At 63.8% G+C, this 55,282-nt stretch carries 52 protein-coding genes and 1 pseudogene (2 of these 53 only partly in view); 25 read left to right on the top strand and 28 right to left on the bottom strand.

The features are described from left to right. From HU752_RS23230 to HU752_RS23210, 5 genes are all read right to left on the bottom strand, one after another. Positions 1 to 1,296 carry the 5' portion of a carboxyl transferase domain-containing protein gene (locus HU752_RS23230; RefSeq protein ID WP_186683992.1) on the bottom strand. 312 nt of this gene lie to the left of the window's left edge, so the window shows 1,296 of its 1,608 coding nt (coding positions 1–1,296); its start codon is at positions 1,294 to 1,296; its stop codon lies beyond the left edge, outside the window. 11 nt (positions 1,297 to 1,307) lie between these two features. Further along, on the bottom strand, positions 1,308 to 2,471 hold the full coding sequence (locus HU752_RS23225) for an isovaleryl-CoA dehydrogenase (protein WP_186683990.1): 1,164 nt from the start codon (positions 2,469 to 2,471) through the stop codon (positions 1,308 to 1,310). Between the two features lie 686 nt (positions 2,472 to 3,157). Then, complete coding sequence (locus HU752_RS23220) at positions 3,158 to 4,057, bottom strand: hydroxymethylglutaryl-CoA lyase (RefSeq protein WP_186683988.1); 900 nt, start codon at positions 4,055 to 4,057, stop codon at positions 3,158 to 3,160. A gap of 109 nt (positions 4,058 to 4,166) precedes the next feature. Continuing rightward, on the bottom strand, positions 4,167 to 4,550 hold the full coding sequence (locus HU752_RS23215; protein ID WP_017905529.1) for a MerR family transcriptional regulator: 384 nt from the start codon (positions 4,548 to 4,550) through the stop codon (positions 4,167 to 4,169). A 98-nt stretch (positions 4,551 to 4,648) separates the two neighbouring features. Further along, positions 4,649 to 5,578, bottom strand: coding sequence for a LysR family transcriptional regulator (locus tag HU752_RS23210; RefSeq protein ID WP_186683986.1), 930 nt, complete (start codon positions 5,576 to 5,578; stop codon positions 4,649 to 4,651). Positions 5,579 to 5,730: 152 nt separating this feature from the next. On the opposite strand from HU752_RS23210, the gene HU752_RS23205 reads away from it, so the two are divergent. Next, positions 5,731 to 6,960 carry an acyl-CoA dehydrogenase gene (locus tag HU752_RS23205; RefSeq protein ID WP_186683984.1) on the top strand — a complete coding sequence of 410 codons (1,230 nt, stop codon included), beginning with the start codon at positions 5,731 to 5,733 and terminating at the stop codon, positions 6,958 to 6,960. Positions 6,961 to 7,194: 234 nt separating this feature from the next. Here HU752_RS23205 and HU752_RS23200 read toward each other — a convergent pair whose 3' ends face one another. Both HU752_RS23200 and xthA read right to left on the bottom strand, forming a co-directional pair. Continuing rightward, complete coding sequence (locus HU752_RS23200; RefSeq protein WP_186683982.1) at positions 7,195 to 8,529, bottom strand: substrate-binding domain-containing protein; 1,335 nt, start codon at positions 8,527 to 8,529, stop codon at positions 7,195 to 7,197. 319 nt (positions 8,530 to 8,848) lie between these two features. Further along, the gene (gene xthA, locus HU752_RS23195; protein ID WP_186683980.1) at positions 8,849 to 9,661 is read right to left on the bottom strand and encodes an exodeoxyribonuclease III; all 813 of its coding nucleotides are present in this window, start codon (positions 9,659 to 9,661) and stop codon (positions 8,849 to 8,851) included. 192 nt (positions 9,662 to 9,853) lie between these two features. On the opposite strand from xthA, the gene HU752_RS23190 reads away from it, so the two are divergent. The 3 genes from HU752_RS23190 (at position 9,854) to HU752_RS23180 (ending at position 15,972) form a co-directional block, all read left to right on the top strand. Next, a complete protein-coding gene (locus HU752_RS23190) occupies positions 9,854 to 10,504 on the top strand; it encodes a GNAT family N-acetyltransferase (RefSeq protein ID WP_186683978.1) in 651 nt (216 codons plus the stop codon). Positions 10,505 to 10,570: 66 nt separating this feature from the next. Then, the gene (locus HU752_RS23185) at positions 10,571 to 12,298 is read left to right on the top strand and encodes an autotransporter assembly complex protein TamA (protein WP_186683976.1); all 1,728 of its coding nucleotides are present in this window, start codon (positions 10,571 to 10,573) and stop codon (positions 12,296 to 12,298) included. Then, complete coding sequence (locus tag HU752_RS23180; protein WP_186683974.1) at positions 12,295 to 15,972, top strand: translocation/assembly module TamB domain-containing protein; 3,678 nt, start codon at positions 12,295 to 12,297, stop codon at positions 15,970 to 15,972. The genes HU752_RS23185 and HU752_RS23180 overlap by 4 nt, the downstream gene beginning before the upstream one ends. A 172-nt stretch (positions 15,973 to 16,144) precedes the next feature. On the opposite strand, the gene HU752_RS23175 is transcribed toward HU752_RS23180, so the two are convergent. Then, positions 16,145 to 17,143 (bottom strand): aldo/keto reductase, encoded by a 999-nt coding sequence (locus HU752_RS23175; protein WP_186683973.1) that lies wholly within the window; start codon positions 17,141 to 17,143, stop codon positions 16,145 to 16,147. Between the two features lie 124 nt (positions 17,144 to 17,267). Between HU752_RS23175 and HU752_RS23170 the strand changes: the two genes are divergently transcribed. Beyond that, positions 17,268 to 18,179: a LysR family transcriptional regulator gene (locus HU752_RS23170; RefSeq protein WP_186683972.1), complete on the top strand. Its 912-nt coding sequence runs from the start codon at positions 17,268 to 17,270 to the stop codon at positions 18,177 to 18,179. 52 nt (positions 18,180 to 18,231) lie between these two features. Here the strand turns inward: HU752_RS23170 and HU752_RS23165 are convergent, their stop codons facing one another. After that, positions 18,232 to 18,390: a hypothetical protein gene (locus HU752_RS23165; protein WP_017905539.1), complete on the bottom strand. Its 159-nt coding sequence runs from the start codon at positions 18,388 to 18,390 to the stop codon at positions 18,232 to 18,234. Positions 18,391 to 18,568: 178 nt separating this feature from the next. Here HU752_RS23165 and HU752_RS23160 point away from each other — a divergent pair, with 178 nt between their 5' ends. Further along, entirely contained in the window at positions 18,569 to 18,757 is a 189-nt protein-coding gene (locus HU752_RS23160) for a hypothetical protein (protein WP_186683971.1), read from the top strand. Between the two features lie 104 nt (positions 18,758 to 18,861). Here the strand turns inward: HU752_RS23160 and HU752_RS23155 are convergent, their stop codons facing one another. Further along, a complete protein-coding gene (locus tag HU752_RS23155) occupies positions 18,862 to 19,239 on the bottom strand; it encodes a fe2+ zn2+ uptake regulation protein (RefSeq protein ID WP_186683969.1) in 378 nt (125 codons plus the stop codon). Between the two features lie 300 nt (positions 19,240 to 19,539). Here HU752_RS23155 and pvdQ point away from each other — a divergent pair, with 300 nt between their 5' ends. Then, complete coding sequence (gene pvdQ, locus HU752_RS23150) at positions 19,540 to 21,867, top strand: bifunctional acylase PvdQ (protein WP_186683967.1); 2,328 nt, start codon at positions 19,540 to 19,542, stop codon at positions 21,865 to 21,867. Positions 21,868 to 21,971: 104 nt separating this feature from the next. Here the strand turns inward: pvdQ and HU752_RS23145 are convergent, their stop codons facing one another. Both HU752_RS23145 and HU752_RS23140 read right to left on the bottom strand, forming a co-directional pair. Then, complete coding sequence (locus tag HU752_RS23145) at positions 21,972 to 22,973, bottom strand: FecR family protein (protein WP_186683965.1); 1,002 nt, start codon at positions 22,971 to 22,973, stop codon at positions 21,972 to 21,974. A 139-nt stretch (positions 22,974 to 23,112) separates the two neighbouring features. After that, a complete protein-coding gene (locus HU752_RS23140) occupies positions 23,113 to 24,027 on the bottom strand; it encodes a LysR family transcriptional regulator (protein ID WP_186683963.1) in 915 nt (304 codons plus the stop codon). A gap of 85 nt (positions 24,028 to 24,112) precedes the next feature. On the opposite strand from HU752_RS23140, the gene HU752_RS23135 reads away from it, so the two are divergent. Continuing rightward, positions 24,113 to 25,039 carry a carbon-nitrogen hydrolase family protein gene (locus HU752_RS23135; protein ID WP_186683961.1) on the top strand — a complete coding sequence of 309 codons (927 nt, stop codon included), beginning with the start codon at positions 24,113 to 24,115 and terminating at the stop codon, positions 25,037 to 25,039. Between the two features lie 13 nt (positions 25,040 to 25,052). On the opposite strand, the gene HU752_RS23130 is transcribed toward HU752_RS23135, so the two are convergent. Next, on the bottom strand, positions 25,053 to 25,598 hold the full coding sequence (locus HU752_RS23130) for a GNAT family N-acetyltransferase (RefSeq protein WP_186683959.1): 546 nt from the start codon (positions 25,596 to 25,598) through the stop codon (positions 25,053 to 25,055). Positions 25,599 to 25,670: 72 nt separating this feature from the next. Next, positions 25,671 to 26,138 (bottom strand): LEA/WHy family protein, encoded by a 468-nt coding sequence (locus HU752_RS23125; RefSeq protein ID WP_186683957.1) that lies wholly within the window; start codon positions 26,136 to 26,138, stop codon positions 25,671 to 25,673. 129 nt (positions 26,139 to 26,267) lie between these two features. Between HU752_RS23125 and HU752_RS23120 the strand changes: the two genes are divergently transcribed. From HU752_RS23120 to chrA, 5 genes are all read left to right on the top strand, one after another. After that, the gene (locus HU752_RS23120; protein ID WP_186683955.1) at positions 26,268 to 26,987 is read left to right on the top strand and encodes a helix-turn-helix transcriptional regulator; all 720 of its coding nucleotides are present in this window, start codon (positions 26,268 to 26,270) and stop codon (positions 26,985 to 26,987) included. A gap of 52 nt (positions 26,988 to 27,039) precedes the next feature. Next, the gene (locus tag HU752_RS23115; protein ID WP_186683954.1) at positions 27,040 to 27,375 is read left to right on the top strand and encodes a nuclear transport factor 2 family protein; all 336 of its coding nucleotides are present in this window, start codon (positions 27,040 to 27,042) and stop codon (positions 27,373 to 27,375) included. A 46-nt stretch (positions 27,376 to 27,421) separates the two neighbouring features. Continuing rightward, on the top strand, positions 27,422 to 28,531 hold the full coding sequence (gene zapE, locus HU752_RS23110; protein ID WP_186683951.1) for a cell division protein ZapE: 1,110 nt from the start codon (positions 27,422 to 27,424) through the stop codon (positions 28,529 to 28,531). A gap of 124 nt (positions 28,532 to 28,655) precedes the next feature. After that, positions 28,656 to 29,147, top strand: coding sequence for a GNAT family N-acetyltransferase (locus HU752_RS23105; RefSeq protein ID WP_186683949.1), 492 nt, complete (start codon positions 28,656 to 28,658; stop codon positions 29,145 to 29,147). 13 nt (positions 29,148 to 29,160) lie between these two features. Then, entirely contained in the window at positions 29,161 to 30,345 is a 1,185-nt protein-coding gene (gene chrA, locus HU752_RS23100; RefSeq protein ID WP_186683947.1) for a chromate efflux transporter, read from the top strand. 273 nt (positions 30,346 to 30,618) lie between these two features. Here the strand turns inward: chrA and HU752_RS23095 are convergent, their stop codons facing one another. From HU752_RS23095 to HU752_RS23085, 3 genes are all read right to left on the bottom strand, one after another. Next, the gene (locus tag HU752_RS23095) at positions 30,619 to 30,840 is read right to left on the bottom strand and encodes a DUF2790 domain-containing protein (RefSeq protein ID WP_186683939.1); all 222 of its coding nucleotides are present in this window, start codon (positions 30,838 to 30,840) and stop codon (positions 30,619 to 30,621) included. 290 nt (positions 30,841 to 31,130) lie between these two features. After that, positions 31,131 to 32,867 carry a phosphoethanolamine transferase CptA gene (locus HU752_RS23090; protein ID WP_186683937.1) on the bottom strand — a complete coding sequence of 579 codons (1,737 nt, stop codon included), beginning with the start codon at positions 32,865 to 32,867 and terminating at the stop codon, positions 31,131 to 31,133. Positions 32,868 to 33,059: 192 nt separating this feature from the next. Next, a complete protein-coding gene (locus HU752_RS23085) occupies positions 33,060 to 33,239 on the bottom strand; it encodes a DUF6026 family protein (RefSeq protein ID WP_186683935.1) in 180 nt (59 codons plus the stop codon). A 296-nt stretch (positions 33,240 to 33,535) separates the two neighbouring features. Between HU752_RS23085 and gnd the strand changes: the two genes are divergently transcribed. The 5 genes from gnd to nudC all read left to right on the top strand — a co-directional run bounded on the left by gnd (position 33,536) and on the right by nudC (position 38,772). Next, complete coding sequence (gene gnd / locus HU752_RS23080; protein ID WP_186683932.1) at positions 33,536 to 34,519, top strand: phosphogluconate dehydrogenase (NAD(+)-dependent, decarboxylating); 984 nt, start codon at positions 33,536 to 33,538, stop codon at positions 34,517 to 34,519. Then, a complete protein-coding gene (gene zwf, locus HU752_RS23075) occupies positions 34,516 to 36,039 on the top strand; it encodes a glucose-6-phosphate dehydrogenase (protein ID WP_186683925.1) in 1,524 nt (507 codons plus the stop codon). The genes gnd and zwf overlap by 4 nt, the downstream gene beginning before the upstream one ends. Continuing rightward, on the top strand, positions 36,036 to 36,860 hold the full coding sequence (locus HU752_RS23070) for an HAD family hydrolase (protein WP_186683923.1): 825 nt from the start codon (positions 36,036 to 36,038) through the stop codon (positions 36,858 to 36,860). Before zwf ends, HU752_RS23070 begins: the two co-directional genes overlap by 4 nt. Positions 36,861 to 37,097: 237 nt before the next feature. Beyond that, on the top strand, positions 37,098 to 37,910 hold the full coding sequence (locus HU752_RS23065; RefSeq protein ID WP_186683921.1) for a crotonase/enoyl-CoA hydratase family protein: 813 nt from the start codon (positions 37,098 to 37,100) through the stop codon (positions 37,908 to 37,910). A 31-nt stretch (positions 37,911 to 37,941) separates the two neighbouring features. Then, positions 37,942 to 38,772, top strand: coding sequence for an NAD(+) diphosphatase (gene nudC / locus HU752_RS23060; protein ID WP_186683919.1), 831 nt, complete (start codon positions 37,942 to 37,944; stop codon positions 38,770 to 38,772). On the opposite strand, the gene HU752_RS23055 is transcribed toward nudC, so the two are convergent. Beyond that, positions 38,740 to 39,519, bottom strand: a complete 780-nt coding sequence (locus HU752_RS23055) for a TSUP family transporter (protein ID WP_186683911.1) — start codon at positions 39,517 to 39,519, stop codon at positions 38,740 to 38,742. The genes nudC and HU752_RS23055 overlap by 33 nt on opposite strands. Positions 39,520 to 39,781: 262 nt before the next feature. Beyond that, positions 39,782 to 41,020, bottom strand: a complete 1,239-nt coding sequence (locus HU752_RS23050) for an acyl-CoA dehydrogenase family protein (protein ID WP_186683904.1) — start codon at positions 41,018 to 41,020, stop codon at positions 39,782 to 39,784. Between the two features lie 395 nt (positions 41,021 to 41,415). Between HU752_RS23050 and sfnG the strand changes: the two are divergent. Beyond that, positions 41,416 to 42,523, top strand: a pseudogene (gene sfnG / locus HU752_RS23045) (dimethylsulfone monooxygenase SfnG). Positions 42,524 to 42,650: 127 nt separating this feature from the next. Here sfnG and soxR read toward each other — a convergent pair. Continuing rightward, positions 42,651 to 43,115, bottom strand: a complete 465-nt coding sequence (soxR, locus tag HU752_RS23040; protein WP_186683903.1) for a redox-sensitive transcriptional activator SoxR — start codon at positions 43,113 to 43,115, stop codon at positions 42,651 to 42,653. Between the two features lie 93 nt (positions 43,116 to 43,208). Here soxR and HU752_RS23035 point away from each other — a divergent pair, with 93 nt between their 5' ends. Continuing rightward, entirely contained in the window at positions 43,209 to 43,574 is a 366-nt protein-coding gene (locus HU752_RS23035; RefSeq protein ID WP_186683902.1) for an antibiotic biosynthesis monooxygenase, read from the top strand. A gap of 16 nt (positions 43,575 to 43,590) precedes the next feature. On the opposite strand, the gene HU752_RS23030 is transcribed toward HU752_RS23035, so the two are convergent. The 4 genes from HU752_RS23030 to msuE all read right to left on the bottom strand — a co-directional run bounded on the left by HU752_RS23030 (position 43,591) and on the right by msuE (position 47,758). Further along, positions 43,591 to 44,700 (bottom strand): sigma-54 interaction domain-containing protein, encoded by a 1,110-nt coding sequence (locus tag HU752_RS23030; RefSeq protein WP_437182277.1) that lies wholly within the window; start codon positions 44,698 to 44,700, stop codon positions 43,591 to 43,593. A gap of 2 nt (positions 44,701 to 44,702) precedes the next feature. Continuing rightward, positions 44,703 to 45,890 carry an acyl-CoA dehydrogenase family protein gene (locus tag HU752_RS23025; protein ID WP_186683900.1) on the bottom strand — a complete coding sequence of 396 codons (1,188 nt, stop codon included), beginning with the start codon at positions 45,888 to 45,890 and terminating at the stop codon, positions 44,703 to 44,705. A 149-nt stretch (positions 45,891 to 46,039) separates the two neighbouring features. After that, the gene (gene ssuD / locus HU752_RS23020) at positions 46,040 to 47,185 is read right to left on the bottom strand and encodes an FMNH2-dependent alkanesulfonate monooxygenase (protein ID WP_186683899.1); all 1,146 of its coding nucleotides are present in this window, start codon (positions 47,183 to 47,185) and stop codon (positions 46,040 to 46,042) included. 9 nt (positions 47,186 to 47,194) lie between these two features. After that, positions 47,195 to 47,758: an FMN reductase gene (gene msuE, locus HU752_RS23015; protein ID WP_186683898.1), complete on the bottom strand. Its 564-nt coding sequence runs from the start codon at positions 47,756 to 47,758 to the stop codon at positions 47,195 to 47,197. A gap of 412 nt (positions 47,759 to 48,170) precedes the next feature. On the opposite strand from msuE, the gene HU752_RS23010 reads away from it, so the two are divergent. The 4 genes from HU752_RS23010 (at position 48,171) to HU752_RS22995 (ending at position 52,427) form a co-directional block, all read left to right on the top strand. Continuing rightward, positions 48,171 to 48,440 (top strand): hypothetical protein, encoded by a 270-nt coding sequence (locus HU752_RS23010; protein ID WP_186683897.1) that lies wholly within the window; start codon positions 48,171 to 48,173, stop codon positions 48,438 to 48,440. A gap of 105 nt (positions 48,441 to 48,545) precedes the next feature. After that, the gene (locus HU752_RS23005; protein WP_186683896.1) at positions 48,546 to 49,172 is read left to right on the top strand and encodes a LysE family translocator; all 627 of its coding nucleotides are present in this window, start codon (positions 48,546 to 48,548) and stop codon (positions 49,170 to 49,172) included. A gap of 218 nt (positions 49,173 to 49,390) precedes the next feature. Continuing rightward, complete coding sequence (locus HU752_RS23000; protein WP_186683895.1) at positions 49,391 to 50,560, top strand: aminotransferase class V-fold PLP-dependent enzyme; 1,170 nt, start codon at positions 49,391 to 49,393, stop codon at positions 50,558 to 50,560. A gap of 58 nt (positions 50,561 to 50,618) precedes the next feature. Next, a complete protein-coding gene (locus HU752_RS22995) occupies positions 50,619 to 52,427 on the top strand; it encodes an aminopeptidase P family protein (protein WP_186683893.1) in 1,809 nt (602 codons plus the stop codon). A gap of 54 nt (positions 52,428 to 52,481) precedes the next feature. Here HU752_RS22995 and HU752_RS22990 read toward each other — a convergent pair whose 3' ends face one another. Both HU752_RS22990 and HU752_RS22985 read right to left on the bottom strand, forming a co-directional pair. Continuing rightward, complete coding sequence (locus HU752_RS22990) at positions 52,482 to 53,078, bottom strand: 2-hydroxychromene-2-carboxylate isomerase (RefSeq protein WP_186683891.1); 597 nt, start codon at positions 53,076 to 53,078, stop codon at positions 52,482 to 52,484. Positions 53,079 to 53,114: 36 nt separating this feature from the next. Then, positions 53,115 to 53,855, bottom strand: coding sequence for an SDR family oxidoreductase (locus tag HU752_RS22985; RefSeq protein ID WP_186683889.1), 741 nt, complete (start codon positions 53,853 to 53,855; stop codon positions 53,115 to 53,117). Between the two features lie 93 nt (positions 53,856 to 53,948). On the opposite strand from HU752_RS22985, the gene HU752_RS22980 reads away from it, so the two are divergent. Further along, on the top strand, positions 53,949 to 54,518 hold the full coding sequence (locus HU752_RS22980; protein ID WP_186683887.1) for a TetR/AcrR family transcriptional regulator: 570 nt from the start codon (positions 53,949 to 53,951) through the stop codon (positions 54,516 to 54,518). Between the two features lie 10 nt (positions 54,519 to 54,528). On the opposite strand, the gene HU752_RS22975 is transcribed toward HU752_RS22980, so the two are convergent. After that, positions 54,529 to 54,807, bottom strand: coding sequence for a hypothetical protein (locus HU752_RS22975; protein ID WP_186683885.1), 279 nt, complete (start codon positions 54,805 to 54,807; stop codon positions 54,529 to 54,531). Positions 54,808 to 54,977: 170 nt separating this feature from the next. After that, positions 54,978 to 55,282: the 3' portion of a threonine/homoserine exporter RhtA gene (gene rhtA, locus HU752_RS22970; protein ID WP_186683883.1), read on the bottom strand. The gene runs 583 nt beyond the window's last position; 305 of the gene's 888 nt are visible here — the last part of the coding sequence; its start codon lies off the right edge, out of view; its stop codon occupies positions 54,978 to 54,980.

Below are 55,282 nucleotides of genomic sequence, written 5' to 3'. Positions count from 1 at the left end.
GCGCGGATCGTAGGCCCGCCCGCACATGCCGTAGTTGCCGGCGCCGAAGCTGCCGCCGATGATCACGGTGAACTTCGGCACCTTGGCGCAGGCCACCGCGGTGACCAGCTTGGCGCCGTGCTTGGCGATACCGCCGGCTTCGTACTTCTGGCCGACCATGAAGCCGGTGATGTTCTGCAGGAACAGCAGCGGAATGCCGCGCTGGCAGGCCAGCTCGATGAAGTGCGCGCCTTTTTGCGCCGCCTCGGCGAAGAGGATGCCGTTGTTGGCCAGGATCGCCACCGGGTAGCCGTGCAGGTGGGCGAAGCCGCAGACCAGGGTGGTGCCGAACAGGGCCTTGAATTCGTCGAGTACCGAGCCGTCCACCAGCCGGGCGATGACTTCGCGCACATCGAACGGTTGCTTGGCGTCGGCCGGAATCACCCCGTACAGCTCGTCAGCCGGGTAGTTCGGGGCAATCGGGGTACGTTGCTGCAGTTCACCGAGCTTGCGCCAGTTGAGGTTGGCGACGCTGCGCCGGGCCAGGGCCAGGGCATGTTCATCGCTGTCGGCGTAATGGTCGGCCACGCCGGAGACCTTGCAGTGCACATCGGCGCCGCCGAGCTCCTCGGCGCTCACCACCTCGCCGGTGGCGGCCTTCACCAGTGGCGGGCCGGCGAGGAAGATGGTCGCCTGCTGGCGGACCATGATGGTTTCGTCGGCCATTGCCGGCACATAGGCGCCGCCGGCGGTGCAGGAGCCCATGACCACGGCGATCTGCGCGATGCCCTGGGCGCTCATGTTGGCCTGGTTGAAGAAGATCCGCCCGAAGTGTTCGCGGTCCGGGAACACTTCGTCCTGGCGCGGCAGGTTGGCACCACCGGAGTCGACCAGGTAGATGCACGGCAGGCGGTTCTGCTGGGCGATGGCCTGGGCGCGCAGGTGTTTCTTCACGGTGAGCGGGTAGTAGGAGCCGCCTTTGACCGTGGCGTCGTTGGCCACGATCATGCACTCGACCCCCTCGACGCGACCGATGCCGGCGATCACCCCGGCTGCCGGGACGTCTTCGCCGTACACGTCGTGGGCGGCCAACTGGCTGATTTCCAGGAACGGCGAACCCGGGTCGAGCAGGCGATTGATCCGCTCGCGTGGCAGCAATTTGCCGCGCGAGGTATGCCGCTCCTGGGCCTTTGCCCCGCCACCCTGGCGGACCTGGGCGAGCAGCGCGCGCAGGGCGTTGACCTGTTCGAGCATGACCGCATGGTTATTGGCGAACTCCGCCGAGCGCGGGTTGAGTTGCGTGTGCAGGATTGCCATGTGCGCGCCCCTCAGCGGGTTTCGTTGAACAGTTCGCGGCCGATCAGCATCCGGCGGATCTCGCTGGTGCCGGCGCCGATTTCATAGAGCTTGGCGTCGCGCAGCAGGCGGCCGGCGGGGAATTCGTTGATGTAGCCATTGCCGCCGAGGATCTGGATCGCTTCCAGGGCCATCTGGGTGGCGCGTTCGGCGGTGTACAGGATCACCCCGGCAGCGTCCTTGCGGGCGGTCTCGCCGCGCTCGCAGGCGCGGGCCACGGCATACAGGTAGGCGCGGCTGGCGTTGAGCTGGGTGTACATGTCGGCGACCTTGCCCTGGATCAGTTGGAACTCGCCGATGCTCTGGCCGAACTGCTTGCGGTCGTGGATGTAGGGCAGCACCAGGTCCATGCAGGCCTGCATGATCCCGGTCGGGCCGCCGGACAGGACCACGCGCTCGTAGTCCAGGCCGCTCATCAGCACCTTCACGCCGCCGTTGAGCGTGCCGAGGATGTTTTCCTCGGGCACTTCGACGTCATCGAAGAACAGTTCGCAGGTGTTGGAGCCGCGCATGCCCAGCTTGTCGAACTTGTTGCTGCGGCTGAAGCCTTTCCAGTCGCGCTCGACGATGAACGCGGTGATGCCGTGCGGGCCCTTGTCCAGGTCGGTCTTGGCGTAGATCACGTAGGTGTTGGCATCGGGGCCGTTGGTGATCCAGGTCTTGCTGCCGTTGAGGACGAAACGGTCGCCGCGCTTGTCGGCGCGCAGTTTCATCGACACCACGTCGGAGCCGGCGTTGGGTTCGCTCATGGCCAGGGCGCCGACATGTTCGCCGCTGATCAGCTGGGGCAGGTACTTGCTTTTCTGGGCGTGGTTGCCATTGCGGTTGATCTGGTTGACGCACAGGTTGGAGTGGGCGCCGTAGGAGAGGGCAACCGAAGCCGAGCCACGGCTGATTTCTTCCATGGCCACGACGTGAGCCAGGTAACCGAGACCGGCGCCGCCGTATTCCTCTGCTACGGTGATACCCAGCAGCCCCATTTCGCCGAACTTGCGCCACATGTCGGCCGGGAACAGGTTGTCCGCGTCGATCTGTGCGGCCCGTGGGGCCAGTTCCCGGGCGACGAAGCCCTGCACCTGATCACGAAGCATGTCGAGGGTTTCGCCGAGGTCGAAGTTCAGGGTCGGGTAGCTCATGGGGTCGCCTTTTGTTATGGGAAGTGGGTAAGTCGGGTGTGCGTTTTTGCTTACCTTTACGTTAACGTAAACCTGATGGCGTTGGCTGTCAATCGGCCAAGGGCGACGAAATGAGCTGGGTTCGCGGGGAGTGGGGTAGCGTAGGGAAATGGCCGAAACGCAGAAACACGAAGGGGAGCCGAAGCTCCCCTTGAATGCGTTTTGTATGCTCTTTTCTTGTTATTGAGGGGCGGTCTATTGTTGTTTTTGTCAACCGTGGCCCTTTACCGCTGTTTTTGTGCGACCCCCATCCGGGGTCAAGAGCAAACATATTTTTTTGAGCGCTGACCTGCCTTATCAGGAGATCCAACCAGTTCGGGAGCTACCTTGAGGTAGTTTTATTGTTCTCTGCCCGGTTGCGGGTGACCCGGAGGTTCCCTGAAAGCACACCTGCTCCAAAAGAATCTGTTAGCTGCGTCTCTGCCGTGTTGTTCTTGTTATGTCAGAGTCGTTACGTCTTATTTTTATTGGTTTGCTGCTTTTTGTTCTTGTTATGCCAGAGATATAGCAGGTGGCGTGCCAACTTTTTAAAATCCTTTAAAATCAATGGCTTGATGATTTTGTAGGACAATCTTCCGTCGGCGGAATCGCCAAATCTGTTCCCGTGTTACTCGTTTGTGTTTCCAGCCGGTAACACCCTGACACACTCAACCCGCCTGTCGCGCTCGTGCGACCCGTGACCCGGTAGCACGACCGAGCACGCCGCAGATTTCCTGGCCGGCCAGCAGCAGGCGATCGAGGTCGACACCGGTGCTGATACCCAGGCCGTCGAGCATGTAGAGCACGTCTTCGGTGGCAACGTTACCGCTGGCGCCCTTGGCGTACGGGCAGCCGCCGAGGCCGGCGATCGAGCTGTCGAACACCTGGATGCCTTCGAGCAGGCTGGCATAGACGTTGGCCATGGCCTGGCCGTAGGTATCGTGGAAGTGCCCGGCGAGCTTTTCCCGCGGAACGCTGGCGGACACCACTTCGAACATCCGTCGGGTGGCGCCGGGAGTGCCGGTGCCGATGGTGTCGCCCAGGGACACTTCGTAGCAGCCCATGGCATTCAGTTCGCGGGCGACCACGGCGACCTGCTCGGCGGCTACCGTGCCTTCATACGGGCAACCCAGTACGCAGGACACATAGCCACGCACGGTCACGCCGTGTTGACGGGCGGCCTCCATGATCGGCGTGAAACGCTCGAGGCTTTCGCGGATGGAGCAGTTGATGTTGCGCTGGGAAAAGGCCTCGGACGCGGCCGCGAACACCGCCACTTCCTTCACCCCGGCCGCCACGGCATCCTCGAAGCCGCGCAGGTTGGGCGCCAGGGCGGCATAGGTCACCCCTGTCTTGCGCTGGATGCCGGCGAAGACTTCGGCGGAGCCGGCCATCTGCGGTACCCATTTGGGCGAGACGAAGCTGCCGACCTCGATATAGCCCAGGCCGGCCTCGGTGAGGCGGTCGACCAGACGCACCTTGTCGGCGACGCTGATGGGCTGGGCTTCGTTCTGCAGGCCGTCGCGGGGGCCGACTTCGACCAGGCGTACGTGGGTGGGTAGGGACATGGACGGGTACCTTGTTGAATGTGGGGGGCTGCCTTGACTGTCGGGCTCTGCCGCGGTGTTCCCTGTGGGAGCCAGCAAGCCGGTTCCTAAAGGGAGAGGTGGTGTCTGGTCATTCGAGGGTCTGGGCCAGCGCCTGGATGCAGCGTTCCTCGGCGGTATCGAGCTCCAGTTTCATCTGTTCGATGTCCAGCAGTTGCTGCTCCAGTTGTGCGCGGCGTTCGGCGATTTTCGCGAGCATGCTGTTGAGCTGCTTCTGGTTGCCGCCGGACGGGTCGTACAACTCGATCAGTTCGCGGCACTCGGCGAGGGAGAAGCCGATGCGCTTGCCGCGCAGTATCAATTTCAGGGTCACCTTGTCGCGACCCGAGTAGACACGTTCCAGGCCACGGCGCTCGGGGGCGAGCATGCCCTGTTCCTCATAGAAGCGAATCGCGCGAGTGGTGATGTCGAGCTCGCGGGCGAGGTCGGAGATGCTGTAGGTCTGGCTGCTCATGAGGGCGCTCGGGGAGGGGCATAGCGCTAAGCTAAAGGCTGCTTGACGTATACGTCAAGCAGGTTGCTGGTACATGGTCCCGCTCGCCACAGGCGCTCTCAGGCCTTGTCGAGTTTCTTCTCGTGTGCGGTGACCTGCTGGCAGAGCTCGATGATCTGCTCGCGCATCCAGCGGTTGGCCGGGTCCTGGTCGGTGCTTTCGTGCCAGTAGAGGTGGGTTTCCACCGGTGGCACGTCGTTGACCGGTAACGGGAAGTAGTGCAGTTCGTGCCGGCGGGCGAAGCGCTCCGGCACGGTCATGACCATGTCGGTCTGTTGCAGCACCTGCGAGGCCATCAGGTAATGCTGCGAGCGCAGGGCGATCTTGCGCTGGATGCCCATCTTGCCCAGGGCCAGGTCGACGTAGCCCAGGCCATTGCGCCGGCTGGAGATATGGATGTGGGTCAGCCCCAGGTAATCGTCCAGGGTCAGCTTGTCCTTGCCCGCCAGTGGATGGCCCTTGCGCATGGCGCAGACATAGTGGTCCTCCATCAGCCGTACGTGGCGCACCTGCGGGTCGGTGTTGAGCGGCGCATCGACGGCGAAGTCGATACGGCCGGCGGCCAGTTCCTTGGTGGTTTCGCGACGCTTGGACAGGAAACTCTCGATCGCCACGGTCGGTGCCAGGCGGCGCAGGCGCTGGAACAGCGGCGGCAGGATCACCGCCTCGGTGAGGTCGGTCATGCTGATGCGGTAGGTCTTGTTCGCCTGCAGCGGGTTGAAGATGCGGCTTTCCTGGACCGACGTGCGCAGCAGCGACAGCGCATTGCGTACCGGGCCGATGATGTTCTGCGCCATTGGCGTGGGCACCATGCCCTGGGCGGTGCGCACGAACAGCGGGTCGTTGAAGGTTTCCCGCAAGCGGGCCAGGGCGTTGGATACCGCCGGCTGGGTGATGCCGACGATCTGCCCGGCACGGGTCAGGTTGGCTTCGGTGTAGATGGCGTCGAAGACGATGAAAAGATTGAGGTCGACCTTGCTCAGATTCATTTCGCGGCGCTCTTATTGTCAGTATTCGATCAGCCGATCATATATCGGTGATGAATGTTAATACACGCCGAGAATAGCTTTGGTAAATTTTCGTAGCCAGTACTAGCATCGATCCCATGTCTCCAACCACCTGTTCAAGAAGGTAGCTGCCCATGGATTTCGCCTATTCGCCCAAGGTCCAGGAACTGCGTGAGCGTGTCACCGCGTTCATGGACACCTATGTCTATCCGGCCGAGCCGATCTTCGAGCGCCAGGTCGCCGAAGGCGATCGCTGGCAGCCTACCGCGATCATGGAGGAACTCAAGGCCCGTGCTCGCGCCGAAGGCCTGTGGAACCTGTTCCTGCCGGAGTCCGAGTTGGGGGCGGGGCTGACCAACCTGGAATACGCGCCACTGGCGGAAATCATGGGGCGTTCGCTGCTGGGCCCGGAACCGTTCAACTGCTCGGCACCGGACACCGGCAACATGGAAGTGCTGGTGCGCTACGCCAACGATGAACAGAAGCAGCGCTGGCTCGAACCGCTGCTGCGTGGCGAGATCCGCTCGGCGTTCGCCATGACCGAACCGGACGTGGCGTCGTCGGATGCCACCAACATGGCGGCCCGCGCCGTGCGCGACGGTGACGAGTGGGTGATCAACGGCAGGAAATGGTGGACGTCGGGTGCCTGCGACCCGCGTTGCAAGATTCTGATTTTCATGGGCCTGAGCAACCCGGATGCACCGCGGCACCAGCAGCACTCGATGATCCTGGTACCGGTCGATACCCCCGGCGTGAAGATCGTCCGGCCGCTGCCGGTGTTCGGTTACGACGATGCGCCGCACGGCCATGCCGAAGTGCTGTTCGAAAACGTGCGGGTGCCATACGAGAACGTGTTGCTGGGCGAGGGCCGTGGTTTCGAGATCGCCCAGGGGCGCCTGGGCCCGGGGCGGATTCACCACTGCATGCGCTCGATCGGCATGGCCGAGCGTGCGCTGGAACTGATGTGCAAGCGTTCGGTCAATCGCACCGCGTTCGGCAAGCCGCTGGCCCGGCTGGGCGGCAACATCGACAAGATCGCCGACTCGCGGATGGAAATCGACATGGCCCGCCTGTTGACCCTGAAGGCGGCCTACATGATGGACACCGTGGGCAACAAGGTGGCCAAGAGCGAGATTGCCCAGATCAAGGTGGTGGCGCCGAACGTGGCCCTGAAGGTGATCGACCGGGCGATCCAGATCCATGGCGGGGCGGGGGTGTCGAACGATTTCCCGCTGGCGTACATGTACGCGATGCAACGCACCCTGCGCCTGGCCGATGGGCCGGACGAGGTGCACCGGGCGGCGATCGGCAAGTACGAGATCGGCAAGTATGTGCCGCGGGAGATGCTGCGCTCGCCGCGTTGATTGAGTGAACGCTTGTGGCGAGCTCACCTTCCTGAGTGGGCCCGCTGGCGAACGGCTTTTGTGGCGAGCGGGCTTGCCCGCGCTGGGGTGCGCAGCAGCCCTGAAACCTGAGTCCGCGGTGTACCAGGCAGATTGATGCTGCCAGGTTTGGGGCCGTTTCGCTGCCCGGCGCGGCGGTGCGGCGTCCCGACAAGCCCGCTCGCCACAAATGTCGGCCGGACGGGAGCTCGTCGATCAGTAAACCCACACCTCGACCCGACGGTTCTTGATCCGTCCTTCATCGGCGGTATTGGCCGCCACCGGCATCTGCTCGCCGAAGCCGAGGATGTCGCGAAATACCACGCCGCCCTTGAGCAGCTCCCGGCGTACCGCCATGGCCCGCAGCCGGGACAGCAACCGGGCTCGTTCCGGGTCGCTCTTGGCATCACCGAATCCTACCAGTGTGACCCGGTCGTTCAGCTTGCCACGGTCACGCAGGTAGTCGAGCACCCGCTGCAGATCCTGGCGGGCCTTGTTGTCCAGGCTGGCGCTGCCCTCCTCGAAACGGAAATTCACCGACAGGCGCTGGGCCTGCCTGGCGAGCGCCTGGTAGTCGCCCGGCATCTGCGCGCTGGCCTGCACTGGCATGGCCTGCACCGTCTGGGCGATGAAACCGTTGCTGGCGACGATCGCCTGACCGGCCCGGCTCTGGGCGAATTGCACCAGTGACTGGGCCCAGGGATTGCCGCCGTTTGGCGGCAGGTAGAAGAACAGCCGGCGTGACAGCGGATAATCCTCGGTGGCGATCAGGCTGGCGAGCGGCAGCATCGGTTGCGAGTCGCCATCGACGATCGCCACGGCCCTGGCCTGGCGTACGTAGGGCAGGCCGATGAAGCCGATGCCGGCCCGGTCCTGGCTCACGGCATCCGACAACTGCTCGCTGGACTCGAAGCGCTTGGCCGTGTTGCCCAGCGTCTTGCCGTGTCGCGCCAGGACCAGCTCACGGAAGGTGTCCCAGGTGCCGGACTGGTCATCACGGGCGTACAGGTGGATCGCTCCGCCGGTGCCGCCGAGTTCTTCCCAGGTTTTCACTTCGCCGGCGAAGATTCGCGCCAGGGTGCCGGTGTCGAGCTGCGCCAGCGGGTTTTGCGGATGCAGGATGATCGCCACGCCATCGATGGCGATCACCTGTTCGGCTTCGGGACTTTTCAGGTCACCGAGGTTTTCCAGGGCCTGGCGTTCGCTGTCCTTGATGGGACGGGAAGCGGCGGCCAGGTCGGCGGTGCCGGCCTTGAGGGCGGCAAAACCGGTACTGGAGCCGTGGGCGGCGACTTCCACGCGAACCCGTCGGCCCTGTTCGGTGGTTGCCAGGACCCGCTGTTCGTTGTCCTTGCCGGTGGCGGCATCATGCACGCCGTGCAGGCCCTGTTCGATGAGCCAACCCTTGACCAGCGCCGGTCCGAGCGTGGCACCGATGGTATTGGAACCCTGGATGCGCAACACCAGGCCATCGTCGGGTGGAGCGGGGAGGTTGGCCTGGGCCATGCAAGGCAGGGCGCAGAGAAGCAGCAGGTAGAGCGCACGCAGCATGGAGCGGCACCTTGTGGAAACAGGAGTGCTGCAAGAATGAGTCAGTTAGGTTGCAGAAAGATGACGATGCGCGCGAAGGGATTCTTGTGGGCGCCGGCTTGCTGGCGATAGCGTCCTGACAGTCGACACCATGAACGACTGAACCGGCACCATCGCCAGCAAGCGGAGCGCCGCCCGGCCGCCTCCCACAGTGACCGCGCCTGGCCCGTACCGTGTGGGAGCAGGACTCACCGAAGCGTCGGATCGCCGTGAATAGGCCCTCAAGTCTTGCCCCAAACCATGGAATCCCCCACGGCGGGGCAGGTTGTCAATGCGTGGGTCAGCTCAATTCCAGCCAGATCGGCGCATGATCGGACGGCTTTTCCATGCCCCGCAACTCATAGTCGACGCCACCGGCCTTGACTCGCGACAGCAGGCCGTTGGAGGCCATGATCACGTCGATGCGCAGGCCGCGCTTGGGCTCGTCCTCGAAACCGCGGCTGCGATAGTCGAACCAGCTGAAACGGTCGTTCACCTCGGGGTGCAGATGGCGGAAGCTGTCCACCAGGCCCCAGTTCTTCAAGCGCCCCAGCCACTCGCGCTCTTCCGGCAGGAAGCTGCACTTGCCGGTTTTCAGCCAGCGCTTGGCGTTGTCGGCCCCGATACCGATGTCGCTGTCCTCGGGCGAGATGTTGATGTCACCCATCACTACCAGCGGCGTGTCGTTGCTGAAGCGGCTTTCCAGCAGCCCTTGCAGGTCCTGGTAGAACTTGGCCTTGGCCGGGAACTTGGTCGGGTGGTCGCGGCTTTCGCCTTGGGGGAAGTAGCCGTTCATGATGGTCACCGGGTTGCCGCTTTTGTCGGCGAAGGTGCCCCAGATGAAGCGGCGCTGGGCTTGCTCGTCATCCGTCTCGAAACCCTTGTGCAGGCTCAGTGGTGCCTGGCGCGAGAGTAGGGCGACACCATAGTGGCCCTTCTGCCCGTGGAAGCTGACGTGGTAGCCCAGCGCCTCGATTTCCGCCTGGGGAAACTGCTCGTCGGCCACCTTGGTTTCCTGCAGGCCGATCACGTCCGGCTGGTGTTTTTCGATCAGCGCCGCGAGCTGATGGGGTCGGGCGCGCAGTCCGTTGATGTTGAACGAGACGATCTTCATGGGCGGCAGTCCTGGCAAAACAGCGATGCTAGCCGACAAGTCGGATCCGGGCCAGCGTGGCGGTAGGACAAATGCGCTGCTAACGTTTCTGGCAAGCGTTGGCCGAGTGATTGAGTTGAACTGTCAGGCGGGCCCCAGGTTCGTAAATGACAGCAGGTCATGCCCATGCAGCGTTCAGGGAGAGCGACCCAAATGCCCGACACTCCAGATACCACTGCCACCATCCACCTGCTCGACGGTGGCTACTCGCGTGAAGCCCGTTCCCTGCTGTACCACGCCTATCGCCATGAGCCGACCTTCGGTTATCTGTTCGAGTCCGAGCGCAGCGGTTACGAGCAGCGCGTACGGGCCACGGTACGGGAGCTGGTCAAGCAGCATTTCTTCCAGGAGTTGCCGGCCATCGGCCTGCTGGTGAACGACCGGTTGATCGGTATCGCACTGATCGCGCCGCCACAACGTCGTCTGGGCATTACCGAGAGTTGGGCCTGGCGCCTGCGCATGCTGCTCGGCACCGGCTTCAAATGCACCCGGCGCTACCTCGACTACCACCGGGCGGTGTTGGCCTGTGTGCCCTCCACGGCGGTACACAGTCTGCCTTTGCTGGGCATTCACCCGCAGTTCCAGGGCCAGCACTACGGCGAGCAGCTGTTGACGGCGGTGCACAACTGGTGCGCCGAGGACGAGCATTCCCAGGGCGTGATCCTCGATACGGGCAATCCGCATTACCTGGCGTTTTACAAGCGCCAGGGTTATGAGGAAATTGGCGAGGTCGCTGTAGGACCTATCCTTGAGCACGTGTTTTATCACGCCAATCCGCAGGTGTTACAAACAGCAACGGCTTGAATGTCGAACTTTTAAACGCTGTCGGGGTTCTATGACGGTCCCCAGCCCGTGGTAGCATCCGCGCCTATGACGTTTTCAGGAAGAGTTACCAGCGGCCTGCTTCTGCTTGTCTACAGCATGGCGGCGCTGGCACAGAGTGAACTCGATGTTCGGGTCAAACCGGCCAACGATGAGTTGAAGTCCAATGTGGAAGGCTATATCGGCAGCCTTGGTGATCGCAGCGAGCGTGCGCTCGAACGCTTCAGCCGGGGAGCCGAGGAGCAGGCGAAGAAAGCCGCCCAGGCCCTGGGCTACTACCAGCCACGCATAGACAGCGAGGTCGAGGGCGGCAAGACCCCGCGCCTGATCCTCAACATCGACCCCGGCGAACCGGTGCACCTGCGCCACGTGACGGTGCGGATCGACGGGCCTGCCGCCAGCCTCAAGGCCTTCCGTGTTCCCAAGAGCGACGTACTGCGCCCCGGCGCCGTGCTCAACCATGGCCATTACGAGGACGCCAAGCGGCTGATCCAGAACCAGGCCTCGCGCTACGGTTTCTTCAGTGGGCGTTTCACCTCACAGAAACTGCTGGTCGACCCGCAGGCCGGAGTGGCCGATATCGAGCTGGTCTACGACAGCGGCCCGCGTTACGCCCTGGGCAAGGTGCAGTTCTCCGGTGACACACCGTTCGACGAGGACCTTCTGCAGCGCATGGTGCCGTTCAAGGCGGGTACTCCTTACGACTCCGAGCTGATCGCCGAACTCAACCAGGCCCTGCAATCGAGCGGCTACTTTGAGGGAGTACGGGTCGACGCGGTGCCGACGACCGCCACTGCCCAGGTGATTCCGGTGGATGTCCAACTGGACACCCGCAAGCCGCGCACCCTGGGCCTGGGCCTCGGTTTCTCGACCGACGTCGGGCCGCGTGGCAAGGCCAGCTGGACCCGGCACTGGGTCAACGGCGAGGGCGACAGCTACGGTATCGAGAGCGAAATTTCCGCGCCGCGGCAGAACATCGGCGTCTGGTACGACCATCCGCTGGACCCGCCGCTGACCGACAAGCTGCGCTGGGCGGCGGGCTACCAGTATGAAGAACTGGCCAACACCGACAGCCTGAGCAAGCTGCTCACCGTCGGGCCGGAATGGCACAGCAAGCTGCCCAATGGCTGGCAGCGGGTCATTTCGCTGAAGTGGCAGCGCGAGGAATATCGACTGGGCGACGACTCGGGCCTCAGTACCCTGCTGATGCCCGGCGTCAGTTATTCGTACCTGCGCAGCGACAACCGCATCGACCCGCACAATGGTTATCGCCTGCAGTTCGACGCCAAGGTCGCCAAGGAAGGATTGGGTTCGGACAACAACCTGCTGTATGGCACGGCCTTGCTCAAGGGCCTGACCACGGTCTGGGACAAGCACCGCTTTCTCGGCCGGGTGCAGTTCGGCGGCAGCGCCACCAACGGCTACAAGTCGGTGCCGCCGTCGTTGCGTTTCTTCGCCGGTGGCGACCAGAGCGTGCGCGGCTACGAGTACCAGACGCTGTCCCCGGAAAACGCCGAGGGCGACCGGATCGGTGGCCGCTACATGGTTGCCGGCAGCGTCGAGTACCAGTATTCCATCGCCGACAAGTGGCGGGTGGCGACCTTCGTCGACCAGGGCAATTCGTTCAATACCCTGGATTTCCCCAGCCTGAAGACCGGTGTCGGTATCGGTGTGCGCTGGGTTTCGCCGGTCGGGCCGATCCGTCTCGACCTAGCCCATGCCCTGGATGACCCGGGCGGTATTCGTTTGCACTTTTCCATGGGGCCTGAGTTGTGACGCGTGGTTTGAAGATCCTTGGCCTGGTGCTGGTCGCCCTGGTGCTGCTGGTGGTAGCGAGCGTGGCGACGCTGCTCGGAACCCAGGGCGGCAGTCGTTGGCTGCTGGCGCAGGTGCCAGGGCTGACAGTGGACCATTTCCAGGGTCGCCTGGGCGGGCAGTGGAGTGCCGACCAGTTGCGCTGGGAGCAGGATGGCAGCCGGATCGAACTGAGCCAGCCGCGCTTCGACTGGTCGCTGCCGTGCCTGGCCCGCTTGAGCCTGTGCATCGATCAACTGGATGTCGAGCGGATCGAACTGCACTTTCCGTCGAGCGAACCGGCGACCGACAGCGGACCACTGAGCCTGCCGGATCTGAAACTGCCGCTGAGCATCCGCCTCGGCCAGCTGCGGATCGGCAGCCTGCTGCTCGATGGCAGCGAGCAGTTTCGCGAGCTGCAACTGGCAGCTCACTGGACCGCTGCCGGGCTGCAGATCGATACCCTGCATGTGCGTCGTGACGAGCTGAACCTGGAACTGTCCGGCCTGTTGCAGCCGGTGGCCCAGTGGCCGCTGGCCTTGCAGGGCCGCCTGGGGTTGCCGGCCCCCGGCAATGCACCCTGGTCACTGGCCCTGGATATCCAGGGCGACCTGCTCAAGACACTGAACCTCAAGGCCGACAGCAGCGGCTATCTGCAAGGGCAACTGAGCGGGCAGTTGCAGGCCCTGGCGGACAACCTGCCGGCCCAGGTCAGGATCACTGCCGACGGTTTCAAGGCCAGCACCGACCTGCCGGATACCTTGCAACTCAACCAGTTGGAACTGACCGGCAAGGGCGACCTGAAGAATGGTTATCAGCTGCAGGGCAAGGCCAGCCTGCCGGCCGAGCAGGGTGCCGTCGGCCTGCTGCTCAACGGTCGGGTCGATGCCAAGGGCGCGCAGATCGCCGCGCTGGAGCTGGATGCCGGCCGCGACCAGCACCTGAAGGTCAGTGGTCAACTGGACTGGCAGAAGGGCTTCAGCGCCGACGGCAATGTCGACTGGCTGGATTTCCCCTGGCACCGCCTGTATCCGCTGGTCGATGAGCCGGCGGTCAAGGCACGGACCTTCGTCGGTGAAGTGCACTACACCGACGGCAACTACCTGGGCAACTTCAAGGCCGACCTCGATGGCCCGGCCGGGCGTTTCAGCCTGCTCAGTCCCTTCAGCGGCGACCTGCAGCAGATTGCCCTGCCGCAGCTCGAATTGACCGCCGGGCAGGGCAAGGCCACGGGCTCGCTCAAGTTGCAGTTTGCCGATGGGGTGGCCTGGGACACCGCCTTGGACCTCAGCGCGCTCAACCCCGCCTATTGGGTGGCGGAGTTGCCTGGCACGCTGGCCGGGCCGTTGCGCAGCAAGGGAGAGTTGCGCAACGACAAGCTCGACCTGAGCGTCGATATCGACCTCAAGGGCAAGCTGCGCGGGCAACCGGCCGTGCTGCAGGCCAAGGCCGGTGGCAGTGGCGAACAGTGGACGCTCGGTGCGCTGGAGGTTCGCCTGGGTGACAACCGCATCACCGGCAGCGGACGCCTGCAGCAGCAACTGGCCGGCCAGCTCGACTTGAACCTGCCACGCCTGGGGCAGCTCTGGCCGCAGTTGCGGGGTCAGCTCAAGGGGCGCGTCGACGTCGCCGGCAGCCTCAAGGCGCCACAGGGCAAGGCCAGCCTGCAGGGCCAGCAACTGGCATTCGCCGACAATCGCCTGCAGGGCCTGAGCCTCGAGGCCAGCCTCGACAAGGCCCAGCGTGCCCGCCTGGAGCTCAAGGGCAACGCGATCCAGGTCGGCGAAACCGATCTGGGCAACCTGCTGGTCAATGGTGACGGCGACCTCAAGCGCCAGCAGGTCAAACTGGACTTGCAGGGCCCGCTGTTGAAGCTGGCCCTGGCGGCCGACGGCACCCTGGACCGGGGCAATTGGCGCGGTCGCCTGGCCTCGGGCGACATTCGTACCGGCGGGCAGGATTGGCGGCTGCAGGCCCCGGCGAAGCTCGAGCGCCTGGCCGATGGCCGCTTGACGTTCGGCGCCCACTGCTGGGCCTCCGGTGACGCCAGCCTGTGTGGCGAGGATCAGCGACTGGCGCCTGAGCCCCGATTGCGCATGCACCTCAAGCAGTTCCCACTGGAAAGCCTGGCGCAGTGGATGCCACGCGACTTCGCCTGGCAGGGTCGGCTCAACGCCGATCTGCAACTGGACCTGCCGGCCAGCGGCCCGAAAGGCCGGATCATGGTCGACGCCAGTGGCGGCACCCTGCGTGTTCGCGAGAAGCGTCGCCAGTGGCTGGATTTCCCCTATGAAACCCTCCGCCTGACCAGTGACCTGACCCCCCGGCGGGTCGATACCAGCCTGGACTTTCGCGGTGGCAAGCTGGGCGAGCTGATGCTCCAGGCGCAGATCAATCCGCTGGCGAAGAACAAGCCGCTGAGCGGCGACTTCCGTCTCAGCGGTCTCGACCTGGCGGTGATCCGGCCTTTCGTGCCGATGGTCGAGAAGCTCGCGGGGCGCCTGGATGGCAGCGGGCGCCTGTCGGGCGGGCTGCTGGCGCCGCAGGTCAACGGCAACCTGATGCTCAGCGATGGCACGGTGTCGGGGCCGGAGTTGCCGACCACCATCAGCGACCTGCGGGTCCAGGCGCAGATCGCCGGGGAGAATGTCCAGCTCAACGGCAACTGGAAGGGCGGTGAGTCGGGGCAGGGCAGCTTGAGTGGGCATATCGGTTGGGCCGAAGCCCTGGCCGTGGACATCGCGCTCAAGGGCGAGCAGCTGCCGGTGAACGTCGAGCCCTACGCGGCGTTGCAGGTGGCCCCTGACCTGCACATCACGATGCATGGCGACAAGCTGGCGATCGCCGGCAAGGTGCTGGTCCCCAAGGGGGAGATCACCGTGCGCGAGTTGCCGCCGTCGACGGTGAAGGTCTCCGATGACACGGTGATCGTCGGGCACCAGACCGAAGAGGGCAAGCCACCGCTGGCCATCGCCATGGATATCGATGTCATCGTGGGGCAGGACAAGCTCAGCTTCAGTGGCTTCGGCCTGACCGCGACCCTGCAGGGGCAGGTGCACATCGGTGACAACCTCGACACCCGTGGCGAATTGCGGCTGAACGACGGACGTTATCGCGCCTACGGGCAGAAGCTGAGCATCCGTCGTGCGCGCCTGTTGTTCGCCGGACCGGTCGACCAGCCCTACCTGGACATCGAGGCGATTCGCCAGACCGGTGATGTGATCGCTGGCATCCGCCTGAGCGGCAGCGCCGAGCAGCCAACCACGCAGATCTTCTCGGAACCGGCGATGAGCCAGGAGCAGGCGCTGTCCTACCTGGTGCTGGGGCGTCCGTTGAGCACCACCGGAGAAGACAACAACATGCTGGCCCAGGCGGCGCTGGGGCTGGGGTTGATGGGCAGTTCGTCGGTGACCTCGGACCTGGCGAACAAACTTGGCGTCAAGGATTTCGAGCTGGATACCCAGGGCAGCGGCACCAAGACCGCGGTGGTCGCCAGCGGCAAGATCACCGAGAAACTGAGCCTGCGCTACGGGGTCGGGGTGTTCGAGCCGGCCAACACCATCGCCTTGCGCTACCTGCTGACCAAGCGGGTGTACCTGGAGGCGGCGAGTGGCGTGGCCAGTTCGCTGGATATCTTCTACAAGCGCGATTTCTGAGGTGATGTTGTCGCAGCCCTGTGGCGAGCGGGCTTGCCCGCGCTCGGCTGCAGGGCAGCCGCAAACCCGACGACTCGGTGTGCCAGTCATCCTCGGGGGCAGGTTGTGGGGCCGCCGGGCGGCCCAGCGCGGGCAAGCCCGCTCGCCACACAGGGTCGCGGCTGCCTGGGATTCAGCGATTGAGCCCCAGCATCACCGCTGGCGCATAACGACTGCCGGCCGCCGCGTCCAGCGGGAACACCTCGTCCAGCGCCTGCAGTTCGGCCACGCTCAATTGAACCTGTAGGGCGCCGACGTTCTCCTCCAGGTACTTGCGCTGGCGGGTGCCGGGAATCGGGATCACGTCATCACCCTGGGCCAGCACCCAGGCCAGGGCCAACTGCCCGGTGCTGACGCCTTTCTCCGCCGCCAGCGCCTGGACCTGCGACACCAGTTGCAGGTTCCTGGCGAAGTTCTCGCCCTGGAACCGTGGGTTGGTGCGGCGGAAGTCATCGGCGGCAAAGTCCTCCGGGGTTTTCAGCGCGCCGGTGAGGAAGCCGCGGCCCAGCGGGCTGTAGGGGACGAATGCGATGCCCAGGCGCTGGCAGGCCTGCCGGCAACCGTTGTGCTCCGGGTCGCGGCTCCACAACGAGTATTCGCTTTGCAGGGCGCTGATCGGATGAACCTTGTGTGCCCGCTCCAGGGTACTCGCCGAGGCTTCGCTCAGGCCCAGGTAGCGCACCTTGCCGGCCTTGACCAGCTCGGCCATGGCGCCAACGGTCTCCTCGATCGCCACATCCGGATCGACGCGGTGCTGGTAGTACAGGTCGAGGGTTTCGATGCCCAGGCGCTTCAACGTGCCGTCGATGGAACTGCGCACGTACTCCGGCCGCCCGTTGACCCCGCGCAACGCCGGATTGGCCGGGTCGCGCAGGATGCCGAACTTGCTCGCCAGGAACACTTGGTCGCGCTTGCCGGCGATCGCCTGGCCGATCAGTTCCTCGTTGCGATAAGGGCCGTAGATGTCGGCGGTATCGAGCAGGGTCACACCCAGTTCGAGGGCGCGGTGCAGGGTGGCGATAGCCTCGCCGGTGTCGTGGCTGCCAGTGGTATAGAAGTCGCTCATGCCCATGCAGCCCAGGCCGATCGCGGATACCTGCGGGCCGTTTTTTCCCAGTTGACGCGTTTGCATCGCGGACACTCCGGTGATGTGAAGAGGGCTCCATTGTGTTCGTCGATAAAAAGCCGATAAAGCAGCTTGAGTTACTATCACTATTAGTATTTTCTAAACAATCTATGTAAGTAACGGATAGCCAATGGACCGTTTCAACGCCATGCGTGTGTTCACCCGGATCGTCGAGCTGGGCGGTTTTGCCAAGGCGGCGGACAGCCTGCAACTGCCGCGGGCCTCGGTGACCATCCTGGTCAAGCAACTGGAAGCGCACCTGGGCGTGCAGTTGCTGCACCGCACCACCCGCCAGGTCAGCACCACCCTCGATGGCGAGGCCTACTACCAGCGTTGCGTGCAACTGCTGGCGGACCTCGAGGAGACCGAGGCGGTGTTCCGCGCGTCACGCCTGAATCCCCGCGGCACGCTGCGGGTCGACATGCCGGCGGCCATCGGCCGGCTGATCGTGATCCCGGCGTTGCCGGAGTTCACCGAGCGTTACCCGCTGATCGAGCTGGAGATCGGCTTGAACGACCGCCCCGTGGACCTGATCCGCGATGGTGTCGATTGTGTGCTGCGCGGTGGCGCGGTGCTGGATGAGTCGCTGGTGGCACGGCCGCTGGTGACCATCGAGCAACTGATCTGTGCCAGCCCGGCCTATCTGCGCGAGCAGGGCGTGCCGCAGTCGCTGGAGGCGTTGTCCGGGCATCGGATGGTCGAGTATTTTTCCAGCGTCAGCGGCAGGCGCTTTGGCCTGGAGTTTCTCCGGGACGGACAGGTGGAGGAGCTGCATCTGCCCAGGCACATTTCGGTGAGCAGTGCCGATGGTTACCTGGCGGCGTGTGAGGCCGGGTTCGGCCTGGTGCAGATTCCCTACTACCACGTGATCGAGCAACTGCGTGACGGGCGTCTTTGCGAAGTGTTGCCGGGAGCGCCGCAACCCGGCTTGCCGTTGGCAGCGCTGTACCCGCCGCATCGGCAGCTGTCCCGGCGGGTGCGGGTGTTCGTCGACTGGCTGGTGGAGGTGTGTGCCCGGCCGGGTATCGGTTTCAAGCGGTGAGAGAGGAGGGAGCAGAAACGAAAAGGGTGAGCCGTTGGCTCACCCGTGGATGTCAGCGGTGGTAGTAACCAGGGCCGCCACCGTAATAGCCGGGGCCGCCGCCGTAGTAGCGGTGGTCATGCCAGCCGCCGTGATCGCGCGGCATGATGATGCAGCCGCTCAGTGACAACAGGATCAACGCAGGAATCAGCAGTGTGATTCGACGAAACATGGACACATCCTCATGGTTAAAGGCGGGCAGCGAAAACTCATGCTCGCCTGTATCATGAGACTGCGTTTTGGTCGGCTTATTCGTCGGGCGCTGTAGGTGCTTGGCATGAAAGACGATACAAAGCGGATACATTTCACTCGAAGCCTGTGCGTTTCAGGCTGTTTTCAGGATACATGCAATGACCCAGGCACAACGTTTGAAATACTCGATTCTGGTCGTCCTGGTAGTACTGGGGATCATGTTCGGCCTCACCTACCTGCAGAACACCGGCGTAATCAGCGAGAAACTATTCCAGTACATCGCAATTGGCGTGGCGGTGGTGGTGGTGATCATCAACGGCGTGATGCGCCGCAAGGTCAAGCCTTGAAGCGTTGAGGGCGGCGGACACCATCCCGGCGGCGGCCGGCCGGCTGCGGTGGTGTCGCTAGGCTGGGTAAAAACGCGGCGAGCCGGAACCGCGTTGACCGGTATTCAATCCTGCTGTTCCAGTGCCACCAGGGCATCGGGGTGCAGGCTGTAGGTCTTGTCGCCGTTGAGCACCACGACACCTTCGCTGCACAGGCGCTTGAGCACTTCGCGCACACTGAGAAAGGACAACGGAATGTCCAGTTCCAGCAGGTGGCCGTGAACACCGCGCACGCCCAGGCGCCGCGGGCCGCCTTCAGCGTTGAGCAGGGCATCGATCACCTTCAGGCGGATCAGGCTGGTGCGCAGGCCGAAGTGCTTGAGCAGTTGGCGAATACGCTCGTTGCCATTGCGCTCGGCAGGTTTGGCAAACATGGCGCCCGAGCTGTAGGTTGGATCGCGTTGCAAGGAAATACCGTCCGTTGGCCTGTGCTGGTCGTACATGCGAAAAACTCCTTTTCAGAGGCTGATCAGGAAAGTGAAATCTGCTCTCTTTGAATAAAGACGAACGAGACGGATAAATCATGAAGCCTCATATGTCGAAAATTTGTCGGCATCAGGTCACGGCCATGTTTCAGGGCTGAACCGCAGCTGTCTGACCGGCTAAATTTTTGCAGTTCCATTCGTTTCCAAGGGCAGGCATCGGCTGCCCTGTGCTTTGGCGTGGGCGCCGGTTTTTCCAGGCGCCCGGATCTGATTCAGCCTCGCGCCGCCTGGTATTCGACGGTCTTATCAGGAGTCTGCGTGATCATTTTCCGGCCATTTTCCAGGTGCTGCCTTGCAACGTTGTTGATCGGCCTGAGCCTGGGTGCCCATGCCCGTTCCCAGGGTAGCGATACCCATGGCGCCGCGTTGAGCGCCGACATTCGCCGTACCACCTTCGGCGTCCCGCATATCCGGGCCAGCGACGAGCGCGGCCTGGGCTACGGCATCGGTTATGCCTATGCGCAGGACAACCTGTGCCTGCTGGCCAATGAGATCGTCACGGTCAATGGCGAGCGGTCGAAGTTCTTCGGTCCGCACGAGACCACGGTCGAACAGCGGGACAATCTCGCCAGCGACCTGTTCTTCAACTGGTTCAACACGCCGGCGGCAGTGTCCGCGTTCTGGCAGGCGCAGACTCCGCAGATGAAGCAGCGGATCGAAGGTTATGTGGCCGGCTACAACCGCCAGTTGCGCGAGCGCCAGGCCCAGGGCCTGCCGGAGCAGTGCCAGGGTGCCTGGGTACGACCGATCACCGTGCTCGATCAGGTCAAGCTGACCCGTCGCCTGCTGGTCGAGGGCGGTGTCGGGCAATTCGTCGAGGCCCTGGCGGCAGCCACCCCGCCCGAACAGACCGCGCAACGCTCGTCGGCGGGGTTCCAGGTGGCGGCCGAGCGCATGCAACGGTTCGCCCTGGACCGTGGCAGCAACGGTGTGGCGATCGGTGGCGAGCGTTCGTTCAACGGCCGGGGCCTGCTGCTGGGCAACCCGCACTTCCCGTGGGTGGGAGGCATGCGCTTCTACCAGATGCACCTGACCATTCCCGGCCAGCTCGATGTGATGGGCGCGGCATTGCCGGGCCTGCCGATGATCAATATCGGCTTCAACCAGCACCTGGCCTGGACCCACACGGTCGACACGTCCAGGCATTTCACCCTGTATCGCCTGCAACTCGACCCCAAGGACCCGACCCGCTACCTGCTCGATGGCAAGTCCACGGCCATGGACAAGCGCCAGGTCAGCGTCCAGGTCAAGCAGGAGGATGGCAGCCTGAAGCCGGTCTCGCGGCTGGTCTACAGCTCGGTATTCGGCCCGGTGGTGCAATGGCCGGGCAAGCTCGACTGGAACCGCCAGGTTGCCTTCAGCCTGCGTGATGCCAACCAGGACAACGACCGGGTGTTGCAGCAGTGGGCGGCGATGAACCGCGCCGACAACCTCAAGGCGTTCCAGGCGGCGGTGCACCGGATCCAGGGCATTCCATGGGTCAACACCCTGGCGGTGGATGACCGGGGGCGGGCGCTGTACATGAATCTCTCGGTGGTGCCCTACGTGGATGCCGACAAGCTGGGCAAGTGCAGCGATCCGCGCGCCGGCTACGACCTGATTGTGCTCGACGGTTCGCGTCGTGACTGTGCCTGGAGTGTCGCCGCGAATGCCGCGCAGAAGGGGATTTTCCCGGCTGATCGACTGCCGCAACTGGAGCGCGGCGACTATGTGCAGAACTCCAATGACTCGGCGTGGATGGTCAACCCGGCCGCTCCGCTCAAGGGCTTCTCGCCGCTGGTCAGCCGTGAGAACCAGCCGTTGGGCCCGCGTGCGCGCTTCGCCCTGGAAAGACTCGAGCAGCTCAAGCAGGCCGGGCCGATCAAGGTCGAGGACTTGCAGGCGATGGTCATGGATGACCAGGTCTATCTCGCCAGCCAGGTGCTGCCGGACCTGCTGCAGTTCTGTGGCGGTGACCTGGGGGCGGACGCCGCGACCCTGGCGCCACTGTGCGCGAGTCTGCGGAACTGGGACCAGCGCGCCAACCTGGACAGCGGCGTGGGCTTCGTGCATTTCCAGCATGTCATGGAGCAGTTGGCCGGGCATGACGATATCTGGCGGATCCGGTTCGATCCGGCCAATGCGCGGCATACGCCGCGTGGCTTGGACATCGGAAAGGCCGAGGTGGCCAAGGCGGTGCGCGAGGCGATGCTGGCATCGGTGGCGAGCGTGAACAAGGATGGTCTCACGGCCGATACGCAATGGGGCGATGTCCAGCAGGTGAGCTTGGGCGGACACCCGGTACCGGTGCACGGCGGGCCGTCGACGCTGGGTGTGTACAACGCGATCCAGAGCGTGCCGGGCGAAGATGGCAAGCGTGAGGTGATCAGCGGCACCAGCTACCTGCAGGTGGTCAGCTTCGATGAGCATGGCCCGCGAGCGGTGGGGATGTTGGCGCCATCATTGTCCAGTGATCCGGCGTCGGCGCATTTTCGCGACCAGACCGAGGCGTTCTCGAAGAAGGCCTGGGGGGTGTTGCCGTTTACCGAGGAGCAGATCAGGGCTGACAAGGCGTATCGGCTGCAGGTGATACGCGAGAAGCGCTGAGGCAGGCCTCGTGGCGGGTGGAGGCTTGCCCAGCACAAACGGTGCTTGCGCGGCACTGGCTGTGCTGTCTCAGGGAGCCTTCACGAATAGTCTGAACAGGCTCGTCAGGCCTTGGGTTTTTCCCGGGGAATGGCGTTGATTATCGGGTTGCCATCCTTGTTCTGGGTCAGGTAGACCGGCAGGACCTTGGGCAGGGAGGTGACCAGTTTCCTGACTTCGCTGGTGCTGTAGATCCCGCCGATACGAATCGCACCGGTGGCCGGGTCGGCCAGCAACACCGGTGTGTCCAGGTAGCGATTGATCAGCGGCAGGGCGTCGGCGAGGCTCAGGTTGTCGAGGATCAGCTTGCCGTTGCGCCAGGCCAGCGAGGTGTCGTTGGCATAGGTCTGGCTGATCTGCGGCTCGAAGTCACCGGCCTTGTAGCGGGCCTGCATGCCCGGGTCCAGGCGGTAGCCACCCGGTTGGGTGCTGTCGCTGCTGACCAGCACGGAGCCTTGCAGCAAGGTGACCCTGACCTGGTCCTCGTACATCCAGACGTTGAACCGGGTCCCGGTGACGCGGATCTGGCCCTTGGCCGCCTTCACCACGAAGGGATGTTCGGTGTCATGGCTGACTTCGAAAAAGGCTTCACCCTTTTTCAGCGTGGCCCGTCGTTGATCCTTGTAGTTGCTGTAGGTCAACTGGCTGCCCAGGTTCAGTTCCACCTGGCTACCATCGGCAAGGGTGACGTGTTCGACCCGATTGCTCGCTTCAAAGGTCTGGTAGGACGTGGGTATCCAGCCCAGGCTCCAGCCGATGTAGCCGGCCAGGGGAATCGCCAGCAGGCTGCTGGCGGCCACGCCATAGCGTGACCAGGGCCGGCGCTTGACGGGGGACGGAAGGGGAATGACCTCGGCCTGGGGCGGGCGCGGCAGGTGATCGGCGACGTCCCAGATTTCCAGCATCGCCTCGTACTCACTGGCATGCAGCGGGTCGGCCTTGAGCCAGGCGTCGAATTCTTCGCGTTCGGCAGCCGTGCAATCCTGCTCATGCAGACGCATGCACCAGTGCGCGGCAGCATCGGTGATCGCATCGTACTCGGCTTCTGAGAGGATCTGCTCTGTCATTGACTCTTCCCTATTTCCTACATTCTAACCTTCCCTGAGGCTTGCCGAGAACAGTTGATGGCAAATGCATATCAGTTTGGGTTGGATCTTGCGTCGGATTGTCCTGAAAACTGCCTGCTGTTCGGGCTCCCATCATGACTCATGAGAGGTGAAAACATTGAAAAATCGCCGCCTGCACTTTCCGGACTGCCGGATCGAGGGAGGTGCTGGTGCGCCAACCCAGTTCGATCGGGTAGCGCGGCAGGGGCATGGGGCTGGGCAGCAGGCTCAGCCCGCTGAGCTCGGCAATGGCCTGGGCGGCATGGGCCGGAATGGTTGCGACGGCCTGGCTGCCCTTGAGCAGGTAGGGCAAGGCGGCGAAATGCGTGGTCGAGGCACTCACATGCCGGCCCAGTCCCAGTCCGGCCAGGGTTTCATCGGTGATGCCGATGAAACCGCCGGATGACACCAGAATATGTTCGCGGGCGACGAACTGTTCCAGGCTCAGGCTCTTCTGGCCCGCTTCCAGGCTGTTTGGATCGACCAGGCAGCGGTAGTCGCCTTCGCCCAGCACCCGACGGCTGAGCAGGCGCTCGGCGAAACCGCCAGCCGTGATGGCCAGGTCGAACTGGCGCTGCATCAGGGCCTCGCCGACGATCTGGCTGTGGGTCTGGCGAAAGATCAGGCGCAGGCGAGGTGCCTGTACCGCGATCAGTTCCATCAGGCGGCGACCGTAGGCGATCTCGAAGTCGTCCGACAGCCCGATGATCACCGAGCGGCCTTCGTAGTGCTGGGCCTGCGGGTCGACCAGCGCCAGGCTTTGCCGGCACTTGTTCAGGGCTTCGCTGATCACCGGCTTGAGCTGATTGGCGCACAAGGTGGGTGCCAGCCCGCGGCCGGTGCGGGTGAACAGCGGGTCGCCATAGACCTCGCGCAACCGGCGCAGGGCAGCGCTGATGGCCGACTGCGTGACGCCCAGGCGCACGGCCGCGCGGCTGGCGCTAGACTCCTCGTGCAGGGCCTCGAAGACCTTGAGCAGGTTCAGGTCCAGGGCTTTGATATTCGTGGTGTTCATATCATTCAGTGATGAAGTGGTCTTTATTCATGATCGGCTTCGCCACGACAATCTGCAACACGAACCCAAGCCTGGAGATCCGCCCATGTCCAAATCCATCGTTGCCGCGTTGCAGATTGGTGCCTTGCCGGGTGGCAAGGCTGATACCCTGGAACAGATCCTGTCCTATGAAGAGGCGATCATCGAGTCCGGCGCCTGCCTGGTGGTGATGCCCGAGGCGTTGCTGGGCGGCTACCCGAAAGGCGAAACCTTCGGTACCCAGCTGGGTTACCGCCTGCCGGAAGGTCGCGAGGCGTTTGCCCGCTATCACGCCAATGCGATCGACGTACCGGGCCCGGAAACCGAGGCACTGGCCGGCCTGTCCGCCCGTACCGGGGCCAACCTGGTGCTGGGTGTGATCGAGCGCAACGGCCACAGCCTGTTCTGCACCGTACTGTTCTTCGACCCGCAGGCGGGCCTGGTGGCCAAGCACCGCAAGCTGATGCCGACCGGTACCGAACGGCTGATCTGGGGCAAGGGCGATGGTTCGACCCTGCCGGTGGTGGAAGGCAAGGCCGGGCGCATCGGTTCGGCGGTGTGCTGGGAGAACTACATGCCGCTGCTACGTACCGCGATGTACGCCAAGGGGGTGGACGTCTGGTGTGCACCGACGGTGGACGAGCGCGAAATGTGGCGCGTGACCATGCGCCATGTCGCCTGTGAAGGCCGCTGCTTCGTGGTCACTGCCTGCCAGGTCCAGCCATCACCGGCAGTGCTGGGCAGCCGTGTCGAGAACTGGCCGGATGAGCGCCCGCTGATCAACGGTGGCAGCCTGATTGTCGGGCCGATGGGCGATGTGCTGGCGGGGCCGCTGGTGGGTGAAGCCGGCCTGCTGACCGCCGAGATCGATACCGACGAGTTGGTACGTGCCCGTTATGACTTCGACGTGACCGGCCACTATTCGCGGCCTGACGTGTTCGAGCTGCGGGTCGACGAGCGAGCCAAGCCCGGCGTGCGTTTCATCCAGGACTGAAGCCGCAGGCGGCCTACTGGTTGCGTCGCCATTCCTCGCGGGTGATTTCCCAGACGTCACAGGGCAATCGCCCGCTGACGAAGTCGCGTTCCTCTGTATGGACCAGGCGCATGCCCTCGCGCTCCGAAACCCGCCGTGAAGCCAGGTTGGGCGTGGCCTTGGGCACGCGCATCAGCGACTGGTCGAGGACCTCGAACCAGTAGTGGGTCACCACGCGGCTGGCTTCACTCATCAATCCCTGGCCCTGCCACTGTGGGGCGAGCCAGAATCCGCGGTTGTTGTCGATTTCACGCATCAGGCTGATGGACCCGATCATCTGTTGTGGTGCCGTCTTCAATCGCATCGACCAGTGCCATTCCTCGCCGCGTTCGACGGCGGGCAGGGCGATGTCGCGCAGGTAGCGCAGGGCACCGTCGTCGGGGTAGGGCCAGGGCACCAGGGCATTGAGGTAGCGCACTACTTCCCAGTGCGGGAACAACTGCTGGACGGCCGGTGCGTCGTCCAGTGTCATCGGTTGCAGGATCAGCCGTTCGCTGTGCAGGGTGGGGTATCTGTCCATGATGCGTGCCGTCCCGGGCGGAAGTCGAAAGACTGTTTATAACAGCCTTTTCGGTCATCCGCGTGACGTGGTTCACCAGCCACTGGCATTGGACCCCAGCAGGTCCAGGCGGCCCCGTTCGACGAAGCGCATGGTGCCGAACGGCCCGCCGGCCAGCTTGCCACGCAGCACGTAGGGCAAACCGTCGAGGCTGCGCGCCTGGCTCAGGCCGAGGGTCTGACGCAACATGGAGAAGGCCGAGACGCTGACCGGTACCGTCATCGTGGTTTCGGAGAAGCCCTGGAGTGTTCCCTGCTGGTTGCTGACACCGGAAGCCAGTGGCTGGTCGTTCACTTCCAGTTCAAGGGCCACGCCGTTGTAGCTGATGGCGGTCTCGTTGGGGTTCTGCAGGCGCAGTGTTACGGCGAAACGCGCCTCCATGTCCTGGCTGGGCAGGGGGTCGATGCCGACCACGTTGATGGTCAGCGGGTCGCGACCGGAGAACAGGGCGCAGCCGGCGAGGGTCAGGAACAGCAGGCCCAGGCCCAGGAGTTTGCGCATGATGAGGTCCTCTGGATGAATGAACCGGCCCACGATACAGCAAAGCATAGACCGCACGGCTCCTGACAGATTCTGACAGGAGTCTCTGTTAGGCTGCGCCCCTCCGCTTCCGTTCAGGTTGAACCCACCGTGTCCCGTACTTCCCGTCTGTTGACGCTGTTGCAGGTGTTGCGCGCTCGCAGCCGTCCGGCCACTGCGGCTGCCCTGGCCCAGGAACTGGAAATTTCCGAGCGCACGGTCTATCGCGACATCGCCGAACTCACTGCCCTGGGAGCACCGATCCAGGGTGAAGCGGGAATCGGCTATGTGTTGCGCAGCGGATTGTTCCTGCCCCCGCTGATGCTCGACGCCGACGAGGCCGAAGCGATCATGCTCGGCCTGCAGTATGTCACCCAGCGCGGCGACGACGTCCTGGGCAAGGCGGCCTGCGGGGCCCTGGCGAAGATCTCGGCGGTGCTCGGGCCGGCGGCCCAGGAGGCCTTGCGCAATCCTACCGTGCTGGCCGGGCCTGCCGGCTATGGCTTCCCGGAGAACATCGTGCCGCTGAGCGTGCTGCGCCAGGCGATCGGCCAGCAGACCAAGCTGTACATCGACTACGCCGATGCGAACCAGGTCCCCAGCCAACGGCTGATCTGGCCGCTGGCCCTGGGCTTCCTGAACGAGGTGCGGGTGATCGTCGCCTGGTGCGAGCTGCGCAATGACTACCGGACCTTCCGTACCGATCGTATCGCCGCTGCCTGTGAGCAGGGCGAACGTTATCCGGGACGGCGCAGTGACCTGTTGCGCGGCTGGCACGCAGCCTGCGAACGGATGCAGAGGGTTCAGCCGTTCACTCCTGACAAAAACTGACGTGGGCCTGGCTTAGGATGCTGTCAGTCCCACCTGCAAGGAGCAGTGCCTCATGAACACCCCATCCCTGGCCCCGGCGATCGAGGCCTATATCACCGCCGCCAACGCTCGCGACACCTCGATGATCGACAGTTTCTTCGCCGTGGATGCGAATGTATTCGATGAGGGCCGGCATCAGGTCGGCACCCTGGAGATCGCGCGCTGGATGGATGAAACCGGCCGCAAGTACCAGCCCCGGGTCGAAGTCCTCGATGTCGCGCAACGCACCGGCAAGGTGCTGGTGCGCAAGCGGGTGTCGGGCAGCTTTCCCGGTAGCCCGGTGGAGTTGCGCTATACATTCCGGCTGAACGAACAGGGCAAGATCGCCCGCCTGGATATTTCCCTCTGAGCCGAACTGGCATACTGCGCAGCCCTGTTCAGCAACGGCCCTGCCCATGACTGCCGATTCTCCCCTGAGTGCCTACCAGCAAGCCGTCGCGCAGGGCTTTGTCCATGACCCGGACCAGTGGCAGGCGGTCCAGGCCCTGCAGCGCTGTCATGAGGCGCTGCACCAGGGTCAGATACCTTCCGGGGTCTATCTCTGGGGGCCTGTCGGGCGGGGCAAGACCTGGTTGATGGATCGGTTCCACCAGAGCCTGCGGGTGCCTTCCCGACGCCAGCACTTCCATCATTTCATGGGCTGGGTGCACCAGCGCTCCTTCCAGCTGAGCGGCATCGCCGATCCGTTGCAAGCCTTGGCCCGTGAGCTGGCGGCCGAGGTCAGGGTCCTGTGTTTCGACGAATTGTTCGTCAATGACATCGGTGACGCGATCATTCTCGGGCGACTGTTCCAGGTGATGTTCGACGAGGGTGTGGTGATCGTCTGTACCTCCAACCAGCCCCCGCAGCAGTTGTATGCCGACGGCTTCAACCGCGAACGTTTCCTGCCGGCGATCGCCGCGATCGAGCAGCACATGGAAGTGATCGATGTCGATGGAGGCGAGGACCATCGCCTGCATCCGGGGGTTGCCCAGCAGCGTTACTGGGTCGTACCGCAGGAGGGGGCAACGGGGTTTACCCAGGCGTTCGCCGCACTGACCGACGGGCAGGCCGTGTCTGCCGAACCCGTCGCGATGGGGCATCGCACCCTGGCGGTGGTGCGGGCCTCGCCCAGCGTGCTCTGGTGCCGTTATGCCGAGCTGTGCGAGCAGCCTCTGGCGGCGATGGATTTCATGGCGTTGTGCGATCGCTACTCGGCGATCTTTCTCGACGAAGTGCCGAGCCTCAGCGCCCGCCAGCGCCCCGGTCGGATCGCCCGGGGCACCGAGGATGCCGCGCAGCGTGTCGAGGCCGGGGACCGCCAGTTGCCGCAGTTGTCGATCCACGATGACAGCGTGCGCCGCTTCATTGCCCTGGTGGACGAGTGCTACGACCGCAAGGTGGCCTTGTACGTCGCGGCCCAGGTGCCGTTGGATGAACTGTACAGCGAGGGTTACCTGGCGTTTGCGTTTCGTCGTACTCTCAGTCGCCTGCATGAGATGCAGCTGCAGCGTTTCGGGCAATGAAGCCGTCGAACTCATTCAGATCACGATAGCTGGCTGATTCCCTTCGTTCGGGCCCTGGCCCGGGCTTACAATCGGCTGCCCCTCACGCGAGAACCGATTTTCAATGATGCCTTCGAGGATGAACATGGACGTTGCGGATGTACTGATACTGCAGGCGAGCTACAGCAACCCGCTGCATGCCGAAGCGATCGCCTTGTTGCTGAACCACTACGCCGAGGACCCGATGGGGGGTGGCGAGCCGCTTGACCCGGACCTGCTGGCGCAGTTGCCGGCCGAGCTGGCCAAGCGTGCCCATGCGTTCAGTGTGCTGGCCTTTGTCGGCGGTGAGCCGGCGGGGCTGGTGAATTGCTTCGAGGGCTTTTCGACCTTTGCCTGCCGGCCGTTGGTGAACGTGCATGACGTGGCGGTGCTGGACAAGTTTCGCGGCCTGGGTCTGAGCCGGAAGATGCTGCAGAAGGTCGAGGACATCGCGCGTCAGCGCGGCTGCTGCAAGATCACCCTCGAAGTCCTCGAGGGCAATGCCGTGGCCCGGGCAGCCTACGAGAAGTTCGGCTTCAGCGGTGCCCAGCTCGATCCGGCCCATGGCCAGATGCTGTTCTGGAACAAGTATCTGTAGTCACGGGGGCGCCATGAGTCAGCAGGAACATTCAGCCAATAGCACCCGTGCCTGGGCGGTGTTCCTGATCTTCCTGCGGTTGGGGCTGACCTCCTTCGGCGGGCCGATCGCCCACCTGGGTTTCTTTCGCCTTGAGTTCGTCCAGCGGCGTGGCTGGTTGAGCGAACCACACTATGCCGAACTGATCGCGCTGTGCCAGTTCCTGCCCGGACCGGCCAGCAGCCAGGTTGGCATGGCGCTTGGGCTTTACCGTGCCGGTGTACCTGGCGCGCTGGCCGCCTGGGCCGGCTTTACCTTGCCCTCGGCGTTGCTGTTGAGCTTGTTCGCGCTGGGTATCGGCTGGTGGGGCGCGGCCCTGCCAGCTGGACTGTTGCATGGTTTGAAGATCGTCGCCGTGGCGGTGGTGGCCCAGGCGTTGTTTGGCATGGCCAAAAGCTTGAGTCGTGGGCTGGCAAGGGCGGTGATTACGCTGGTCGCGGCGTGGGTGGTGTTGTCCTGGGACTCGGTGCCTGGGCAACTGCTGGTGATGCTGGCGGCGGCTGGAGTCGGTGTCCTGTTGCTGGCGCCGCCGGTTTCGGTCGCGGAACCGGGGGTGCCGGTTCCGGTACGTCGCGCGGTGGCTTGGGCGGCGTTGCTGCTGTTTTTCCTTCTGTTGCTGGGGGGGCCGCTGGTGGCGGGGGAGGGGAGCCTGTCGGCGCTGTTCGCAAGCTTCTATCGGACCGGGGCATTGGTCTTTGGTGGCGGCCATGTGGTGTTACCGTTGCTGGAGCAGGCGGTGGTTGGCAGCGGGCGGCTGGATGGCGATACCTTCCTGGCCGGTTATGCGGCGGCCCAGGCGGTACCGGGCCCCTTGTTCACGTTTGCGGCGTTTGTCGGGGCGGCCATCGATGGGGTGACCGGGGCGCTGGTGTGCCTGGTGGCGATTTTCCTGCCATCTTTGTTGCTGGTGGTCGGAGTTTTGCCGTTCTGGCCGGTGCTGCGGGGTAGCCCGCGGGTTCTGGCGGCGCTGGCAGGGGTCAATGCGGCCGTGGTGGGGTTGTTGTTGGCGGCGTTTTGGCGGCCGCTCTGGAGCAGTGCCATTCTTGGGCCGCTGGACTTTGGATTGGCGGTCTTGGCCTTGCTGGCGCTGGTTGTGTGGCGCTGGGCGCCCTGGGTGGTTGTGTTGGCTGGGGCGTTGGCCGGCCTGGTTCTACTGTAGATACGCCGTAGTCGGGTTGCCGGCCTCTTCACTTTCCGCGCAAGGTTTCCGGGCTGACCATCATTGGCTTGCGGCTTTCCCTGTTGTCTTGAACTCGGTAGGCGCAATGAAGTGCTCCTGGCCCATACATCAGTCCGGCGCACAAATGGATATGCATTCAAGCGCGCCGTCGAATGTTCTCTCCGGATAATAAAAAAGCGCCCGGTCAGGGCGCTGTGCAAGCACCTCCCGTCAGGAACTGTCGGAGGTGTTATCGGGTGTTTGGTTGATGAATCAGGTATCAGGCTGCTGAACTGCTTTCACTTCACCTGAAGATGTATCGTTCTTTTGCGCCTGTGCCGTCATCGTCTTCTGCTCGGCCTGTTCGCGGGCTTGCTGCTGGCTGGCCTGGAAGTTCTCCCAGCGCTCACGAGCGCGATCGGAACCGCCTTCGGCGAGTGCTGCGAAAGAAGTAACGGACAATAAGCCGGCAATCAGCAGGGTTGGCAGTTTCATGAGCAATGTTTCCTGAGTAGTTGAAAGAATGTCGCCGTGGCGAACTGAAATTCAAATCAACTCTAGGAGCTTGGCATTAAGTGGTAATTAAGATGAGCTAATGCCGGATGAACGGTTTACAGAAGTACTTTCATGGATATTACAAAAAACAAACAAATAGAGAGGGCTTGTTTAAATTACATAATGTTCATTTAACTTTCACGGGTTCTGGCAGGTGGCATGGCCACCTGCGTCTACTGAAGCTGGACTGAAAGCCTGATCCCGCATGAGCTGCGAGAGCAGGCCGGCCCTTATTTCTTCGCCAGGTCTACCGGCTGCTTGGGCTTGATCAGGCTGAAGTCGATCAGCGCCTTCTGCGGACGCGAATAGGGATCGCCAATCAGCAACGGACGAACCTTGAACTGAGCGTTGACCACGCTCTTGCTCAGGTCCTGCTCATCGAAGCTCAAGCCGGCCAGGTCGGTCCAGGTATGAATCAGGTTTGAACTGCTGTAGGGCCGGTTCAGGTCCGAAGCAAAGCTCCAGTCATGGGTCTCCCGCCATTTCGGCGAAGCCCAGGCGATGAACGGAATGGTGTACATCGGTGCCGTCGGCTTGCCCTCGTTGCGCCCCAGGGTGGTGTGGCCGGCGGAGTCGAAGACGTCCTCGCCGTGGTCGGACAGATACAGCAGGAAACCGTTGGGATCGGTCTTGGCGTAGTCCTTGATCAGGCTCGAGACGACGAAGTCGTTGTACAGCACCGCGTTGTCGTAGCTGTTGTAGGTCGGGATCTGGTCGTCGGTCAGGGCGGCCGGAGCGCCGGCGCGGTCGGTGAACTTCTCGAAGGTCGGCGGGTAGCGGTACTGGTAGCTCATGTGCGTGCCCAGCAGGTGGACCACGATCAGCTTGCGCGGAGCGCTGTCGGCCAGGGCCTTGTTGAACGGTTCGAGGACATCGCCATCGTACTGGCGGGCGTTCTGGTTGCGGTTGTTGTTCAGGTACACCTGCTCGTCGGCCTGCTCGGAGAAGGTCGTGAGCATGGTGTTGCGCTTGGTCATGGTCTGCTGGTTGGTGATCCACCAGGTCTTGTAGCCGGCCTGCTTCATGACGCTGACCAGGGACGGGGTCTTGAGGTACAGGTCGGGGTTTTCCTCGTCGGCGAAGGTCAGCACCTGCTGCAGCGCCTCGATGGTGTAGGGGCGCGGGGTTACGACGTTGTCGAAGATCGCCAGTTGCTCCCGGAGCTTGTCGAGGTTCGGCGTGGTTTCCCGCGGGTAGCCGTACAGGCTCATGCGCTGGCGGTTGGTCGATTCGCCGATGACCAGCACCAGGGTGGTCGGCAGGCCGGCCTGGCGGTCCTTGAGGTTATGCAGTGGTGGAATCTTGCTGACGCTGTCGAGCATGCCCTGCATGTTGTTCAGTTGCTGGCGATAGCTGTGGTAGGCCACCACCATCTGCCAGGGTACCGCCGGCTCGACGCGGCTTTCGAAGCGCTCCAGGCCTTCTTCCCAGGTCGAGCTGCGGGTGAATTGGGTCACCAGCGGGTAGCCGACGATCGACACCAGCAGCGCCGTTGCCGCCAGCAGCGCCCGGCCGCGTGGCAGATACACCGGGCGCACGCGCTTCCAGAGCAGGAACGCCACCACGCTGTGGGCGAGCAGTGCCAGCAGGATCCACCATTGGAAGTACTGGGTCAGGTACTCGCTGGCTTCGGCCATGTTCGATTCGAACATGATGAAGATCACGCTTTGTGAGAATTCCTGCTGGTAGATGCAGAAGTAGCCCAGGCTGCCCAGGGAGCACGCCCACAGGACCAGGCCGATCACGGCGCTGAGCAGGCGGGTCCGGCGGGGAAACAGCAGCATCGGTGCCAGCCAGATGGCGCTGAGGAAGAATGCCTGGCGGAATCCGGAGAACCCGGAGGTCCCGCTCAACTGGATCAACAGTTGGGTGACGCCCGAGAAGTACCAGAAGAACAGGAACATCCAGCCGAGTCCGGCCCAGTCAAAACCTTTCGCAGACTTGTTGCTGCGTTCGAACAGCGCCATTTAGCACTCCAATCAATTGCCAACAGAGCCATGGGACCGAGCTGAAAAAGATCGCCATGGGGAATGGCCGCACGAATTACGCACGACTGAAAGGCTTGGAGTATCTGTAACGACGTGTGAAAAAAACGTTCAGGGAGTGGGCGCACCGGTTGTGCGCCCGAGGGGATGTGCTGTTTGGGAACCTGGCGTTTCTCAGTTGCCCAGGCGTGCCTGCGGGGCGGGGGCCGACAGGGTTTGTGCCTGCAGCGCCTCACGCAACTGTGCTACCTGCAGCAGCAGGGATTCACGTTCGTCCTGCAATTGCCGCAGCTCATCGCGGCGGATCGTCACATACAGGGTTTGAGGGGGACGTACTGCGGCTACCGTACCCATTGCTCACCTCGCGAAGGGTCTGTTTCGGTGGAACCGACTCGGCCGGATCGGGGGCCGAGGGCTCGTTCAAGATAATTTTGGATCTTTTTTCAGTGCATGGGAACTTTTTTATTTTTTGTTGTCGCCGTGTCCTGGAGGCGAGTTCGAGCGTACAAGAGGGTCACAAACGACACTGGCGAACCAATCATCGCCGTATTTGACTAACCTTTGGCGGGACACATGCCGTCACGGTGGGCTAAGGTGTCGCCTTTATCTTTTTCGAGTTTTTTCGAACTCGTCGGCTGGAGTATCGCTACATGCAACTTGGAATCATCGGACTGGGCCGCATGGGCGGCAATATCGCACGGCGACTGATGCTCAAGGGCCATGAGACCGTGGTTTACGACCGCAACACCGATTTCGTCGCCACCCTGAGCAAGGAGGGCGCCACTGGTGTCGCCGACCTGCCAGCACTGGTGGCCGGGCTGACCGCACCGCGGGCGGTCTGGGTGATGTTGCCGGCTGGCGCGCCCACCGAAGACACCATCACCGAGCTGGGCAAGCTGCTGCAGCCGGGCGACGTGATCATCGACGGCGGCAACACCTACTACAAGGACGACATCCGTCGCGGCCAGGAGCTGGCGCAGAAGGGCCTTCACTATATTGACGTCGGTACCTCCGGTGGCGTCTGGGGCCTGGAGCGTGGTTATTGCATGATGATCGGCGGTGATGCCGAAGTGGTACGCCGTCTCGACCCGTTGTTCGATGCGCTGGCTCCAGGCCTGGGCAATATTCCGCGGACCAGGGATCGCAGCCCGACTGCCGACGACCGCGCCGAGCGCGGCTACATCCATGCCGGCCCTCCGGGTTCCGGGCATTTCGTCAAGATGATCCACAACGGTATCGAGTACGGGATGATGCAGGCCTTCGCCGAAGGTTTCGACATCCTCAAGACCAAGAACGCCGACAGCCTGCCGGCCGACCAGCGCTTCGATCTGAACCTGGGTGATATCGCCGAGGTGTGGCGCCGTGGCAGCGTGGTGTCGTCCTGGCTGCTGGACCTGACCGCCGACGCACTGGCCACGGATCCGAAGCTGGACAACTACTCCGGTGCGGTGGCCGACAGCGGTGAAGGCCGCTGGACCATCGAGGCGGCGATCGAGCAGGCGGTGCCGGTACCGGTGCTGTCCAGTTCGCTGTTCGCCCGCTTCCGTTCGCGCCAGCAGAGCACCTACGGCGACAAGCTGCTGTCGGCGATGCGCTTCGGCTTCGGCGGCCACGTGGAGACACCGAAAAAATGAAGGCCGCCGGCAAGAAAAGCAAGGTTGAGGCAGCTCCGCCGACCACGCTGTTCCTGTTCGGTGCCCATGGTGACCTTGTAAAGCGCCTGCTGATGCCGGCGCTTTACAACCTCAGTCGGGACGGCCTGCTCGACGATGGCCTGCACATCGTCGGTGTTGACCACAATGCCGTCACCGACGCCGAGTTTGCCAGGAAACTGGAGGACTTCAGCCGTGCTGAAGTCGCCGCCAAGAGCAAGAAGGCCCCGGAGCAGGCACTCGATGCCGCGCTCTGGAGCAAGCTGGCGAAGAACATCAGCTACGTGCAGGGCGATTTTCTCGACGATTCGACCTACGTCGCGCTGACCGCGAAGATTGCCGCCAGTGGTACCGGCAATGCGGTGTTCTATTTGGCCACCGCGCCGCGTTTCTTCAGTGAAGTGGCGCGGCGCCTGGGCGCTGCCGGCCTGCTCGAGGAGACCCCCGAGGCGTTCCGGCGGGTGGTGATCGAGAAGCCGTTCGGCTCCGACCTGGCGACCGCCGAGGCGTTGAACGCCTGCCTGCTCAAGGTGATGAGCGAAAAGCAGATCTATCGAATCGATCATTACCTGGGCAAGGAAACCGTACAGAACATCCTGGTCAGTCGTTTCTCCAACGTGCTGTTCGAAGCGTTCTGGAACAACCACTACATCGACCATGTGCAGATCACCGCGGCGGAAACCGTCGGTGTGGAAACCCGTGGCAGTTTCTACGAACACACCGGGGCCCTGCGTGACATGGTGCCCAACCACCTGTTCCAGTTGCTGGCGATGGTCGCCATGGAGCCGCCGGCCGCCTTTGGTGCCGACGCGGTGCGTGGTGAGAAGGCCAAGGTGGTCGGGGCGATCCGGCCGTGGAGTGTCGAGGAGGCACGGGCCAACTCGGTTCGCGGCCAGTACACCGCGGGTGAGGTGACCGGCAAGGCTGTCGCGGGTTATCGCGAAGAAAACAACGTCGCGCCGGACAGCAACACCGAAACCTATGTCGCACTCAAGGTGATGATCGACAACTGGCGCTGGGTCGGCGTGCCGTTCTACCTGCGTACCGGCAAGCGCATGAGCGTGCGCGACACGGAAATCGCCATCTGCTTCAAGCCGGCGCCCTATGCGCAGTTTCGCGATACCGAGGTCGAGCGCCTGCAGCCGACCTACCTGAAGATCCAGATCCAGCCGAACGAAGGCATGTGGTTCGACCTGCTGGCCAAGCGCCCGGGGCCGGCACTGGACATGGCCAATATCGAGCTGGGGTTCGCCTACAAGGATTTCTTCGAGATGCAGCCGTCCACCGGCTACGAAACCCTGATCTACGACTGCCTCACCGGCGACCAGACGTTGTTCCAGCGTGCCGACAATATCGAGAACGGCTGGCGGGCGGTGCAGCCATTCCTCGATGCTTGGCGCGAGGACGACCAGGTGCAGGCCTACAAGGCGGGCGAGAACGGCCCCGCAGCCGCCGATGAACTGTTGGCGCGTGACGGTCGTGCCTGGCATGGCATCGGATGAGTGGCTCGGTGCAGTACCCCATCCGCCTGCTGCTCAGCGATATGGACGGCACCCTGTTGCTTCCTGATCACAGCCTCAGCCCGCGTATCGTCGAGGCGGTACACGTGCTCAAGGCGTCGGGGGTGTTCTTCAGCCTGGCCACCGGACGCCCGCCCCGGGCGATGCGGGAAATGATCGAGGCCCTGGGTGTCGACCTGCCGGTGGCGGCGTTCAACGGTGGCACGCTGATGCATCCCGATGGCCGCTACCTGGTGACCCATTACGTGCCGCGCGAGGCGGCGATCTGCACCCTGGAACTGCTGGCACGGCACGAAGAGGTGGAGATCTGGGTGTTTGCCGACAACGAATGGCTGTTGCGTAATCCTCACGGCAAGATGGTCCCTCGGGAGCAGCATGCGCTCGGTTACCCACCGAAGGTGGTGGAGAGCTTCGAACCGTACCTGGACCGTATCGACAAGATCGTCGGGGCCAGCGGCGACGCGCAACTGTTGATCGAGCTGGAGACGGTGTTGCAGCCATTGGTCGCAGACCAGGCGTTGGCCAGTCGCTCGCAACCGGCCTACCTGGACATCACCGCGATGAAGGCCAACAAGGGCGAGGCGCTGGTGACGCTGGCCAGGTTCCTCGACGTGCCGCTGGCGCAGACGGCGGCGATCGGTGACGGTGGTAACGACCCGGCGATGTTTCATCGAGCTGGCCTCGCGATTGCCATGGGCCAGGCCGAGGAGGTGGTCAAGCGGCAGGCGGATGTGGTGACCGGCAGCAACACCGAGGATGGGGCGGCGCAGGCCATCGAGCAATGGATCCTCGGGCCTCGGTAGGTTGGTGGAGGCTGGCCGCCTCTGGCGGTTCGCGGGCAAGCCCGGCTCCTACAGCGACCGGCGTCGAACTCAAATCTTTTGTACGGCCCGATCACTTGTAGGAGCGAGGCTTGCCCGCGAACCGCCGCAGGCGGCCATCCCCCCGGAGTCCGGCTTTTGGCATATCCGCTACCTATGCCGGACAGACCTGCTTGCTATATTCCCCAATCTTCCACTGCCCTGCCAAGGATGCCCGTCATGTCCGAATACCAAGCCTTCCGCGTCGAACTGGCCGACAACATCGCCCACGTGCAGATCAACCGCCCGGAAAAGATCAATGCCATGAACGCCGCGTTCTGGAGCGAGATCACCGAGATCTTCCAATGGGCCGATGATACCGATGAAGTCCGCGTGGTGGTCCTGAGCGGTGCGGGCAAGCACTTTTCCTCGGGTATCGACCTGATGCTGCTGGCCTCGGTCGGCAATGAGCTGGGCAAGGACGTGGGGCGCAATGCCCGCCTGCTGCGCCGCAAGATCCTGCAACTGCAAGCCTCCTTCAATGCCGTCGACAACTGCCGCAAGCCGGTCCTGGCGGCGATCCAGGGATATTGCCTGGGCGGCGCCATCGACCTGATCGCTGCCTGCGACATGCGCTATTGCGCCGAGGACGCGCATTTCTCGATCAAGGAAGTGGATATCGGCATGGCTGCCGATGTCGGCACTTTGCAACGTTTGCCGCGTATCATCGGTGACGGCATGCTGCGTGAACTGGCCTACACCGGTCGTGCGTTCGGAGCGGACGAGGCGCAGCGCATCGGGCTGGTCAATCGTGTCTATCCTGATCAGGCCGCGCTGCTCGACGGCGTGATGGGCCTGGCACGGGAGATTGCCGGCAAATCTCCGATCGCCGTGACCGGTACCAAGGAAATGCTCAGCTATATGCGCGACCACCGGATCGACGATGGGCTGGAATACGTTGCCACCTGGAACGCCGCCATGTTGCAATCGAACGACCTGCGTGTGGCCATCGCGGCCCACATGAGCAAGCAGAAACCTGAATTTCTGGACTGAGGAAGGTTTCCCGGTCCCCAAGGAACCCGCAATGACTCAAGGCTGGACAACCGCAGTACTGGATATCGAACTACCCGGCGGCTGGGCCGTGGCCCGTGGCCCCGAGGGGTTCCTGCTGGATGACAACGGCGTGCTGTTCCCCCGCGAGTGGCTCAAGCGCCAGGACCTGCCGGTACTCTGCGAGCATGGTATCGGTCATCACGACGGCGAGCCGGTGTACCTGCTGGAACTCAAGTCCACGGCCGAGGTACCGGGCTGCCGTTGGCAGGGGCTGCGGCGGTTCATGCTCGAAGGCGACTTCACCACCTATCGCATGCTCGGCTATGCCGCGCAGATCGGCACCTGGGCCCGTGAGCACCGTTTCTGCGGCAGCTGCGGCCAGCCGACCCGCCAGGTGCCGGGTGAGCGGGCGATGTACTGCCAGCCGTGCGACCTGCGCGCCTATCCGCGGATTTCGCCGAGCATGATCGTGCTGGTGACCCGTGGCGATGAAGTGTTGCTGGCCCGTTCGCCACGCTTCGTGCCCGGCGTCTACAGTACCCTGGCCGGTTTCGCCGAGCCGGGCGAGTCGGCGGAGGATTGCCTGGTGCGCGAGGTGCGTGAGGAGGTGCAGGTCGAGGTCAGCAACATCCAGTACGTCGGCAGCCAGTGCTGGCCGTTCCCGCACTCGATGATGCTGGGCTTCCACGCCGAGTACGCCGGTGGCGAGATCGTGCCGCAGGTCGACGAGATCGAGGATGCGCAGTGGTTCAACATCCATGAGTTGCCGCCGCTGCCGGCGGCCAAGTCGATCGCGCGTTACCTGATCGATCTGTATGTTTCGCGCCGGCTAGGCCACGCTGAACCAGTGCTGCCAGGCTAGGCGCACGGTCAGCCCGAGGACCACGGTGATGAACACCGGGCGGATGAACTTCGCCCCGCCGCTGATGGCGGTGCGGGCGCCGAAGAAGGCCCCGAGCATCACCGAAAGGCCCATGCACAGGCCGATGATCCAGTCGACCTGACCGGAGAAGATGAACACCGACAGCGCGGCGATGTTGCTGACGAAGTTCATGCTGCGCGCCACGCCGCTGGCCTTGACCAGGTCGATGGGGTAGAGCAGCAGGCTGCTGACGGTCCAGAATGCGCCGGTACCCGGTCCGGCCACGCCGTCATAGAAGCCGAGGCTGAAACCCTGGGGGAACTGCCACTTCCTGCGGATCGGTGCATCGCTGTCCAGCGGCGCCTTGGGCGTGCCGCCGAACAGCAGGTACAGGCCACAGGCGAAGACGATCACCGGGAGCATCTTGTTCAGCCATTCGGCGGGCATGAAGTGCGCGGTGACCGCGCCGATCAGCGCACCGACCAGGGTACCGACGATCGCCAGCTTCCACTGGCGCGGATGGAACAGCTTGCGCCGGTAGAAGGTGAAGCTGGCGGTGGCCGAGCCGAAGGTCGAGCTGAGTTTGTTGGTGCCCAGTACCAGGTGGGGGGGCAGGCCGGCGGTCAGCAGCGCCGGGGTGGTGAGCAGGCCACCACCGCCGGCGATGGCATCGATGAATCCGGCGATGAAGGCGACGACGGCAAGAATGGCGAGGGTGGTCAGGTCTACGCTGAGATCGAAAGGCATGGAATCGGCTTAGGTCGGCAGGATGGCGCCAGGGCGCTGGAAGGCGGCCATCTTACTGGCTCGCGGATTTCATCGCGAATCTTGTGGTGATGATCGTTCCCACGCTCCGCGTGGTAACGCAGCCCGTGACGCTCTGCGTCACCAGAGCGGACGCCGAGCCTCCTGAGAGGCATTCCCACGCGGAGCGTGGGAACGATCGGTCTATCTACAGTGGGAGCCGGATTTATCCGAAAAAGGGACGCTACCCATCCCCTGGATCTTCTCAGCCGTTGGCCGGCCCGTTGCCGATCTGCCAGACGAACGGCGGCTCGGAGCCATTGATCGCCCAGTCGCCAACGATGCGTGCCTTGTAGATCACCGGGTTATGCGACGACACCGTGCGCGCGTTGCGCCAATGACGATCCAGTGCCTTGCCCTGGCGGACGTCGGAGGCGCCGAGGGCATTGAACAGCTCGCTGGTGGCACGCTGGATCAGCTCCGACACCACCACCTGTGCCGTGGCCGACTCGATTTCCGCATCGACGTTGGCCTGCCGCTCCAGCTCGGCATCGCCGCCGAACCGTGCCAGGTAAGCCCGCTGTGCCGGCTGCGCCGCACGTACCGCGGCGGCCTCGGCGGCATACACCCGCGCGGCGACCTCGCCGACCACCTGCTGCACCTGGGCATCCTCGCTGACCCGCTGGGCATTGCCATGGCTGTAGATGCGCTTGCGCTCGCGCACCTGCTGCGCCACCTCCCTGAGCGCCGCGCGACCGATACCGGCCAGGGTCGCCAGCAGCACCAGTTGGTAGAACGCCGTCTGGTATTTGAAGCGGCTGGCGAAGTCGATCACATGCTCCTTTTCCACCGGCGCGTCGACGAACCGCGAGGTGCCGCTGCCGGTGGTGCGCTGACCGAAACCGTCCCAGTCGTCGCTGTGCTCGACGCCCGGCTGGCGCGCACGCACGGCGGCGATCACGTCGCCGCCGGTGTCGCTGCGGCGGGCGTAGACGTCGATCCAGTCGGCGAAGAGGCTGCCGGTGCTATAGAACTTCTCGCCGTTGAGGCGCCATTGTTCGCCGTCCGGCGCGACCTGGGTCACCACGTCGCCGATGGTCACGTTGCCGATCTCGGTCCAAGCGCAGCCAACGATGTCGCCATCGACGAAACGCTTGAACCACAGGTCGCGGTTGGGGCCGGGCGCCGCGTTCAGGCGGTCCTCGGCAAAGGCGAAATGGCCGCGCAGGGCTTGTGGAACGTTGGAGTCGGCCTCGGCCAGTTCGATCAGCAACTGGAACAGCTGCGGCAGGGAGGCGCCGCCACCGCCGTATTCCACGGGTACCCGGACCGCGCCGAAACCGGCTTGCTTGAGCCACTGGATCGGTTCGTGGGGTAGTTCGCGCGCCAGTTCCCGTTGTACGGCGTCGGCGGCGATACGGGCGAAGATCGGGCGGAAGCGCTCGGCCAGGGGCTCGTAGTCGACGCCGAGGGACAGCGGGTTGATTACCTGGTGTTCGGTCATGGGACAGCTCCTTGGGGCAGGTAGGGATAACTGCGGTTGCCGGGAGTGGTTGCAGGGTCCATGCCGGAGCGTGAGGCCCCGTATTGGCGGGCCTTCCCATGAAGTAGCCCAGGGGTAACTGTTGTCTGCGCAACAGAACTTCAACAAATCGTCCTGCCAACCTACAGATTCCGATGGTCGCCAACGGATGTGAACACCAAGGGAGGAGGCTTTGTGCAGGAGCGGGCTTGCCCGCGAATTGGGCCTCAAGGCTGCAAAAAACTCGCGGCGCTGCGGCGTCCCGACAAGCCCGTTCCAGGGTGCCGTGCCGTGCCGTGTCCATGTGGCCGGGATTTCGGCACTGGCACGCTTGCTGCTCCCCTGACCTGACCTTCCCTGGATCGAGGTCCAACACCATGAGTCAGCAAGCCGTCAAATTCGCCTATTGGGTACCCAATGTCAGTGGTGGCCTGGTCGTCAGCAAAATCGAGCAGCGCACCCGCTGGGATATCGACTACAACCGCAAGCTGGCACAGCTGGCGGAGGAGGCCGGGTTCGAATACGGCCTGACCCAGATCCGCTTCACCGCCGGCTATGGTGCCGAGTACCAGCACGAGTCCGTTGCGTTCAGCCACGCGCTGCTGGCGGCGACCACGCGGCTGAAGGTGATCGCCGCGATCCTGCCCGGCCCCTGGCAGCCAGCGCTGGCCGCCAAGCAACTGGCGACCATCGACCATCGACCAACTGACCGGTGGACGGATTGCCGTCAACATCGTCAGTGGCTGGTTCCGTGGCGAATTCCACGCCATCGGTGAGCACTGGCTGGAGCACGACGAACGTTATCGCCGTTCCGAGGAATTCATTCGTGCGCTGAAGGGCATCTGGACCCAGGATGCGTTCACCTTCAAGGGCGACTTCTACCGCTTCAACGACTACAGCCTCAAGCCCAAGCCGCTGAGCCAGCCGCACCCGGAGATTTTCCAGGGGGGCAGCTCGCGGGCGGCACGGGACATGGCCGCGCGGGTGTCGGATTGGTACTTCACCAACGGCAATACCCCGGAAGGTATCAAGGCCCAGGTCGACGATATTCGTGCCAAGGCTGCGGCCAATGGCCATTCGGTGAAAATCGGGGTGAACGCCTTCGTCATTGCCCGCGACACCGAAGAAGAGGCCCGCGCGGTACTGGCCGAAATCATCGACAAGGCCGACCCCGAGGCGGTCGGGGCGTTTGGCGATGCGGCGAAGCAGGCGGGCAAGTCGTCGCCGGAAGGCGAGGGCAACTGGGCCAAGTCCAGTTTCGAGGACCTGGTGCAGTACAACGACGGCTTCAAGACCAACCTGATCGGCACGCCGCAACAGATTGCCGAGCGAATCGTGGCCCTGAAAGCGGTGGGGGTGGACCTGGTGCTGGCGGGGTTCCTGCACTTCCAGGAGGAGGTCGAGTACTTCGGCAAGCGGGTGTTGCCGCTGGTGCGTGAACTCGAAGCGCAGAAGGCCGGGCGGCCGGTGGCCGAGCCGGCCTGAGTCGCTCCAATCTACGCTTCCCCTGTAGGAGCGCGGCTTGCCCGCGAACGAGACGACGCGATGTATCAGTTATTGCGCGTTATCGTTCTTCGCGGGCAAGCCGCGCTCCTACAGGTGCCGTAGGCGATCAGCTTTCCGGCTCCAGCAGGTGGGGGCCGGGGCCCTGGTCGCCCAGCACATCGCCCTGGTTGCGCAGCGGGCAGGTCTCCATCGACAGGCAGCCACAGCCGATGCAGCCGTTGAGCTTGTCCCGCAGCTTGCTCAGGCGGGCGATGCGCTCGTCCAGTTCGTTCTTCCAGCGTTCCGACATCCGGGCCCAATCCGCGGCTGTCGGCGTCCGGCCTTCGGGCAACGCCATCAGGGCCTGATGGATCTCCGCCAAGGGAATTCCCAGGCTTTGCGCCACCTTGATCAGCGACACCCGGCGCAGCACGTCGCGAGCATAGCGGCGCTGGTTTCCCGCGTTGCGGCTGCTCTGGATCAGCCCCCTGGATTCGTAGAAATGCAGGGCCGTCACCGAGACGCCGCTGCGTGCGGCCACCTGGCCGACCGTGAGTGCCCTGTCCGTGGGCAGGGCCTTGTGCAATGCCATCGGAAAAATCTCTTGACCTCTAGTTAACTTGAGGTTTTACCCTGCATCACCTCGGATCTCAAGATCCCGTGCGATTTCCCGGGGGAGCCTTCCATGCCATCGACAGACAAGAACCGCAGCTTCACTCAACTGATCCAGTTCGAGATCGAACCCCACCAACAGGAGGCCCTGGTCAATGCCCTGGCGTGGCAGACCGAGCGCCTGGCCGAGGGGTTTGCCGGCTTCATCAGCGGCAATGTGCAGGCCAGTGAAGATGGCCGGCGCGTGCTGAACGTGTTGCAGTGGCGCTCGAAAGAGGCCGGAGAGGCGGCGTTCGCCCGCTTCGAGAGTGGCGAGGAGGATTTCTGGCTGCTGATTCGCTCGCACCGGGCCAAGGCGGTGACCTTCGGTTCGTTCCAGGTGTTGCGCAGCATCGAGCGCAGCCACGATAACGCGCTGCACTGCGCATTGGTCGGCTAGTGGCCGGTGCGGGCCACTATATCGATAGCTGCAGCATGCGGTCGCCCTGGACGTTCTCCCCGGGGCGACGCTTGTTCACCGCCAGCTCGCCGATTTTGATCAACCGGGTGCGGGTCACGTTGCGGCTCAGTCCGAGCAGGTTGGCGGTGTGCACCTGGTTGTAGTGGCTGAAGCGGTAGGCCGCGCGGAGCAGTGCGTCCTCGACCTTTTCGTGGAGGGCCCCGGCCTGCTCCTCGAAGAGTTTCTGGAAGGCTCGGTCGAGCAACGCTTCGGCCGAGTCGTCGGTGGCCGTGGCGCTGTCGTCCTGGCGTTCGATGCGCATGTTCGACAGGCGCAGGTCGTCGCGCTCGATCACCCCGTTGCGGCAGATCAGCAAGGTGTGGTGGATGACGTTTTCCAGCTCGCGGATGTTGCCCGGCCAACTGTAGCTCTTGAGTTTCTGCTCGGCCGCCGGACTGATACGGATGTCGCCGTAGCCCAGGCGCTGGCAGTAGGCGTCGATGAAGTGCCGGGTCAGTGGCAGGATGTCGCCGGGCCGCTCGCGCAATGGGCTCAGTTCCAGGTTGACGACGTCGAGGCGGTAGTAGAGGTCCTCGCGGAAATGCCCGGCGTTGATCGCCTTTTCCAGCTGGACGTTGGTCGCCGCCAGCACCCGCACATTGATAGGGATGCTCTTGCGCGAGCCCAGGCGCACGACTTCGCGTTCTTGCAGTACCCGCAGCAGTTTGACCTGGATCGGCATCGGCAGGTCGCCGATCTCGTCGAGGAACAGCGTGCCGCCGTCGGCCTCCTCGAACCAGCCGGCCTTGGCGCCGAGGGCGCCGGTGAAGGCGCCTTTCTCATGGCCGAACAGCTCGGCCTCGACCAGCGATTCGGAAAAGGCCCCGCAGTTGACCGCGATGAACGGCCGGTTGCGGCGGGCGCTGAGGTTGTGAATGTGCCGGGCTACCAGCTCCTTGCCGGTGCCGGTCTCGCCGATGATCAGCACGCTGGCCTCGCTGGGCGCGACCTGTTGCAGGTGGGCGAGCAGGGCCTGGGACTTGGGGTCTTCGAAGACCTGGGCGGTGGCGCGGATCGAGGTCGCCAGGGCCGGCGAGGGCGGTAGGGTCAGTAGCTGCATGGGCATCTCTACGAATAGAAGGTGGGGATGGGGAGTGTCTGGTTCAGGGCCCAGTCGCCTAGTTCCTGGAGCTTGTAGTCCAGCGGGTCGTGCAGGGTCTGGGTGCGCAGGTTGCGCCAGTGCCGGTCGAGCCTCAGCGAGGCGTGGGTAGAGCGTGCGCCGGTGACTTCGAACAGCTTGCTGCACAGCTCCAGGCCTTGGCGGCTGGCGGCGACCTTGGCGGTGGCGATGGCGGTCGCCAGTTCGCCGCGTTCCTCGGCGCTCAGTTCCGGCCCCTTGGCCCAGGCGCGGTCGAGCCCTGCGGCGGCGCGTTCGACGAGTAGCCGCACGCCTTCGAGGGCGACCCAGAAGTCACCATAATGGCTGAGGATATACGGGTCCTTGCGGATGTCCTCGGTCCCGGACTTGAACCATGGACGGGTCTCGGTGAGGGTGTACTGCCGGGCCTCCTCGAAGGCGCCTTCGGCGATGCCGAGGAACATGTGGGTAAAGGTCAGTTGCGCGATCAGTGGGCGCAGGCAGGCAAAGGGCGTGCTCAGCGGGCCCGGGTCGAGCAGCAGTTCCGATTCCTCGACCCGTACCCGTTCGAAGCTGGCACTGCCGCTGTCGGTCTGGCGCTGGCCCATGTTGTGCCAGTCGTTGTGCAGGGTGATGCCGGAGCGGCCACTGGGGATCGCGGCGATCAGCAGTTTGCCGCCGGCGCTTTCGTCGACGGCCGAGGCGATCAGCATTTCCGAGTCGCTGGCGCCGGAGCAGAAGCTCTTCTTGCCGGAGAACTCGCGCCAGCCGCCGAGCTTGCGCACCACGGTACGGGTGTCCAGCGGGTTGAGGGCGTTGCCCCAGAACCAGTTCTTGCGCGCGGTCTGTTCGAACCACGGTTGCCATTGCTCGGGGCGCGAGAACAGGCGCACGGTGGCGAGCATCAGGTGATGGAAACCGAAGACATGGGCAATGGAGCTGTCGACCTTGGCGAACTCGCGCACCACGCTGAGGGTTTCGCTCCAGCTGGCGCCGAGGCCACCGTATTGCGTGGGAATGCTCAGGGCCAGCAGACCACTGTGGCGCAGTGCATCGCGCTGGGCTTTCGGCGTGCCGCCGCGTTCGTCGCGCTCGACGGCGGTTTCGGCAAACTCGGCCGCCAGCAGGCGGGCGGTATGCAGGGGGTCGGGAAGGAGGTTGTGCGGTTGAGCCGTCACGCGGTGTTCCTCTGTCTAAGGCGATAGTCCGACGGGTGGACTTGCGTGGGAGCCGGCTTGCTGGCGATTGCAACTGAACAGTCAACATCCTCATCGACTGATAAACCGCTATCGCCAGCAAGCCGGCTCCCACAGGTTGGGCGATGTCTTCAAGTTCGCGTTTGGGTGGGCAACACGTCGTTGGCGATCATTTCGCCGAAGGGCCCGGTCAGGTTGGTCACGCCGCGACCGGCCAGGCTGGCATAGGGCTCGGGCAGCAGCGGGAACACCAGTTCGGCGAAGCGATAGGCCTCTTCCAGATGCGGGTAGCCGGAGAAGATGAAGCTTTCGATCCCCAGGTCCGCGTACTCCTTGATACGTTCGGCGACCTGTTGTGGATCGCCGACCAGCGCAGTCCCGGCGCCACCCCGGACCAGGCCGACGCCGGCCCACAGGTTGGGTGCGATCTCCAGGTTGTCGCGGCGGCCGCCGTGCAGGGCGGCCATGCGCCGCTGGCCTTCGGAGTCGAAGCGCGCGAAGGACTGCTGCGCGGCGGCGATGGTTTCGTCGCTGATGTGTTCGATCAGCTGGTCAGCGGCCTTCCAGGCCTCTTCGGCGGTTTCCCGGACGATCACATGCAGGCGGATGCCGAAACGCACGGTGCGCCCCTTGCGCGCGGCGCGCTCGCGGATGTCGGCCAGCTTGGCGGCCACGGCGGCCGGAGGCTCGCCCCAGGTCAGGTAGACGTCGACCTGGTCGGCGGCGAGATCGTGGGCCGCGTCCGAGGATCCGCCGAAATACAGCGGTGGGTAGGGCTTCTGCACGGGCGGGTAAAGCGCCTTGGCGTTCTGTACCTTCAGGTGCTTGCCTTCGAAGTCGACCGCTTCGCCCTGCAATACCCGGCGCCAGATCTTCAGGAATTCATCGGTGACTTCGTAGCGTTCGCCATGGCTGAGGAAGCTGCCGTCGCCGCGGTTTTCGTCGGGGTCGCCACCGGTCACCACGTTGATCAGCAGGCGGCCGTTGGATAGCCGGTCGAGGGTGGCGGCCATGCGCGCCGAGACGGTCGGCGAAATGATCCCGGGACGGATCGCCACCAGGTAGCGCAGGCGTTCGGTCAGCGGTACCAGGGCCGAGGCGATGACCCAGGAGTCCTCGCAGGAGCGGCCGGTGGGAATCAGCACGCCGTGATAGCCGAGGCTGTCGGCGGCCTGGGCCACCTGTTTCAGGTAGTTGAGAGTGACCGGACGGGCGCCCTGGGTGGTGCCCAGGTAGTGACCGTCACCGTGAGTGGGGAGAAACCAGAAGACATCCATGGCAAGTCCTTAGGCGGTTTTCAGCAGATGCTTGGAGTGGGCGCCGAACAGGGGGGCGGCGCGTTCTGCAGCAAGGCGGATGCGGGCCTTCAGGGGCTCGCTGGTTATCTGGTAGTTGGCGAAGTCGGCTTCGCTGGCATAGACCCCGATGGGCAGGGTCAGGGCCTGGAAGAAACTGAACAGCGGGCGCAGTTGGTGATCCAGGACCAGGGCATGGCGCTCGCTGCCACCGGTGGCCGCCAGCAGCACCGGGGTATCGATCAGCGCATTGAGGTCGACCAGGTCGAACAGGTGCTTGAGCAGGCCTGGATACGAGCCACGGTAGACCGGCGAGGCAACGATCAGCAGGTCGGCCTGTTCGATGGCTTGCAGCTCGGCCTCGACCTCGGCACTCAGCTCGGCACGTGACAGCGCCGCGCCGAGGGGGCGGGCGATATCGGTCAGTTCGATCAGGCGGCTTTCGATGTGCAGGTGTTGCGCCAGCTCGGCGAGCAGCGCCTGGGTCAGCACCAGGGTGCGAGAGGGGCGGTAGGGGCCGCCGGAGAGGGCAACGACTTTTAGTGCACGGGACATGATCGGTTCCTTTTCAAACAGTTGCTGGGCGAGCAGGGCAGTGGCCGGGCTCGGGTGAACGAGCTTGAGCAAGACCTGTACCAGGCGCCCTGGCCCCGTATTCACGGGCTTCTGGCGGCTCCGACGAAAGGCCGGGTGCTGGCTGGCGGGCTGTTTTGTTGATCGACTGTTGGCTGGCGAACAGTTGCCCGGGCAACATCGATCAAGCGCCTGGATCCGTTGTACGGGTTTTCTGATATTCCGTAAATGAACGTATTTCCATATTTATATATCTATTATGAATATAAAGGAGTCTGGCCGCAGGAGGCATGAATGGTCGATAGCGACTATCGAGAGAGGTGATTTCTGCGGTGTGGGGGCGGCCCGGTAGCCTGTATCCATCAACTCAAACCGGGCATTCGGGAGTCACCCCATGAAACGTTCACCTGCGATCCTGCTGCTTTTACTGCTTTCGGTCCTGGCCGGTTGCGCCAGCCATCCGTCCCCGGAACTGCGGCCCTATACCGCCGAGGAAACCAAGGAATTGGCGCTTGAAGCGCTGAACCGCCGCGGACTGTCCTTCGATGAATACCAGCGCAAGAAAGCCGAACTGATGGGCCAGCCCCAGCAGGTCTACGGCTTTGACGAGCAGGGTGAGATCAGTGCCGATCGCGGCAGTAACAGACGCTCAAATCAGGGCTGAAACCTTAAACTGTACTGGCCGAAGTTTTCAGCAGCTGTGCCTGAGTTTCCACGGGGCGCTGGGATAGGGTGAGAGCCTGACTGACTCGCTTGCCGGATGCCCGCCATGACTCTCTCGTTCGACCTCCTGCTGGGCTTTGCCCTGTTCGCCCTGGTGACTTCCGTGACGCCCGGTCCCAACAACACCCTGTTGCTGGCCTCCGGGGTGAACTTCGGTTTCAACCGTTCCGTTCCCCATATCCTGGGGATCTCCTGCGGCTTCTTTGTCCTGGTGCTGGCCGTCGGCCTCGGCCTGGGCGCGGTGTTCGAGACCTATCCGGTGCTCTATACGGCCCTGCGCTACATCGGGGGTGCCTACCTGTTGTATCTCGCCTGGAAAATCGCCGGCTCGGGACCGGTTTCCGAAACCGAGCCGGGCCAGGGCCGGCCGTTCGGTTTCTGGAATGCGGCGGCGTTCCAGTGGGTCAATCCCAAGGCCTGGGTGATGGCGGTCGGTGCGATCAGTACCTACACACCGCTGCAGGGCTATTTCAGCAACGTACTGGTGATCGCCGCGGTATTTGCCCTGATCAATGCGCCTTCGGTGAGTCTCTGGGCCGCGTGCGGCAGCCTGCTGCGCAATGTGCTGCGCGAGCCGCGTTGGCTACGCCTGTTCAACCTGGCGATGGCGCTGCTGCTGGTGATTTCGTTGTATCCGCTGATCCATGAGAGTGTGCTGCAACTGTCCCGCTGAAACAGACGCGGATCATCCGTTCTGTCACGGTTGCGAGCCTTCGGGTGCTCGCAACACCTCCCTCGGCGCGGTAAGCTGGATTTCAGGAGCGTTCCTACGCACTTTGCATGAAAGTCATCTTTCCTTGATCGTTTTCCATCGGGTACAGCTGTCTGTTCAACGTTCGCTGAACGCAGTGAGAGATCGATCCGCGGGACACGCTTTATGAGTCTTTTGCCATGAATCAACTTCCTTTGTATTTCGACTACGCTGCCACGACTCCGGTGGACGAGCGGGTCATCCAGGTCATGGTCGAGTGCCTGGGTTTCTCGGGCAACTTCGGCAACCCTGCCTCCAGCTCCCATGCCTTTGGCCAACGTGCCCGGCAGACCGTCGAGCTGGCCCGGCAGCAGGTGGCGAGCCTGGTGGGGGCCGCAGCCGAGCAGATCGTCTGGACCTCCGGTGCCACCGAATCGAACAACCTGGCCCTCAAGGGCGTGGCCCAGGCCCGCGGTTCGATGGGTGGGCATGTGGTCACCAGCCGGATCGAGCACAAGGCGGTCCTCGATACCGCCCGGCAACTGGAGGAAAGCGGGGTCGAGGTGACCTGGCTGGAGCCGGATGCCGAAGGGCTGATTACCGCGCAGATGGTTGCGGGGGCCTTGCGCAAGGACACGTTCCTGGTCTCGCTGATGCTGGTGAACAACGAGCTGGGTACCCTCAATGATGTGTGCGCCATCGGCCGGCGGGTTCGCGAGCACGGTGCGCTGTTTCATGTGGATGCGGCCCAGGGCGCTGGCAAGGTGCTCATCGACCTGAACGAGTGGCCGGTCGACCTGATGTCGTTCTCGGCCCACAAGCTGTATGGACCCAAGGGCATCGGCGCGTTGTACGTCGGGCCTCGTGCCCGACAGGGCGTGAGCGCGCAGATCCACGGTGGCGGCCATGAGGGCGGCTTGCGCTCGGGCACCCTGGCGACGCACCAGATCGCCGGCATGGGCAGCGCCTTTGCCCTGGCCAATGAGGCGTTCGAGGAGGAGCTGGCGCATATCCGCGTGTTGCGCCAGCGTCTGCTCGACCAGCTGGCGGATATCCCGGGCCTGCGCCTGAATGGCAGTGCCAGTCAGCGCATTCCCCACACCCTGAGCCTGACCTTCGCCGAAGGCTCGTTCAATGCTGCACAGCTCAGCCAGTCGCTGGCCTATTCAGCCACGTCGGCGTGCAATTCGGCGAGCAATGCGCCGTCCCACGTGCTGCTGGCCCTGGGACATGATGCCGGCTCCGCGGCCCGCACCATCCGCCTGAGCCTGGGGCGCTTCACCCGTGAGCAGGATGTCGACCGCGCGGCTGCGGCAATCAAGGCCTGCACCAGTGCCCCGGCACCGTTCTGGGCAGTTGCCCCGTCGTGAGCGCTGATCCATCATCAGCGCCGGATAACAATTAAACCCGTGAGTAGCAGGAGACATGATGAGCACGCAGACCTCGAGTCAGGGAACCGTACCCCAGCGCCTGGCGCGCACCCGCGAGCTGATGAAGCGCGAGGGCATCCACGCCTTGCTGGTGCCATCGGCCGACCCGCACCTGTCCGAGTACCTGCCGGCGTACTGGCAAGGGCGGCAGTGGCTGTCGGGCTTCCATGGTTCGGTCGGTACCCTGATTGTCACGGCGCAGTTCGCCGGGGTCTGGGCTGACAGCCGCTACTGGGAGCAGGCGACCAAGGAACTGGGCGGCAGCGGCATCGAGCTGGTCAAGCTGCAGCCGGGGCAACCCGGGCCGCTGGAGTGGCTGGCCGAGCAGACGCCGCAAGGCGGCGTGGTCGCGGTCGACGGCGCCGTGATGGCGCTGGCTTCGGCGCGTACGCTGGGCGAAAAACTGCAGGCCCGTGGTGCTCGCCTGCGTACCGACACCGACCTGCTGCAGCAGGTCTGGGAAGACCGGCCGGTATTGCCGAACCAGCCTGTCTACGAGCACCTGCCACCGCAGGCGACCGTCAGCCGCGGCGAGAAGCTGGCGCAATTGCGCGAAGAACTGAAAAACCGTGGTGCCGACTGGCATTTCATCGCGACCCTGGACGACATCGCCTGGCTGTTCAATCTGCGTGGCGCTGATGTGTCGTTCAACCCGGTGTTCGTTTCCTTCGCCCTGGTCAGCCAGCAGCAGGCCACGCTGTTCGTCGCCCTGGACAAGGTCAATGCCGAGCTGGTGCAGATCCTCAAGCGCGATGGCGTGACTCTGCGTGACTACGCCGAGATCGCGGCGGCCCTGGCGGCCGTGCCGGCCGGTTCCAGCCTGCTGGTCGATCCGGCCCGTGTCACCAGCGGCCTGCTGGACAACCTGGGCGCCGAGGTCAAGCTGGTGGAGGGGTTGAATCCGACCACCCTGGCCAAGTCGCGCAAGAGCCTGGACGATGCGGTGCATATTCGCCAGGCCATGGAACAGGATGGCGCTGCCTTGTGCGAATTCTTCGCCTGGCTGGAGACGGCGCTGGGACGCGAGCGGGTTACCGAACTGACCATCGACGAGAAACTGACCGCCGCTCGGGCTCGTCGTCCCGACTACGTGTCCCTGAGCTTCAACACCATCGCCGCGTTCAATGCCAATGGCGCGATGCCGCACTATCACGCGACCGAGCAGGAACATGCGGTGATCGAGGGCGACGGCCTGCTGTTGATCGACTCTGGCGGCCAGTACCTGGGCGGCACCACCGATATCACCCGGATGGTTCCGGTCGGCACGCCAAGCGCCGAGCAGAAGGCTGACTGTACACGGGTACTCAAGGGGGTGATCGCCCTGTCCCGGGCACGCTTTCCGCGCGGCATTCTTTCGCCGCTGCTCGACGCCATCGCCCGCGCGCCGATCTGGGCTGACAACGTCAACTACGGGCATGGTACCGGCCATGGCGTCGGCTATTTCCTCAACGTTCACGAAGGTCCGCAGGTGATCGCCTACCAGGCGGTCGCGGCGCCGCAGACGGCGATGCAGCCGGGGATGATCACTTCGATCGAGCCGGGCACCTACCGTCCGGGCCGGTGGGGGGTGCGTATCGAGAACCTGGCAATGAACCGTGAAGCGGGCGAGAGCGAGTTCGGTGAGTTCCTGCGATTCGAAACCCTGACCCTGTGCCCGATCGATACCCGTTGTCTGGAGCCTGCCCTGCTGACGCAGGAAGAGCGCGACTGGTTCAACGGTTACCATGCCGAGGTGCGTGAGCGGCTGAGTCCGTTGCTCGGTGGTGCGGCGCTGGAGTGGTTGAACACCCGTACTGCGGCGATCTGAAGGTGAACCGTGCCCTCGCCAGGGGGCACGGTTTTTGGCGGCGAGAACGATTTGTCAGGTCGCGGCCAGCGCTTCGCGGACGAACTCGAGGCGGTCCTGCCCGAAGAACAGCTGTTCGCCGACGAATAGGCTCGGTGCGCCAAACACGCCACGCTGCAAGGCCAGTTCGGTCTTTTCCCTCAAGGCATGCTTGACCTCTTCGTCCTGGGTCAGTGCCATGACCTGCTGCGGATCGAAGCCATGCTCCGCCAACACCTGCGCGACCGTGCCGGGATCATTCAGGTTGCGTCCATCGACCCACAGTGCGCGATACAACGCATCGACGAAGGGGACGAACCGTTCGGGTTGGCGCAGTTGCACGCCGGTGGTTGCCCGCATCAGCAGCAATGTGTTGATCGGAAAGTACGGGTTGAAGCGAAATGGCACGCCATAGCGTTGGGCGTAGCGGGTCAGATCCTGGATCATGTAGCGCCCCTTGGCTGGAATCTCCGCGGGGGAGGCATTGCCGGTAGCCTTGAAGATCCCGCCCAGCAGCATCGGCTGGTACACCAGCTCGGCATCGGCCTGCGCGCAGAGCCCGGGCAACTGGGTGTAGGCGAGGTAGGAGGCGGGGCTGCCCAGATCGAAATAGAACTCGACGTTTCTTTTCATGGATGAAGCATCCTTGTTGTTGTCGTGGGGAGGAGCTTACCAGCGTTCGTTCCAGGGCCGCAGGTCGAGTTCGAAGGTCCAGGCGTCCCGTGGCTGGTTGTGCAGGTACCAGTAGTTCTCGGCGATATGCGCGGGGTCGAGGATGCCGTCCTGGTCCTTGAGAGCGTACTTCTCCGGGAAGCTGGTACGGATGAAGTCGGTGTCGATGGCGCCGTCGACCACCACGTGGGCCACATGAATGTTCAGTGGTCCCAGTTCCCGCGCCATGCTTTGCGCCAGGGCCCGAATGCCGTGCTTGGCGCCGGCGAATGCGGCAAACCCGGCGGCTCCGCGCAGGCCGGCGGTGGCTCCGGTAAACAGGATGGTACCGCGCTGGCGGGTGACCATGCGTCGGGCGACTTCACGGGCATTGAGAAAGCCGGAGAAGCAGGCCATCTCCCAGATCTTGAAATACTTGCGGGCAGTCTCCTCGAGGATGCTGCACGGCACGTTGGCGCCGATGTTGAAGACGAAGGCTTCGATCGGACCGATCTGCGTTTCGATCTGCTCGATCAACGCGACCACCTCTTCTTCCTTGCGGGCATCGCAGGCGAAGCCGTGGGCCTCGCCGCCGGCCTGCCGGATGCTGTCGACCAGTGGTTGCAGCTTGTCGGCACTGCGTCGGGTCACGCAGGCGACGAAGCCCTCGCTGGCGAAACGCTTGGCGATGGCGCCTCCGGTGGCGTCGCCGGCTCCGACGACCAGCACGACTTTCTTGTGGTTGTTGGCTGTAGTCATGGTCAGTCTCGCTCTATAGGTAAACGATCGTTAACTAAACGAACGTTATGCTACGATCCGGTAAGCGTCAAGATCGGGAACAGGAACCGCACCATGCGTTATTCGCTCAGCCACAAACAGGAAACCCGCGAGCGCCTGCTGCAAAGCAGTGCGTCGTCGGCGAAACGATCAGGTTTTGCCTCCATTGGCGTGGATGGGTTGATGAAAGCCATCGGACTCAGTGGCGGTGCGTTCTATGGGCATTTCTCGTCCAAGGACGAGTTGTTCGGTGCCATTGTCGAGCGGGAGTTGAGCCAAAGCCTGGCTCGGTTGGGCGGGGAGGGGCAGCCGAGCCTTGCGCAGCTCGAGCGCTGTCTGAAGCTGTACCTGAGCATGAGTCATGTCGAGCAGGCGGAGGATGGCTGTGCGTTGCCGGCACTGGGGGCGGAAATCGCCCGGGCCGAGATGGCGGTGCGTGAGCGGGCCGAGGACTGGATGTGCCGGCTGCAGCAACGTTGGGCGCAGGCGCTGGGGAGCGAGAGCCTGGCGTGGTCGATCCTGTCCCAGTGCGTGGGGGCGCTGGTGGTGGCGCGCATGATGTCGACGCCGGCATTGCAGCGTCAGGTACTGAAATCGAGCCACGATGAAATCAGCCGCCAGATCGGGCAGTCATCCCCACAGTGATGGCCGCAGCCTACTTGCAGATGATGATCATGCTGCGGCTGGTGTAGCCTGCTGGGTTGAGGCCGAACGGGTAGTCACCTGGATCCTCGACGGCATCACCCGACTTGGCGATGATCTTGTAGCCCTTGTCGCTGCAGGAGTTGGCGGCCTTGGTGTAGCACTTGTCCCAGGAGGACGTCAGCCCCGAGCAGTTGATGTGCAGGCCCCGCTTGCCATGCTTGATGGGTTTGGAGGTCGCGGCACAACCGGCGACGGCGAGTACTGCCAAGACAATCAAAAGATGCTTCATTACTGTCCTTAATCTCCAGCCCCCGGATCAAACTGCCCGAGTTTGGCTTCTTTCGTGCCTGCCTGTTTCTTCCCTGGGCGCCCCATCCAAATTTATCAAGGCTGGCATTGAGTTAGACGTAAACATGTCTTATTTGCGCGACAAATGCCAGAGTAACGTCACGTGTTGTATCAATCCGTCGCGATTACCGGCTTGGGCTCGCTGCGCAAGGTTAGCGTTGCACCGATGGAGGCACAGATGATGCAGGCGATTGCCAGCCACTGTGCCAGGGACAGGTACTCGCCGAGAAACAGCAGGCCGGAGAGGGCACCGAAGGCCGGCTCGATGCTCATCAGGGTGCCGAAGGTGCGTGCAGGGATGCGGGTCAGTGCGACCATTTCCAGGCTATAGGGCAGGGCGGTGGAGAGGATGGCTACGCCGAGGGCGGCGGGGATCAGCGCCGGGGTGAGCAAGGTGCTGCCGGCGTGGGCAATGC

The sequence above is a fragment of the Pseudomonas vanderleydeniana genome (assembly GCF_014268755.2).
In the GTDB taxonomy this organism is placed as follows: Bacteria; Pseudomonadota; Gammaproteobacteria; order Pseudomonadales; family Pseudomonadaceae; genus Aquipseudomonas; species Aquipseudomonas vanderleydeniana.
Note: the sequence above shows the minus strand (reverse complement) of the source record. Positions and strands in the feature narration are given on the sequence as shown.

Excerpts from the sequence above, each read along its gene's own strand:
- HU752_RS23225 (WP_186683990.1), bottom strand. The coding sequence starts at position 2,471 with ATGAGCTACCCGACCCTGAACTTCGACCTCGGCGAAACCCTCGACATG.
- HU752_RS23220 (WP_186683988.1), bottom strand. The coding sequence starts at position 4,057 with ATGTCCCTACCCACCCACGTACGCCTGGTCGAAGTCGGCCCCCGCGAC.
- HU752_RS23215 (WP_017905529.1), bottom strand. The coding sequence starts at position 4,550 with ATGAGCAGCCAGACCTACAGCATCTCCGACCTCGCCCGCGAGCTCGAC.
- HU752_RS23210 (WP_186683986.1), bottom strand. The coding sequence starts at position 5,578 with ATGAATCTGAGCAAGGTCGACCTCAATCTTTTCATCGTCTTCGACGCC.
- HU752_RS23205 (WP_186683984.1), top strand. The coding sequence starts at position 5,731 with ATGGATTTCGCCTATTCGCCCAAGGTCCAGGAACTGCGTGAGCGTGTC.
- HU752_RS23200 (WP_186683982.1), bottom strand. The coding sequence starts at position 8,529 with ATGCTGCGTGCGCTCTACCTGCTGCTTCTCTGCGCCCTGCCTTGCATG.
- xthA (WP_186683980.1), bottom strand. The coding sequence starts at position 9,661 with ATGAAGATCGTCTCGTTCAACATCAACGGACTGCGCGCCCGACCCCAT.
- HU752_RS23190 (WP_186683978.1), top strand. The coding sequence starts at position 9,854 with ATGCCCGACACTCCAGATACCACTGCCACCATCCACCTGCTCGACGGT.
- HU752_RS23185 (WP_186683976.1), top strand. The coding sequence starts at position 10,571 with ATGACGTTTTCAGGAAGAGTTACCAGCGGCCTGCTTCTGCTTGTCTAC.
- HU752_RS23175 (WP_186683973.1), bottom strand. The coding sequence starts at position 17,143 with ATGCAAACGCGTCAACTGGGAAAAAACGGCCCGCAGGTATCCGCGATC.
- HU752_RS23170 (WP_186683972.1), top strand. The coding sequence starts at position 17,268 with ATGGACCGTTTCAACGCCATGCGTGTGTTCACCCGGATCGTCGAGCTG.
- HU752_RS23165 (WP_017905539.1), bottom strand. The coding sequence starts at position 18,390 with ATGTTTCGTCGAATCACACTGCTGATTCCTGCGTTGATCCTGTTGTCA.
- HU752_RS23160 (WP_186683971.1), top strand. The coding sequence starts at position 18,569 with ATGACCCAGGCACAACGTTTGAAATACTCGATTCTGGTCGTCCTGGTA.
- HU752_RS23155 (WP_186683969.1), bottom strand. The coding sequence starts at position 19,239 with ATGTACGACCAGCACAGGCCAACGGACGGTATTTCCTTGCAACGCGAT.
- HU752_RS23145 (WP_186683965.1), bottom strand. The coding sequence starts at position 22,973 with ATGACAGAGCAGATCCTCTCAGAAGCCGAGTACGATGCGATCACCGAT.
- HU752_RS23140 (WP_186683963.1), bottom strand. The coding sequence starts at position 24,027 with ATGAACACCACGAATATCAAAGCCCTGGACCTGAACCTGCTCAAGGTC.
- HU752_RS23135 (WP_186683961.1), top strand. The coding sequence starts at position 24,113 with ATGTCCAAATCCATCGTTGCCGCGTTGCAGATTGGTGCCTTGCCGGGT.
- HU752_RS23130 (WP_186683959.1), bottom strand. The coding sequence starts at position 25,598 with ATGGACAGATACCCCACCCTGCACAGCGAACGGCTGATCCTGCAACCG.
- HU752_RS23125 (WP_186683957.1), bottom strand. The coding sequence starts at position 26,138 with ATGCGCAAACTCCTGGGCCTGGGCCTGCTGTTCCTGACCCTCGCCGGC.
- HU752_RS23115 (WP_186683954.1), top strand. The coding sequence starts at position 27,040 with ATGAACACCCCATCCCTGGCCCCGGCGATCGAGGCCTATATCACCGCC.
- zapE (WP_186683951.1), top strand. The coding sequence starts at position 27,422 with ATGACTGCCGATTCTCCCCTGAGTGCCTACCAGCAAGCCGTCGCGCAG.
- HU752_RS23105 (WP_186683949.1), top strand. The coding sequence starts at position 28,656 with ATGGACGTTGCGGATGTACTGATACTGCAGGCGAGCTACAGCAACCCG.
- chrA (WP_186683947.1), top strand. The coding sequence starts at position 29,161 with ATGAGTCAGCAGGAACATTCAGCCAATAGCACCCGTGCCTGGGCGGTG.
- HU752_RS23095 (WP_186683939.1), bottom strand. The coding sequence starts at position 30,840 with ATGAAACTGCCAACCCTGCTGATTGCCGGCTTATTGTCCGTTACTTCT.
- HU752_RS23090 (WP_186683937.1), bottom strand. The coding sequence starts at position 32,867 with ATGGCGCTGTTCGAACGCAGCAACAAGTCTGCGAAAGGTTTTGACTGG.
- HU752_RS23085 (WP_186683935.1), bottom strand. The coding sequence starts at position 33,239 with ATGGGTACGGTAGCCGCAGTACGTCCCCCTCAAACCCTGTATGTGACG.
- gnd (WP_186683932.1), top strand. The coding sequence starts at position 33,536 with ATGCAACTTGGAATCATCGGACTGGGCCGCATGGGCGGCAATATCGCA.
- zwf (WP_186683925.1), top strand. The coding sequence starts at position 34,516 with ATGAAGGCCGCCGGCAAGAAAAGCAAGGTTGAGGCAGCTCCGCCGACC.
- HU752_RS23070 (WP_186683923.1), top strand. The coding sequence starts at position 36,036 with ATGAGTGGCTCGGTGCAGTACCCCATCCGCCTGCTGCTCAGCGATATG.
- HU752_RS23065 (WP_186683921.1), top strand. The coding sequence starts at position 37,098 with ATGTCCGAATACCAAGCCTTCCGCGTCGAACTGGCCGACAACATCGCC.
- nudC (WP_186683919.1), top strand. The coding sequence starts at position 37,942 with ATGACTCAAGGCTGGACAACCGCAGTACTGGATATCGAACTACCCGGC.
- HU752_RS23055 (WP_186683911.1), bottom strand. The coding sequence starts at position 39,519 with ATGCCTTTCGATCTCAGCGTAGACCTGACCACCCTCGCCATTCTTGCC.
- HU752_RS23050 (WP_186683904.1), bottom strand. The coding sequence starts at position 41,020 with ATGACCGAACACCAGGTAATCAACCCGCTGTCCCTCGGCGTCGACTAC.
- soxR (WP_186683903.1), bottom strand. The coding sequence starts at position 43,115 with ATGGCATTGCACAAGGCCCTGCCCACGGACAGGGCACTCACGGTCGGC.
- HU752_RS23035 (WP_186683902.1), top strand. The coding sequence starts at position 43,209 with ATGCCATCGACAGACAAGAACCGCAGCTTCACTCAACTGATCCAGTTC.
- HU752_RS23030 (WP_437182277.1), bottom strand. The coding sequence starts at position 44,700 with ATGCCCATGCAGCTACTGACCCTACCGCCCTCGCCGGCCCTGGCGACC.
- ssuD (WP_186683899.1), bottom strand. The coding sequence starts at position 47,185 with ATGGATGTCTTCTGGTTTCTCCCCACTCACGGTGACGGTCACTACCTG.
- msuE (WP_186683898.1), bottom strand. The coding sequence starts at position 47,758 with ATGTCCCGTGCACTAAAAGTCGTTGCCCTCTCCGGCGGCCCCTACCGC.
- HU752_RS23010 (WP_186683897.1), top strand. The coding sequence starts at position 48,171 with ATGAAACGTTCACCTGCGATCCTGCTGCTTTTACTGCTTTCGGTCCTG.
- HU752_RS23005 (WP_186683896.1), top strand. The coding sequence starts at position 48,546 with ATGACTCTCTCGTTCGACCTCCTGCTGGGCTTTGCCCTGTTCGCCCTG.
- HU752_RS23000 (WP_186683895.1), top strand. The coding sequence starts at position 49,391 with ATGAATCAACTTCCTTTGTATTTCGACTACGCTGCCACGACTCCGGTG.
- HU752_RS22995 (WP_186683893.1), top strand. The coding sequence starts at position 50,619 with ATGAGCACGCAGACCTCGAGTCAGGGAACCGTACCCCAGCGCCTGGCG.
- HU752_RS22990 (WP_186683891.1), bottom strand. The coding sequence starts at position 53,078 with ATGAAAAGAAACGTCGAGTTCTATTTCGATCTGGGCAGCCCCGCCTCC.
- HU752_RS22985 (WP_186683889.1), bottom strand. The coding sequence starts at position 53,855 with ATGACTACAGCCAACAACCACAAGAAAGTCGTGCTGGTCGTCGGAGCC.
- HU752_RS22980 (WP_186683887.1), top strand. The coding sequence starts at position 53,949 with ATGCGTTATTCGCTCAGCCACAAACAGGAAACCCGCGAGCGCCTGCTG.
- HU752_RS22975 (WP_186683885.1), bottom strand. The coding sequence starts at position 54,807 with ATGAAGCATCTTTTGATTGTCTTGGCAGTACTCGCCGTCGCCGGTTGT.